The 41050-nt window shown below is 69.9% G+C and carries 39 protein-coding genes and 1 pseudogene; 15 read left to right on the plus strand and 25 right to left on the minus strand.

From position 1 onward, the window contains the following. The coding region (locus tag ACNFOC_RS13915) for an IS701 family transposase (RefSeq protein WP_416959424.1) at positions 1-953 on the minus strand (953 nt) is incomplete at its 3' end. Between the two features lie 480 nt (positions 954-1433). Here ACNFOC_RS13915 and ACNFOC_RS13920 point away from each other — a divergent pair. From ACNFOC_RS13920 to ACNFOC_RS13930, 3 genes are all read left to right on the plus strand, one after another. Beyond that, a complete protein-coding gene (locus ACNFOC_RS13920) occupies positions 1434-2207 on the plus strand; it encodes an SDR family oxidoreductase (RefSeq protein ID WP_416959425.1) in 774 nt (257 codons plus the stop codon). A gap of 97 nt (positions 2208-2304) precedes the next feature. After that, on the plus strand, positions 2305-3216 hold the full coding sequence (locus ACNFOC_RS13925) for a MerR family transcriptional regulator (protein WP_416959426.1): 912 nt from the start codon (positions 2305-2307) through the stop codon (positions 3214-3216). 507 nt (positions 3217-3723) lie between these two features. Further along, complete coding sequence (locus ACNFOC_RS13930; RefSeq protein WP_416959427.1) at positions 3724-4638, plus strand: NPP1 family protein; 915 nt, start codon at positions 3724-3726, stop codon at positions 4636-4638. A 137-nt stretch (positions 4639-4775) separates the two neighbouring features. Here ACNFOC_RS13930 and ACNFOC_RS13935 read toward each other — a convergent pair whose 3' ends face one another. The 12 genes from ACNFOC_RS13935 to xylB form a co-directional block, all read right to left on the minus strand. Next, entirely contained in the window at positions 4776-5675 is a 900-nt protein-coding gene (locus ACNFOC_RS13935; RefSeq protein ID WP_416959428.1) for a hypothetical protein, read from the minus strand. 45 nt (positions 5676-5720) lie between these two features. Further along, a complete protein-coding gene (locus ACNFOC_RS13940) occupies positions 5721-6095 on the minus strand; it encodes a DUF805 domain-containing protein (RefSeq protein ID WP_366094247.1) in 375 nt (124 codons plus the stop codon). Positions 6096-6212: 117 nt separating this feature from the next. Continuing rightward, positions 6213-6785: a sigma-70 family RNA polymerase sigma factor gene (locus tag ACNFOC_RS13945; RefSeq protein ID WP_366094248.1), complete on the minus strand. Its 573-nt coding sequence runs from the start codon at positions 6783-6785 to the stop codon at positions 6213-6215. 80 nt (positions 6786-6865) lie between these two features. Continuing rightward, a complete protein-coding gene (locus tag ACNFOC_RS13950) occupies positions 6866-8428 on the minus strand; it encodes a serine/threonine-protein kinase (RefSeq protein ID WP_416959429.1) in 1563 nt (520 codons plus the stop codon). A gap of 337 nt (positions 8429-8765) precedes the next feature. Continuing rightward, on the minus strand, positions 8766-9068 hold the full coding sequence (locus ACNFOC_RS13955) for a hypothetical protein (protein WP_416959430.1): 303 nt from the start codon (positions 9066-9068) through the stop codon (positions 8766-8768). A gap of 596 nt (positions 9069-9664) precedes the next feature. Then, positions 9665-11188: an acetaldehyde dehydrogenase ExaC gene (exaC, locus tag ACNFOC_RS13960; RefSeq protein ID WP_416959431.1), complete on the minus strand. Its 1524-nt coding sequence runs from the start codon at positions 11186-11188 to the stop codon at positions 9665-9667. Positions 11189-11343: 155 nt separating this feature from the next. Then, positions 11344-12621 carry a GAF domain-containing protein gene (locus ACNFOC_RS13965; RefSeq protein WP_416959432.1) on the minus strand — a complete coding sequence of 426 codons (1278 nt, stop codon included), beginning with the start codon at positions 12619-12621 and terminating at the stop codon, positions 11344-11346. A 208-nt stretch (positions 12622-12829) separates the two neighbouring features. Beyond that, positions 12830-13429, minus strand: coding sequence for an N-acetylmuramoyl-L-alanine amidase (locus tag ACNFOC_RS13970; RefSeq protein ID WP_416959433.1), 600 nt, complete (start codon positions 13427-13429; stop codon positions 12830-12832). 59 nt (positions 13430-13488) lie between these two features. After that, entirely contained in the window at positions 13489-14502 is a 1014-nt protein-coding gene (locus ACNFOC_RS13975; protein WP_405994863.1) for an acetamidase/formamidase family protein, read from the minus strand. After that, on the minus strand, positions 14499-15983 hold the full coding sequence (locus tag ACNFOC_RS13980; protein ID WP_416959434.1) for an APC family permease: 1485 nt from the start codon (positions 15981-15983) through the stop codon (positions 14499-14501). Before ACNFOC_RS13980 ends, ACNFOC_RS13975 begins: the two co-directional genes overlap by 4 nt. A 189-nt stretch (positions 15984-16172) precedes the next feature. Continuing rightward, positions 16173-17405 (minus strand): ROK family protein, encoded by a 1233-nt coding sequence (locus ACNFOC_RS13985; protein WP_416959435.1) that lies wholly within the window; start codon positions 17403-17405, stop codon positions 16173-16175. Positions 17406-17433: 28 nt separating this feature from the next. After that, a complete protein-coding gene (gene xylB / locus ACNFOC_RS13990; RefSeq protein ID WP_416959436.1) occupies positions 17434-18879 on the minus strand; it encodes a xylulokinase in 1446 nt (481 codons plus the stop codon). Positions 18880-19064: 185 nt separating this feature from the next. On the opposite strand from xylB, the gene xylA reads away from it, so the two are divergent. Continuing rightward, positions 19065-20231 (plus strand): xylose isomerase, encoded by a 1167-nt coding sequence (xylA, locus tag ACNFOC_RS13995; protein ID WP_406129791.1) that lies wholly within the window; start codon positions 19065-19067, stop codon positions 20229-20231. Between the two features lie 347 nt (positions 20232-20578). Beyond that, positions 20579-20830 carry a hypothetical protein gene (locus ACNFOC_RS14000; RefSeq protein ID WP_416959437.1) on the plus strand — a complete coding sequence of 84 codons (252 nt, stop codon included), beginning with the start codon at positions 20579-20581 and terminating at the stop codon, positions 20828-20830. 53 nt (positions 20831-20883) lie between these two features. Here the strand turns inward: ACNFOC_RS14000 and ACNFOC_RS14005 are convergent, their stop codons facing one another. Both ACNFOC_RS14005 and rox read right to left on the minus strand, forming a co-directional pair. After that, positions 20884-22230 (minus strand): esterase-like activity of phytase family protein, encoded by a 1347-nt coding sequence (locus ACNFOC_RS14005; RefSeq protein ID WP_416959438.1) that lies wholly within the window; start codon positions 22228-22230, stop codon positions 20884-20886. Positions 22231-22545: 315 nt separating this feature from the next. Further along, a complete protein-coding gene (gene rox, locus ACNFOC_RS14010) occupies positions 22546-23970 on the minus strand; it encodes a rifampin monooxygenase (RefSeq protein WP_416959454.1) in 1425 nt (474 codons plus the stop codon). Between the two features lie 375 nt (positions 23971-24345). Between rox and ACNFOC_RS14015 the strand changes: the two genes are divergently transcribed. Continuing rightward, entirely contained in the window at positions 24346-25401 is a 1056-nt protein-coding gene (locus ACNFOC_RS14015; RefSeq protein ID WP_416959439.1) for a fatty acid desaturase family protein, read from the plus strand. Positions 25402-25543: 142 nt separating this feature from the next. Further along, complete coding sequence (locus tag ACNFOC_RS14020) at positions 25544-25726, plus strand: NfeD family protein (RefSeq protein WP_416959440.1); 183 nt, start codon at positions 25544-25546, stop codon at positions 25724-25726. Positions 25727-25920: 194 nt separating this feature from the next. Here the strand turns inward: ACNFOC_RS14020 and ACNFOC_RS14025 are convergent, their stop codons facing one another. The 4 genes from ACNFOC_RS14025 to ACNFOC_RS14040 form a co-directional block, all read right to left on the minus strand. After that, positions 25921-26082, minus strand: coding sequence for a hypothetical protein (locus ACNFOC_RS14025; protein WP_416959441.1), 162 nt, complete (start codon positions 26080-26082; stop codon positions 25921-25923). A 33-nt stretch (positions 26083-26115) separates the two neighbouring features. Further along, positions 26116-27075, minus strand: coding sequence for a hypothetical protein (locus tag ACNFOC_RS14030; RefSeq protein WP_416959442.1), 960 nt, complete (start codon positions 27073-27075; stop codon positions 26116-26118). 135 nt (positions 27076-27210) lie between these two features. Continuing rightward, complete coding sequence (locus ACNFOC_RS14035; protein ID WP_416959443.1) at positions 27211-27516, minus strand: hypothetical protein; 306 nt, start codon at positions 27514-27516, stop codon at positions 27211-27213. 211 nt (positions 27517-27727) lie between these two features. Then, positions 27728-28327 carry a class I SAM-dependent methyltransferase gene (locus tag ACNFOC_RS14040; protein ID WP_416959444.1) on the minus strand — a complete coding sequence of 200 codons (600 nt, stop codon included), beginning with the start codon at positions 28325-28327 and terminating at the stop codon, positions 27728-27730. A 152-nt stretch (positions 28328-28479) separates the two neighbouring features. Between ACNFOC_RS14040 and ACNFOC_RS14045 the strand changes: the two genes are divergently transcribed. From ACNFOC_RS14045 to ACNFOC_RS14065, 5 genes are all read left to right on the plus strand, one after another. Beyond that, the gene (locus ACNFOC_RS14045) at positions 28480-29253 is read left to right on the plus strand and encodes an MHYT domain-containing protein (protein ID WP_416959445.1); all 774 of its coding nucleotides are present in this window, start codon (positions 28480-28482) and stop codon (positions 29251-29253) included. Between the two features lie 49 nt (positions 29254-29302). Further along, a complete protein-coding gene (locus ACNFOC_RS14050) occupies positions 29303-31828 on the plus strand; it encodes a sensor histidine kinase (RefSeq protein ID WP_416959446.1) in 2526 nt (841 codons plus the stop codon). Next, on the plus strand, positions 31825-32262 hold the full coding sequence (locus tag ACNFOC_RS14055; RefSeq protein WP_416959447.1) for a roadblock/LC7 domain-containing protein: 438 nt from the start codon (positions 31825-31827) through the stop codon (positions 32260-32262). Before ACNFOC_RS14050 ends, ACNFOC_RS14055 begins: the two co-directional genes overlap by 4 nt. A gap of 22 nt (positions 32263-32284) precedes the next feature. Next, positions 32285-32698, plus strand: coding sequence for a DUF742 domain-containing protein (locus ACNFOC_RS14060; RefSeq protein WP_416959448.1), 414 nt, complete (start codon positions 32285-32287; stop codon positions 32696-32698). Positions 32699-32880: 182 nt separating this feature from the next. Then, the gene (locus ACNFOC_RS14065) at positions 32881-33486 is read left to right on the plus strand and encodes a GTP-binding protein (RefSeq protein WP_200676982.1); all 606 of its coding nucleotides are present in this window, start codon (positions 32881-32883) and stop codon (positions 33484-33486) included. Between the two features lie 9 nt (positions 33487-33495). Here ACNFOC_RS14065 and ACNFOC_RS14070 read toward each other — a convergent pair whose 3' ends face one another. Next, positions 33496-33924, minus strand: a complete 429-nt coding sequence (locus ACNFOC_RS14070) for a PPOX class F420-dependent oxidoreductase (protein WP_416959449.1) — start codon at positions 33922-33924, stop codon at positions 33496-33498. Positions 33925-34016: 92 nt separating this feature from the next. On the opposite strand from ACNFOC_RS14070, the gene ACNFOC_RS14075 reads away from it, so the two are divergent. Then, positions 34017-34430 (plus strand): roadblock/LC7 domain-containing protein, encoded by a 414-nt coding sequence (locus tag ACNFOC_RS14075; RefSeq protein WP_019062680.1) that lies wholly within the window; start codon positions 34017-34019, stop codon positions 34428-34430. A gap of 126 nt (positions 34431-34556) precedes the next feature. Further along, positions 34557-35585: a DUF6397 family protein gene (locus ACNFOC_RS14080; protein ID WP_416959450.1), complete on the plus strand. Its 1029-nt coding sequence runs from the start codon at positions 34557-34559 to the stop codon at positions 35583-35585. A 21-nt stretch (positions 35586-35606) separates the two neighbouring features. Here the strand turns inward: ACNFOC_RS14080 and ACNFOC_RS14085 are convergent, their stop codons facing one another. Both ACNFOC_RS14085 and ACNFOC_RS14090 read right to left on the minus strand, forming a co-directional pair. Then, the gene (locus tag ACNFOC_RS14085) at positions 35607-36470 is read right to left on the minus strand and encodes an acyl-CoA thioesterase (protein WP_019062678.1); all 864 of its coding nucleotides are present in this window, start codon (positions 36468-36470) and stop codon (positions 35607-35609) included. A 19-nt stretch (positions 36471-36489) separates the two neighbouring features. Continuing rightward, positions 36490-39003, minus strand: coding sequence for a DEAD/DEAH box helicase (locus tag ACNFOC_RS14090; protein WP_416959451.1), 2514 nt, complete (start codon positions 39001-39003; stop codon positions 36490-36492). A 145-nt stretch (positions 39004-39148) separates the two neighbouring features. Between ACNFOC_RS14090 and ACNFOC_RS14095 the strand changes: the two genes are divergently transcribed. After that, positions 39149-39940 carry a metal-dependent hydrolase gene (locus ACNFOC_RS14095; protein WP_033278306.1) on the plus strand — a complete coding sequence of 264 codons (792 nt, stop codon included), beginning with the start codon at positions 39149-39151 and terminating at the stop codon, positions 39938-39940. Between the two features lie 38 nt (positions 39941-39978). On the opposite strand, the gene ACNFOC_RS14100 is transcribed toward ACNFOC_RS14095, so the two are convergent. The 3 genes and pseudogenes from ACNFOC_RS14100 to ACNFOC_RS14110 all read right to left on the minus strand — a co-directional run. Further along, a complete protein-coding gene (locus tag ACNFOC_RS14100) occupies positions 39979-40254 on the minus strand; it encodes a type B 50S ribosomal protein L31 (RefSeq protein WP_416959452.1) in 276 nt (91 codons plus the stop codon). A 51-nt stretch (positions 40255-40305) separates the two neighbouring features. Further along, on the minus strand, positions 40306-40782 hold the full coding sequence (locus ACNFOC_RS14105) for a DUF5709 domain-containing protein (RefSeq protein WP_416959453.1): 477 nt from the start codon (positions 40780-40782) through the stop codon (positions 40306-40308). Positions 40783-40919: 137 nt separating this feature from the next. Continuing rightward, a pseudogene (locus tag ACNFOC_RS14110) lies at positions 40920-41050 on the minus strand (metallophosphoesterase); the annotation flags it as partial.

Consider the following 41050-nt stretch of genomic DNA (forward strand, 5'->3'; position numbering starts at 1 on the left):
GGGTGGGGCGGGTTGGTGGTCAGATACCAGGTGGCCTTCTCCGGCAGGGTGCCCGGGTCGCTGGTGGCCACGACCAGGCGGCAGGTGCTGTTCGGGCCGTAGCCGCCCAGCGTCGCATCGGCGGCCCACCAGGTCTCGGTGTGCCCGTCGCGGAAGCGGCGCTCGATGGGCCTCCAGTCGCCCGGATTCTCGGGATCGGTGCCGGTCAGGGCGCGGGCGGCGTCGATCGGGGTGTGCGGCTCGTCGGCGGGTGCCCAGCTGCCGCGGTGCGGCCGCAGTGCCACCACGTAGGGAAGGTCGGCCTCGCGCAGTGCCAAGTACCAGTCGTCACTGACCGAGTAGGCGCAGTCGGCCACCACGGCTCGGCACGGGAAGCCCGCCTGCTTGCCTTGGGCCGCGAGAGCGGCCGAGATCTGCGGCTTGGTACGGAAGTTGGGGTCGGCCCGGCCGCGGGCGAAGTGGTGGGCCGGGGTGTAGGGCTGCGCGTGCAGCGGGTAGTAGATCCGCCCGTCGGTCCACACAGTGGTGACCGTGACGATCCCGTTGTCGGTCTTGCCCAGTCGGCCCAGCCACTGCCGGCCCACGTGCGCGGTGGCGGTGCCGTCCTTGCGGTCGCCGGAATCGTCGATGACCAGCACCCCCTGATCGTGTGGGGCGGTGGCCGGATCGGCGCGCATCAGCTGCAGACGCCGGTCGTTGACCTTCACATCGTCCCAACTGGACTCCGACAGGAAGAACTGCAGTCGCTGCACGGCCGCATCCTTCGAGCCGGTCACCGGCTCGGCTCCGGCCAGACAGGTCAGCGTCTTGTTGCGGTCGCGCGGCGCCAACAGGGCAGTGAGGTACTCGCGCAGGCCGCGCCGCTGGGCGAGCGAGACCAGCAGGTCATCAAAGCGGGCCGCGTACTCCTCCAGCGGGCCCGGAGCGGGCGGGCAGGCACGTCGCTCGGTCATCGCTCCTCCCTGAGAACGGTCTCCTTCCGCTCTACGAGCAAGTCCGAGGAGCCGTCAAGTCCCGCTACCACCGGGTTTAACGGACTACCGGTAGCGTCCCGGATCCCCACCCCGGGCGTCATGTCGACACCGGGTATTCCCGCTCCGCCGGGAGCAGCCGTTTGGTCTCGGTGCTCCGGCCGGTCCGGAGCGGCGCCGAGATGCTTCGCCGACTGGGCGGCGCTCAGTGCCGCGTGGGTCTGCGCACGTTCCGGCGCGGATGCGGCCGCCTGCGTCGGCGCGGCGGCGAGGCTCGCCGCCGTCGTGGTCTGACGATCGTCTTCCCACCGAGCGACCTCATGTCGGTTCTTCCAGGTCGGTATCGATGGTGAGATGGAGCAAGTGCCGCGCGTGTCACGCGAGATCAGGCCAAGCAGACGATCGCTTGAAACGTGCGGGCCGACTTGAACCTCCCCTTGGGAGAGGGGTCAGGGTCGGGGCATGAACAGCGATGATCTCGACGGACGAGTCGCCGTGGTGGCGGGCGGCAGCAAGGGACTTGGGCTGGCGACAGCACACCGGCTCCGGGAAGCCGGGGCCCGGGTGCTCACCGTCGCCCGTACGGCCCAGGACAGACCCGACTCCCTCTTCGTGCGGGCCGATCTGAGCATCCCCGCGGGCGTCGCGGTCGCGGCCGCCGCGGTGACCGAGCTTGTCGGCGTACCAGACATTCTGGTGCATGTCGTGGGCGGCTCCCGCTCCCCGGCCGGTGGGCACGCGGCGCTCGACGACCAACTCTGGTCGCGGGAACTGGCGTTCAACCTCTTCCCGGCGGTCCGGCTCGACCGGCAGCTGGTCCCTGGGATGGTGGCCCGCGGGTCGGGTGCGGTCGTGCACGTGACGTCGATCCAGCGCCGTATGCCCCTGCACGACTCGACGCTCGCGTACGCCGCGGCGAAGAGCGCACTGGCCGCCTACAGCAAGGGACTTGCCAACGAGGTCGCTCCGGCAGGGGTCCGCGTCAACTCCGTCGCGCCCGGCTTCATCCGCACCGACGGCGCCGAGCACCTCCTCGCCCGCCGGATGCGCGAGGGCGGCGTCTCCCGCGAGACCGCCCTGGAAGACCTGATGCGGGTGCTCGGCGGCATCCCGCTCGGGCGGCCCGCCGAGCCGGAGGAAGTGGCCGAGGTGATCGGCTTCCTGGTCTCAGACCGGGCCGGTGCGGTCACCGCCGCCGAGTACGTCGTCGACGGCGGGACAGTCCGCACGCTGTGAGCCGCCGTCCTCATCGCGCGCTCCTCGACGACGATGTCGGCGTACACGACGACGCGACCGCCGCAGGCGGCATAGCCTGAACGATGAGGAGGACCGCGTGGGAGCACGGCTGACGATCGGGGAGTTCTCCCGGATCACGCATCTGAGCATCCGCACCCTGCGCCGGTACCACGAGCAGGGGATTCTCGTCCCCGCCGAGGTCGACCCCGCCACGAACCACCGCTACTACACGCCCGCGCAGGTCCGACCCGCGCTGACCATCAAGCGGTTCCGTGAACTCGACCTTCCGCTGGCGGACCTCAGGCGCTTCCTGGAGGCAGGGGCCACCGGCAGGAACGAGGAGGGGCACAGTACGGCGCAGCAGATCGTCGTCGCCCACCTGCGTCGGCTCGAAGACCGGCTCGGCCGTACCCAGCGGGCGGTCGAGGCGCTCCGGGAGATCCTCGACCCGCGGGCCGAGCGAGCCGTGAGCCTCGAAGTCCTCCCGGCGCAAAGCGTGTTCGCCGTGACCCTCGACGTCCCGCCCGGGGCGGGGCTGAGTTGGTACGACTCCGCGATGCGCGACCTGGACGCGGCCGCCGTCGGCCGCCCGGTGCTCCCGCCGGGCGGCCGCTACCAGCACACGCTCTTCACCGAGGGCCACGGCCGAGCCACGGTCTACCTCCCCGCCGAAGGACCACTGCCCCCGGAAGCACCGGAAACCGTAAGGGAGTTGAGGCTGCCCCGGCGGACCGTCGCCGTCGCCACTCACCGCGGACCGCACGACGACCTCGACCTCACCTACGCAGCCATCGGTTCCTTCACCGCCCAACACGGCCTGCGTGCCCGGGATCTCGTGGAGGAGACGTATCTCGTCGGTCCACGCGACACCGACGAACCCGACCGCTGGCGCACTCTGGTCGCCTGGCTGATCACTCCCTCCGACCAGGGCGACGCGAGTCGTGACCGCGAACCTTTTGGCCCCTCCGAGCGGTTTCAGGAAAGAACGAGTGGCCGAACGAGCGAGTGAGCCCGCCATGTCACCAGCTCATCCAGGGGACGGGTTTCGGGCCACCCGCCTCCTCTCCGCCCCCGATGCCGAGACGGCGCTTGATGGCTGCGCACGTTCGGCGTGGCCCTCGTCCGCCGTTACGCGGACGAGCACGAACTGCAACTGGCCGCCGAGCCACCCCCGAAGGAGCGCTGCCGGTCCGCGACCCGTCGGCTGTACCAGGAGTGGGTCGTCGCAAACCTCCGTCCGACAGCCCCCGATTGAGACGGCGTCCTGCTCAGCCGTGCGCTGCTGGGCTTCCTGGAGCCCGCGCTCGTCCCGTACCTCGTCCGGTCGCAAGGGCTGCCGCTCAAGCGGGTGGGGGACGGCTGGCTCGACCTGGTGACCCGGCGTAGTTTCTTCAAGAATTCCTCGGTCGACTCTCGCTCCTGCTGCCATGGAGGGGTGACCCGAACCGGGTCTGGGCGTCGTGTATTAACTGCCAGGCTCGCAAACAGCGGGCTCACAGTGAAAGAAGGGCAGTCCGTGCGTACACGACGCTTTCCGCGGCTTCTTGCGATAGCCGCCTTAAGCCCGGTCCTCGCGCTCGCCGCCTGTGCGAGTAATTCGTCCGGAACGGACAGTCACGCTTCTCCCTCGAAGGGGGCTTCTCAGAAGTCCCAGCAGGGGAAGAAGGGTATCAAGAATCGTGACGAGTTCACGGACTCGCTGCAGAACATATTCTTCCAGGGACTCCCGCAGAACGCGGGCGGACTCGAGAGTTCCTTCGCGCCCGCCTACGACTTCGACCAGGACAGCTGCTACCCGGCCGCGGCCATCACGCAGCTGGGCGAGATCAATCCGGGACTGCCGCTCACCGGAGACATCACCGAGGGCTGCCGGGAGCCGGCAGACCTGGAGCGTACTCAGCTCTACGCCAGGTCGATCTGCAACAACGGATGGTGTGCCGTCATGTACGGCACCTATTTCAGGAAAGATGAGTCACAGCGACCCATCGGAAATCCAGGTACTGAGGTCAACAACCGACCCAGTACGGGCACTGGCCACACGAACGACTGGGAGCATGCCATTTCGTGGATCAATCAGAGCACGAATCAAGTGGAATTCGTGTCGGTGACCGCGCACGGCGAGTACCATACTTTCCCTCGCAGTGAGGTGCAGTTCGAAAACACTCACCCGAAGATCGTGTATCACAAGGACGGATTTCTGACCCACGTCCTGCGCGTGGCCGACGGCAGCGACCAGCAGGTCCAGAACGCCTCGGGCGCATGGTTCCATCCGCCGCTCGTCGACTGGAACGGCTTCCCGAGCACGGAAGTGCGGGACAAGCTGGTGAACGCCGATTTCGGAGAGGCGAAATTGGACCTGCGGGACGGCTCGTTCCAGGAGCACCTCGCCAAGGCCAAGCCCCAGGAAGTGCCGCTCAATCCGAACGGCTGACGTGCCGAGTGGCTGATGTCCCTCGACATGGCTGAGAACACGGGAACGACCCCGGCGCGGCAGGAGAAGGACACTGCCGCGCCGGGGTCGTTCGGTGGATGCCGGGGAAGCCGGCCACGCAGCCGGCGGCCTCGGCCTCAGTTGAAGAAGCGCACCGACTGGACGTTCTGGAAGCCGGTGTCGCCCAGGAGGTCCGGGACGTCGCCCTCGACGAACTTGGAGTTGCCGGTGCAGTCCGGGCCGTCCCAGACCTTGACGAAGCCTCCGCCGGTCTGGAGCGAGCCGTCGAACCGCACGTTCTGGCAGCCCGGTCCCGAGACGCCCTGCGACGCGTCGAGGAAGTTCGTCTTCGCGAAGACGGTCACGTTGTCCGCGGGATCGGACGTGGGGGACGCCTGCTGCGAGGGCTGGGCCGCCGTTCCCCCCGCGGAAGAGCCGCCGCCCTGTGCCTTGCCGCCGTCCGGGGTGACGCCGAACCACACACCGCCGACACCCTGCCCCTTGGTGTCACCGGGAGCGGTGTCCTTGCTGAAGAGATAGACGGGCCAGCCGCCGACTGTGACCTGGAAACCACCGTCCCGCTCGATGAAGCCGATCTTCGACTTGTCGATCCCGTCGATGAAGACCCTGCCGTCACGCGCCACCAGATACGGCGGCCAAGTGGTCGCGCAGTCACCGGCGCAGTTGGAACGCGAGGGATTGCTGGAATCCTTGTCGAACCGGTAGAGGGTGAATTGTTTTCCGTTGATGACCACCGGATCGAGGTCACCCGCGGAACTCGCGCTCAATTGCACCCACTTACGGAGCACCGGTTTCGGAGCGACGGCAGCGACAGCGGGCGCGGCAGCGACGGCAAGGTCTCCGGTACTCATATTGGCACCGTTTTCCTGCGCGGTGCCCTGCTGCAATTCGAGCGCGCTGGTGGCTTCCGCCGCGGCCTGTGCGGCTTCGTCGTCACCGTTGCAGGCCGACAGGAAAAACATCCCCGCCAGTACGGCGGAGGCGAGTGGGAGGACGCGTGAACGCGAACTCGACATGAGAACTCCTGAGAGAGTTTGACGCACGGAATTGATGAGAACGTGTCACGCCACCGGCTGCGGGTGGACCTGAAGCAGCCTGCCTTTCGGGCTCAGCCCGAAGCGGTTACTGCCCGCGTTGCCGTCACGTACCAGGAAGACCAGCAGGACGATGAAGCCGACCACCGGTATCAGTCCGATGAAAAGCCACCAGCCCCGACGGTCGGTGTCGTGCAGTCGGCGCACGGTCACCGCCAGACTCGGCAGGAAGGTGAGAATGCCGTAGGCGAGTGCGATGTATTCGGTTCCCGCGAGGTAGCCGGCCCCGCTGAGGGCGAGCACCGCGATTTGGTCGAACAGGTTGAAGAGCCAGAACTCGGCACGCCGAGCCCGCCCTTTGAAGACGCCGTAGCGCTTCAGGACATCGAAGTAGTACCTCATCGATTTCCTCTGAGTCGGAGGCGGGGTGAAGGCGGAGCGGCCTCTTTGTGCTCGGCTGCTCCGCCTTCTACACGACAAGGCCGTCCCGCAGAGTTCAACCAGGTTCCGTGTGACCGATCAGAGGCGTGCGGAATACTGTTTGCGCAGCCCCCGCATAGCGTAGAAATGGCGCGACTTCACCGTTCCCGACGGTATGCCGAGTATGAGCGACGCCTCGTTCAGCGTCCGACCGCAGAGGTACACGAGCGTCACCACTTCCCGGTGCTCCCTGGACAGAGAGCGCAGCAGGGAGACCACCTCGAGGGAGGTCAGGACCCCGTCGGTGTGGTCCGGCAGCGTGGTGTCGTAGGTGTGACTGGTCACCGTCTCGTGCCGCGCGTAGGCACTGCGCATGCGGTCGACGATGAGGTTCCTGGCCACCTTCAGCAGCCACCCGCGTACCGACCCCTCGTGGTGGTGCAGCCGGTCGGCGTGACGCCACGCCCTGATGAACGTCTCCTGGACGATGTCCTCGGCGAGGTGTTGATCCGTCAGGGACCGCCGCGTGTACGCCAGTAACGCAGGGCGATGTTGTTCCACCAACTCGTGCACCCTGTCCGAGGTGGACGGGGGCGCACTTTCATCGATGCCCGCAAGCAACGTCATGATGTGGGAGTCCTGCTCTGTTCGCACCGACGGCCTGGCCAGCATGGGCGGGGGGACAGACTGGCCAAGGAACCGTCGGCTTCTCGGTCTTGGAGCGGCGAGAGTAGGCAAGGGGCAGTGCCGAATCAGTGACGGGAAAGTGAGCGAGCAGAGCTCCGGCTCGTCGTGCTGTTCGCTGTCGCGCGGCAAGTCACCGAGAAGGGAACCTTGTTGGAGGTGGTCCCGTCCGCGCCTCTGATCTGCACTCCGATCTCACTGGCGAAGGTACCGACTTGCGTGTAAGAGGTCAGTCGTATGGCCTCCCGCTTGGTCGGCTCGCCGCCGCGGGCGAAGTCGAGGGCGCGCCACTCCCGGTCGACCGCCGAACCGTCTGCCGTCACCCACCGGTAGGTGACCTGGGCCGGTGTCCGGTCCACCGTGAACGTGGCGGTGAAGGTGGGGGCTTGTCCGGCCGGAGGGGCACACTGGCCGACGTAGGTGGTGTTCTCACCCGTGACGGTCACGGTCACGTGCGGTGCTTCCGTTGCCGGGGCCCCTGCTGCCCGGGTGCTCGATGTCGCCGCCTGGTTCGACGTCGACGGCTCATGGTCGTGGCCGACCGATGCGTATGTCAGTCCGGCGCCGATCAGCAAGGCGCACCCGGAGGCCACGGCGGCGACGACTCCGCGCTTGGTGCGGCGCGGGGGGCCGGAGGCCGCGGGGTTCGGCCCGGAAACGGACGCGAAGACCGGCGATGCCACGTAGGAGGTCTGGGTCGGCAGGGCCGTAGGAACCCCGGACGAGGCCGCCGATGGCGGAGGGGCCGGAGGGGTGCCGATCGTGGGCACCTTGACGGTGGAGGGATGAGCCTGCGGGGGAGCGGCACTCCCCGTGGCGATCAACCGAAGGCGCTCCTGCGCGAGTTCGGCGGTGAGGCGCTCGGTGGGCTCCTTGCGCAGGAGTTCGGCGATCACCGTGGACAGCGGCCCCGCGCGGCGAGGCGGCGGAAACCGCTCGTCCACGACTGCGCGAAGGGTGCTGAGCGCGGTGTCCCGCCGGAAAGGAGGTACGCCCTCCACGGCCACGTACAGCAGGGCCCCGAGCGACCAGAGGTCGGAGGCCGGGCCCGGCGTACGGCCGAGCACGCGCTCGGGCGGCAGATACTCGGGAGAACCCACCACCTGCCCGGCCACGGTCAGGGAGGCGTCGCCTTCGAGCGTGGCGATGCCGAAGTCGGTGAGGACCACCCTGCCGCCGTCCTGGGAGAGGAGCACGTTCGCGGGCTTCACATCCCGGTGCAGGACTCCCGCCTCGTGCGCCGCGCGCAGGGCGGACAGGACCTCGCCGCCGATCTGTGCGACCCGCCGCGGGGCCAACGGCCCTTCGGAGCGCAGCAGTTCCTCCAGCGAGCGGCCGCGGACGAGTTCCATGACGATCCACGGGCGGCCGTCGGCGTTGGCGACGTCGTGGACCGTCACCACGTTGGGGCTGACGATCCGGGCGGCGGCCCACGCCTCGCGCTCAAGTCGCCTGTAGAGCTGGGCGGTTTCCGCGGCTGCCGCCCCGGCCGGTGCCCGTACCTCCTTGACGGCGACCTCGCGTTGCAGCGTCTCGTCCCAGGCTCGCCACACCGTCCCCATGCCACCCTCGCCAAGGAGGGACAACAGCCGGTATCGACCCGCGACCTTCCGTTCCTGGCCAGGCGGCACCTGGGCAGCCTCCTCGTTGTGCATCCCGGCGGTACTCGCTTTCCTCGCGTCTTCCAAACGTCTGGTCACCACGCCGGCCCGATGTCCCTGGAGCCGTCGTTCGGCACCTACACGCCGTGGACGGCGCGTCGGGTTCACCGCTTCTGCTTCTGGTTCAGCGGTCGTTGAACACCTGGCAGCCGCTGTCTCGTGGTCCGGGCACGATGTTTCCCACCGGCCCGACACCCTCTCGTACGGCGCTGTCCAGGGCGTACAGCCCGGCGCGTCTGCCGGCAAAGCTCTGACCTGGTCTTATGGGCCGGTCGGAGCCCTTTCTCGTGCCTGGGGCTTCCCGCTTCTACCTGCGAGTTCCCGGGAGTTCCCGTGGGGCTGTGCACGCGTTGTGGGCCTCCGCTACGAACTGTTCCTCCGCCGGTGTCATCGACGCGCTGTAGGGGTCGTTCTGCGCCTCCAACCGGTCCGTGCCCTTGGCGAGCAGGGAAGTCCGGTGCGGCGTGCGGAGCGTGGGCGGGCGGTCGGGCCGGTCCGTGAACTCCTCGATGCCGCGCTCGAGCGCCTTCCCCCGGTCCCGAGTCAACTGCTCCCCCGAGGTCCTGGACTGTTCCAGCCCGTGCACCCCGACGATCTCCGCTGCCCGCATCCGCTCCCGGCTCCGCCCAGCCCGTTCCGTGCCGGCATCCGTCGGCCATTACCGGTAACCATCGGCAAGCGGTCCGCGTTCCCCGGTCGTCGGCCGGATCATGATTGTGCTGTATTCCGGACAGGACTTGTCGCTCGATCGGCCGGACTCCCGAGAGACTCCCGCCGCGAGCGTGGTCGAGTCAGCAGGGTGCTCGGTGGAGTTGAGTACCCTGCGCTGCGCCTGTGCCGCGGCCGCAAGGTGCGGGTGGTCGCTCCAGGTGTTGGCTCAGGGACGGATCCACGTCATCCCGGACGGCGCCACCATAGGGATGTGCTGGGAGCCAGTCCTCGCGGTGCTCAGCGACCTCGTGTTCTCCCCGAGAGCCCACTGCCGTGTGATGACGCCCGACACTCGACGTCGTCCGCTCTTCCTCGCATGCTGCGCACCACCGAGGACTCCGCAACGTAGCGCCCCAGCCGGTCCGTGGCTGGTCCGGGAGGGGCGAAGATTTGTGGTGAACGGGTCCGGAAGGTTGCTGACCGGTTTTGGATGGTGGCCCGGTCCCGTGGGTGCCTGAAAGGGGAAAGCTCCTTCCAGGCACCCGACTTGAGGCTCTAGAAGAACCCAAGTTTCTTCGGGCTGTAAGAAACAAGAAGGTTCTTCGTCTGCTGATAGTGGTCCAGCATCATCTTGTGGTTCTCGCGGCCGATGCCGGACTGCTTGTAACCACCGAACGCCGCGTGCGCGGGGTACGCGTGGTAGCAGTTCGTCCACACCCGGCCCGCCTGGATCGCCCGGCCCGCGCGGTACGCCGTGTTGATGTCCCGGGTCCACACGCCGGCGCCGAGGCCGTACAGCGTGTCGTTGGCGACCTTGATCGCGTCGTCGAAGTCGTCGAACGACGTCACCGAGACCACCGGCCCGAAGATCTCCTCCTGGAAGATCCGCATCCGGTTGTCGCCCTCGAAGATCGTCGGCTGGACGTAGTAACCGCCCTTCAACTCACCGTCGTAGTCGAGGCGTTCACCGCCCGTGAGGATCTTCGCGCCTTCCTGCCGGCCGATGTCCAGGTAGGAGAGGATCTTCTCCAACTGGTCGTTGGACGCCTGCGCGCCGATCATCGTGTCCGTGTCGAGCGGATGGCCCGGCTTGATCAACTCGGTGCGGGCGACGGCCGCTTGGAGGAAGTCCGAGTAGTGGCTGCGCTGGATGAGCGCCCGGGACGGGCAGGTGCACACCTCGCCCTGGTTGAGCGCGAACATCGTGAAGCCTTCGAGCGCCTTGTCGAGGAAGTCGTCGTTCGCCGACGACACGTCGTCGAAGAAGATGTTCGGGGACTTGCCGCCGAGTTCGAGCGTGACCGGCTTGATGTTCTCGGAGGCGTACTGCATGATCAGCCGCCCCGTCGTGGTCTCGCCGGTGAAGGCGACCTTCGCCACGCGCGGGCTGGACGCGAGCGGCTTGCCCGCCTCGACGCCGAAGCCGTTGACGATGTTCACCACGCCCGGCGGCAGCAGGTCCGCGATCAGGCTCATCCAGTAGTGGATGGACGCCGGTGTCTGCTCGGCCGGCTTGATGATGACCGCGTTGCCCGCCGCGAGCGCCGGCGCCAGCTTCCAAGTCGCCATCAGGATCGGGAAGTTCCACGGGATGATCTGCGCGACGACTCCGAGCGGCTCGTGGAAGTGGTACGCCACCGTGTCGTCGTCGACCTCGCCCAGCGAACCCTCCTGCGCCCGGATCGCCCCCGCGAAGTAGCGGAAGTGGTCGATGGCGAGCGGGATGTCCGCGGCGAGCGTCTCGCGGACCGGCTTGCCGTTCTCCCAGCTCTCCGCGACCGCGAGCGGCTCCAGCATCGCCTCCATCCGGTCGGCGATCTTGAGCAGGATGTCGGAACGCTCGGTCACCGACGTCCGGCCCCAGCCCGGCGCCGCCGCGTGCGCCGCGTCCAGCGCCAGCTCCACGTCCTCCGCGGTACCGCGCGCGATCTCGGTGAACGGCTGCCCGTTCACCGGTGACGGGTTCTCGAAGTACTGCCCGCGGGCCGGCGGCACGTACTCGCCGCCGATGAAGTGGTCGTAGCGCGCCTGGTAGGAGACGATCGCGCCCTCGGTGCCGGGTGCCGCGTAACGGGTCATCCTGGTCTGCCTCCCGGAACAGCGCTGCCCGCCGTTGGGCAGCTCTCGGCGCGAGGCTAGGGAGCGGGACGTTGCATGTACGTTGCGCGGGGGCGGAGGCGTGTCGGGATCGGGGTGCGGGCAGTCCAAGTGACCTGTACCGAGGGCGAGTTACGTCAGTGATGTGTCTGGCGTGACCACGTGCCCGGTGCCGCCAGCTCGGACTCCAGCGCGACGAGTCGCGAACGCACGGGTGCCGTCGGCCGTATCGCCGCGAGCGCCCGCCATACGTCGAGGTCGTCCTCGCCCCACGGCGCGTGCGCCCAGTCCGCCAGCAGGTCGGGGTCGCGGCGGGCGATCAGCGCCGTACGGAGGCCGTCCGCGAGGCGGGCCCTGAGCCGGACCACCGCCGGTGCCTGCGAACCGGGCAACAACGGACCCGTGTACGCCGTCGCCGCTCCCGTGACCGCGCCCCCTTCCAGCCGCCGCTCGACGATCGCCACATCGGACTCGACCGGCGACGTGAGCCGGTAAGGACGCGAGGCGAGCAGTCCGGGCCCCAACAGCCTGCGCAGCCGTGCCAGTTCGGCCCGCAACGTCACCGGCGGAACCGACTCGTCCTCGTACAACGCGCACAGCAGCTCGTCGCCGGTCAGCCCCTCGGGATGCCGGGCCAGCAGCACCAGGATCTCGCTGTGCCGGCGGCTCAGCCTCATCTTGCGCCCGTGGACGCACAGTTGGGCCTCGTCCCGGCCCAGTGCCGTCAGTTCGGGTCCGTCGACCGAGGTCTGCTCCGGGGCGAGCAACGCCAGTTGGGACTCGGCGGCCCGCGCCACCGCCTGCACGAACCCCAGGCTGTGGGGATGCGCCAGCCCGTTCCCACCGGTGATGTCCACGGCACCGAGCACCCGTCCCGTGCGCGGATCGTGCACCGGAGCCGCCGCGCACGTCCACGGCTGAACCCGCCGGATGAAGTGCTCGGCCGCGAACACCTGCACCGGCCGGTCCACGGCGACCGCCGTACCCGGCGCGTTCGTCCCGACCGCGCTCTCCGCCCAGCGCGCACCCGGCACGAAGTTCATCCGGCCCGCCTTCCGCCGGGTCGCCGGATCACCCTCGACCCACAACAGCCTGCCCTGCGCGTCGCACACCGCCAGCAGATGCTCGCCGTCCGCGGCGAACGTACCCACCAACTCCCGTATCAGCGGCATCACCCGGGCCAGCGGATGCTCCGCGCGATAGACACCCAGATCACCGTCCGTCAGCTCCACGCTCGCCGTGCCCTCGGGGCCGACACCGGCCCGCGCGGAACGCCGCCAGGAGTCGGCCACCACCGACCGCACCGGCTGCGGCACCGTACCCGCCACCGCGAACGTCTCGTGCGCCCGCCGCAGCACCCGCACCCGCTCGGCAGGGTCGGCCCCCGGCTCCAGGGCCACCCATGGATCGGTCAACTCGGCCTCCCCTGAAGTCGATACAAGCGGCGATACTGCGGAGATGCGGCGACGACACGGCGCTGACACGACAGCGACACGGCGCCGCAACGGATGCGGACATCGTCACTCCGCAGACGGATCCGGACAACCGTTTCGACCAGGGCCGACCCGAACGAACCGCATCGCACTCGGAACAGGCTCGCAACCGGCCCGGATCTGCCTCGGCTCAGGCGAAATTGACCATCCTTATGTAACGCGTCCAGTCCCAGTTCGGCCCCGGATCGGTGTGGTCGGTGCCCGGCACCTCGTAGTGCCCGATGATGTGCGCCCGGTCCTTGGGGAGCCCGTACTTCGTGCAGACCGCCGCCGTCAGCCTGGCCGACTGCTCGTACAACGCGTCGGTGAACCACGCGGGTTGATCCACCCAGCCCTCGTGCTCGATACCGATGCTGCGCGTGTTGTAGTCCCAGTTCCCCGCGTGCCAGGCGACATCGGCCTCCCGCACACACTGCGCCACATGCCCGTCGGCCGATCGCACGAGGTAGTGCGCGGACACCTTCTTCTGCGGATTCTGGAAGATCGACAGGGTCGAGGAGTACGTCTCCTGCGTGACATGGATGATCACGTAGGCGAGGGGATAGGTGCTCGGGCGGTTGGACGCCGTGTAGTTGGAGGTGCTCGCCGGCTGCCACTCGGCCGACGGATAGTCGACGGCCTGGGTCTGCGCCCCGGCCTGCGTATCGGGAAGTAACGCGTACGGTACGGCGGCCAGCGCGGCACCCTTGAGGATGCGCCGCCTGCTGGGAAGCGGTCTTGAACGGTCCACTGCGGGTTGCCTTTCAGGGGCGTTCGGGGCGTTCGGGTGTATCGGGGTGAGCGGCGCGCTCAGTGCTGGAGTGCCGCCGCGGTCTCACGCAGCCGCGCGTGCAGTCCGCGGTGAGTCTCGCGCGCGGGCAGCCATTCCTTCCGGATCTTCGCCACGCAGGTGTAGTTGGTGTCGCACACGTTGGCCAACGGCGATTCGACGGCCTGGGTCGCGAATTGGTAGGCGTCCAGTTCGCTGAACCCGTAGTCGCGCACCAGCCAGCGCACCAGGTCGAGTTGGGAGATCCGGAACGCGTCCTCCAAGGGGCGTGCCGAACCCGTCGAGATGATGTGCGTGTCCGATTCGATGCGCGGCCAGGGCGTGGCGACCCCCTTGAGCAGCTCCACGATCACCACGGTGTTCATCGCGCACTCGACGGCGACGCCGCAGGTCTCGCCCTCGCCCTGCCGGGCGTGCCCGTCGCCGAGGCTGAGCAGGGCCCCCTCCACGTTCACTCCGAGGTAACAGGTGACCCCGGCCCGCATCTCGGGCGTGTCCATGTTCCCGCCGTGCGCGTCGGGCACCAGCGCCGAACGCACCTCCAGATTGGCGGGGGCCACGCCCACCGTGCCGTGCATCGGATCGAGGGGCAGCTCGATCTCGATGTCGCTGTCCCGCGCGCGGAACAACGCCGTACGGCGGGTCCGGTCCAACTGCCAGATCCAGACGGTCTCCGGAAGCGGCGGCTGCAACGTCGCCGTGGTGTGGGTCGAGGTGAGCGCGCCGAAGAGGGGCACCGTCGTCGAGGCGGCCCAGTCCCGGGCGGGTTCGATCGACACGAAGTGCACGGCGACCGTGTCGCCCGGCTCCGCGCCCTCCACGTGGAAGGGGCCGGTCTGCGGGTTGAGGAACGGGAACTCGCACACCTCGGACACCAGGTCCTTCTCGGACCGTACCCGTCCGGCGAAGCAGTCCTCCGTGTACAGGTCGAGGACGGTGCCGGGCGCGATGCGCGCCACGGGCGGGGCGCCGCCGAACGTCCAGGCGTACTCGCCCGGTTCGGGCCGCACCGTCAGGATCCGGGGGTCGTTCATGGCTGTACTGCTCCGTTCTGCGGATGACCGGTTGAGGCGGGTTCGTCGAGATGGACACGGGCGGTCTCGGCTATTCGCTCGGGGTGGCGCCGTAGCAGAACGAGCAGCACTACGACCCCTGCCGCCATCCAGACGCCGACGACCGGTCCGGCGTAGGACACGGGCGTGGTCAGTTCGGTCACGAAGTCGAAGACCGGGAGGCCGGCCGCGGTGAGGAGGGCGGGGACGAACGCGACGATCCCGAGGAGGGGGACCAGGAGGTGTCGTATCGGTTTGAGCAACTCGCGTCTGCGGCGCAGGAAGTAGCCCGCGCAGGCCAGGTTCACGACGATGTAGACGCCGATGACGACCGTGACGATCACCGTGGCCAGGAGGAGGAACGCGGTCACCGGGTCGTAGCCGAAACCGAGGCCCAGCACGGCTCCCACCGCGACGACGGTCTGCACGGCGATGCCGACGACGGGGGAGCGGTGGCGTGGGTGCAGTGTGGCCAGGACGCGGGGGAGTACCCGGATGCGGGCCAGGGCGTAGGCGGTGCGTGTCGAGACGGTGGCGCACGCGTTGGCGTTGGCGATCGTCGAGTTGACCACGGCCAGGAACACCAGCACCCAGAACAGTCCGAACGACGCGCGTGCCACCCCCTCCCAGGACGCGTCACCGGAGGCGCCGAATCCGCTGAAGCGGTCCGGCCCGAAGTACACCGTCATGGCGTAGGTCGTCAGCACGTAGAACAGGCCGATCCCGAGGGCCGCGCCGAGCACCGCGCGGTGCATCGTCCGGCGCGGGTCCCGTGTCTCCTCGGCGAGCGGTGCCGCCGCCTCGAACCCGGCGAACGCGAGCACCGTGTAGACCGAGCCGGCGAATACCCCGCCGAGACCCGAGTGGTCCTCGCCGGTGTGTGAAGTGCCGAACACCGACAGCGTGTTGGCGCCACCGGCCTTGCCGATCAGCCAGACGGCGAACACCAGGAAGACCAGGATCTCGAAGACCCCGAGGACCGTCCCGAAGCGGGCGGAGGCGCGCGCTCCGAACCAGCCCGCCGCCGCGATGATCGCGGCGCCCGCGAGCGCCCACGGCCACCACAGGTCCTCCGGATACGAGGACCACTCCTGGTGCAGGGTGCCCGCCGTGGTGAACCCGAGTTGGAGGAGCAGCAGCGGTGGGACCAGCGTCTCCACGAAGACGTATCCCCAGCCGACCAGGAAGCCGACGGCCGGATGCAGTCCCCGCGCCGCGTAGGTGGCCACCGAACCGGCGGCAGGCAGCTCTCGCGCCAGCTCGGCCACGCAGGACGCGGTGAACAGACAGGCCACCAGCGCGATCAGCACCGACAGCGGCAGACTTCCGCCCGCGAAGGCCGCGCCCGACGGGATCGACGCGGCGACCGCGGCGGCCGGCGCCATCGCCGTGACGCTCTGGAAGAGGACCTCGCGCAGCCCGACGGCATCCCGCCGCAGCCCTTGAACTGTCTCCGCCGACACGTGAATCCCCCCTCGTCCACCCGCATTCGCACCCACACCCGCACACCGTCGCCATGACACGACGGCTGTGCCTCGCGTGAATCACGGTACGGCGCTTGCGGGTTGGGCAGTAGGGCGTGCCGTGCTTCCGTGGACGACGGCGGAACTGTGGACAACCCGATCACTCGGACGGGTGAAGCCGGCCGTGTTTCAGGCCTGTTCGGCCAGGTTGTCCCCAGCCCGTTCGGCCACCGCCGCCGGGTCGTCGAGGACGGCCCGGACCACCGAGTGCGCGGCTCCCAGCAGCGGACCCTCGGGTCCCAGCCGCGAGACCGACACCGGACAGGCGGGCCCCGCCGTGCGCCGCGCCAACTCGGCCTCCAGCGACGGCAGTAGCCAGGGCGCGAGACCGGACAGCGCACCGCCCAGCACCACCAGCTGCGGATCGAGCAGGTTGACCGCGCCCGTCAGCGCGATACCGAGCGCCGTACCGGCGTCGTGCAGGGCACGTCGTACCGCCTCGTCGCCGTCGGCGGCGCGCGTCGCGAGCAGACCGACCCGGTCCGCGCCGGGCTCCAGACCGGCGGCGCGCAGCACCGCCTCCTCGCCCGCGTACTGTTCGAGGCAGCCACGCCCGCCGCACGCGCACTCCGGCCCGTCCGGACGCACCGGGACATGCCCCAACTCGCCCGCGAATCCCCGGGTTCCGCGCAGCAGCCCGCCGTCGACCACGACCGCGGCGCCGATGCCGATCTCGGCCGACACATGCAGGAAGTCGCGCGGAGTGGTCTCGCCCAGCCAGAGTTCGGCGAGCCCGCCGAAGTTGGCCTCGTTGTCCACAGTCGGCGGGAGTTCGGCGGGCAGCAGGGCGCCGAGATCCGTGTCGTGCCAGTCGAGGTTCGGGGCGCGGACGACCGTACGGCCGTCGCGTGCCACCAGACCGGGCACGGCGACCGCGAGCCCGGCCGGCCACAGGCCCTCCGCGTCCGCCTCGGCGACGACCTGCCGTACCAGCGCGGTGAGTTCCGCGAGGACCGGCTCGGGGGAGCGGCCGCGGTTCACGCCGTGCCGCACGGCCCGGGCCCGTATCTCGCCGCGCAGATCGACCGCGCAGACCGCGAGATGGTCGACCCCGACCTCCGCGCCGATCCCGGCCGGACCGTGCCCGCTGACGGCGAGCGCCGATCCGGGGCGCCCCACCCGGCCGGGCCGCTCGGGGCCCAGCTCTTCGAGGAGCCCCGACCGGATCAGCTCGTCCACCAGCGTCGACACCGCCGCACGGGTCAGCCCGATACGTGAGGCCACCGCCGCACGCGAGAGCGGACCCTCGGCGCTCACCGCGTGCATCACGCGCGCGAGGTTGCGCCGGCGCATGCCCTGCTGGGTGTCGGGCAGGGCACGCCCGGACCCGGTGGTGTGCGCCTCGTGCAGCGGTGCGGTCATGCCTCCGTCAGTCCTCGGTCGGTGTGCGTCAACGGGCGTCCGGCCCCCGTTCGAGCAGCGGAGCCGCGTCGGAGAGTACCCCGGAGATCCTCGCCAGCGTCGCCTCGTCCCGCTCCACGGCGTCCAGCACCGGCCCGGCCGCCGTGTTCCAGCGCCGGGCCACCGCGGCCGGGTCCTCGCCGGTCAGCAGGCCCGCGGCCTGCGCGGCGGCACCGAGCGCGACCAGCTCCTTCGCCTCGGGCACCTGGACCGGGCGCCCCGACAGCCGCCGTACGGTCTCCTGCCAGGCCGTGCCCCGGGCGCCCCCTCCGATCAGCAGGAGCGGCGTGGTGCGGTCCGCGTCCTCGTCGAGGACCAGGTCGAGCGCGCCCAGCAGGGCGTGTACGGCGCCGTCGTAGGCGGCCTGGAGGAGCTGGCCGCCGGTGGTGTCGTGGCGCAGTCCGTGCAGCAGGCCCGAGGCGTTGGGCAGGTTCGGGGTGCGTTCTCCGTCCAGGTAGGGCAGCAGGGTGACCGAGGTGCCGGGTTCCACGGCTTCCCGGTCCAGGCCCAGCAGGGCGGCGACCCGGTCCACGGCGAGGGTGCAGTTCAGGGTGCAGGCCAGGGGCAGCCAGTCGCCGTGTGCGTCGGCGAAGCCCGCGACCGTGCCGGACGGGTCGGCGGGGCGGTGCTTCGAGACCGCGTACACGGTGCCCGACGTGCCGAGGCTGAGCACGGGGACGCCGGGGCGCAGCCCGAGGCCCAGCGCGGCGGCCGCGTTGTCGCCGGTGCCGGGGGCGACGAGCGTGCCCTTGGAGAACGGCAGGTCGTGGCAGTCGCGCACCGTCCCCGCCACCTCACCGGGCCGCACCACCCGGGGCAACAGCGCCGGGTCGAGGCCGACGTGCCGGAGGATCTCCTCGTCGTACGACTCGGTCCCCGAGGCCCACCAGCCGGTGCCGGAGGCGTCGCCCCGGTCGGTCGTGCCCTGCCCGGTGAGCCGCTCGGTGAGGTAGTCGTGGGGGAGACGTACGGCCGCCGTGGCGCGCACCGCCTCCGGCTCGTGTTCGGCGAGCCAGGCCCACTTCGTGACCGTGAAGGAGGCTCCAGGCACGCTGCCGGTGCGCTCCGCCCAGGCCTTCGGACCGCCCAGTTCCTCGATCAGACGGCGGGCCTGCGGCGCGGAGCGCACGTCGTTCCAGAGCAGCGCCGGGCGTACCGGCTCGCCCTGGGCGTCCAGGGTGACCAGGCCGTGCTGCTGGCCGCCGATCGACACGGCCGCCGCCTCGTGGGCCGCGTCCCCGCACTGGCGTAGTGCCTCGCAGAGGGCGTCCCACCACTGGCGGGGGTCGCTCTCCCGGCCCGCCCCCGAGGTGACGGTGTGCGGCGCCTGGCCACTCGCGACGATCCGTCCGGTGGACACATCGACGACCAGTGCCTTCGTGGACTGGGTGGACGTGTCCACGCCGACGACGAGCGGACCTTCGGCTGCTGACATCGGGCTCTCCCTTTTTTCCGCGGCTCTGCGGGCTCTGAGCTGGTGTTTTCAAGGCTTTCCGGGGCGCGGTGAGCCGTACCCCACTCCTTCAGGGACACCTTGTCCCTTCCCAGAGCTGCGTGTGCATACTAATTTGTAAACCGCCATGACGAAATAGTCGCAGCGAAGCAACAAGGAGCCGCGTCATGAACTACCAGCCCACCCCCGAGGACAGGTTCACCTTCGGCCTGTGGACCGTCGGCTGGCAGGGAAGGGACCCGTTCGGCGACGCCACCCGCCGTGCCCTCGACCCCGTCGAGACGGTGCAGCGCCTGTCCGAGCTCGGCGCCCACGGTGTGACCTTCCACGACGACGACCTGATCCCCTTCGGGTCCTCGGACACCGAGCGCGAGGCGCACATCAAGCGCTTCCGCGAGGCCCTCGACGCGACCGGCATGAAGGTGCCGATGGCGACCACCAACCTCTTCACGCACCCCGTCTTCAAGGACGGCGCGTTCACCGCCAACGACCGCGACGTGCGCCGCTACGCCCTGCGCAAGACGATCCGCAACATCGACCTCGCGGTCGAGCTGGGCGCCGAGACCTACGTCGCCTGGGGCGGCCGCGAGGGCGCCGAGTCCGGCGCCGCCAAGGACGTGCGCGTCGCCCTCGACCGCATGAAGGAGGCCTTCGACCTCCTCGGCGAGTACGTCACCGACCAGGGCTACAGCATCAAGTTCGCCATCGAGCCCAAGCCGAACGAGCCCCGCGGCGACATCCTGCTCCCCACCGTCGGCCACGCCCTGGCGTTCATCGAGCGCCTGGAGCGCCCGGAGCTCTACGGCGTCAACCCCGAGGTCGGCCACGAGCAGATGGCCGGGCTCAACTTCCCGCACGGCATCGCCCAGGCCCTGTGGGCGGGCAAGCTCTTCCACATCGACCTCAACGGCCAGTCCGGCATCAAGTACGACCAGGACCTGCGCTTCGGCAACGGCGACCTGCGTGCCGCCTTCTGGCTGGTCGACCTCCTGGAGAGCGCCGGTTACGCCGGCCCGAAGCACTTCGACTTCAAGCCGCCGCGCACCGAGGACCTCGACGGAGTGTGGGCGTCGGCCGCCGGCTGCATGCGCAACTACCTGATCCTCAAGGAGCGTTCGGCCGCGTTCCGCGCCGACCCGGTGGTCCAGGAGGCGCTGCGCGCCTCGCGTCTGGACGAACTGGCGCAGCAGACCGCGGCTGACGGCCTCAAGGCACTGCTCGCGGACCGCTCGGCGTTCGAGGACTTCGACATCGAGGCGGCCGCCCAGCGCGGGATGGCCTTCGAGCAGCTCGACCAGCTCGCCATGGACCATCTCCTGGGAGCACGCGGCTGACCGCACGCACGCGTGTGTCACTCGCGAACGCGTTGGTGTTCGTGAGTTCCCGTTCGTGACCGACCCCCGCGCGGAATGCTCCGGAATCATGCGATCCATGGCGTGAGTCCGTATCAACCACCGCGCGGGGGTCGCGCCATGACCTCTGCGCGGCGACTCTTGACGGTATGGCCATGCCGCCCGTACCGCCTCGACCGCCCGGGCCTCCGGGCGCCGCTCCGCCTCCGGGAGGCGGCTTCGGACCGCCTCCTCCCGGGGACTTCGGACACCCGTCGGGAGGGGACTACGGGGACTACGGACCGCCCCCTCCCCGCAGGCGTCCCCGACCGTTGTTCATCCTGCTCGCCGTGATCGTGGCCGTCGGAGCCGTCGCCGTCATCGTGCTGATGGCCACCGGGGGACACGACTCACCGGACAAGAAGACGCCTGCGGAGAGCAGTTCGAGCACGAGCCGCAGCCCGTCCCTCACCCTCCCGACGAAACTCCCCACCAGCCTGCCGACCAAGCTCCCGACCGCGCTGCCGTCGAACCTCCCCTCGGAACTGCCGAGCGAGGTTCCCAGCGACATCGAGTCCCTGCTCCCGTCCCTGTTCGGCTAGTTGCCCTTCGGCTGGTTGTCCTTCCGCTAGTTGTCCGAGGAACCGACGCGCACTCAGATGCCGTGCGGCAGCTTCAGGTACACCACGGTCGTCTCGATACCGCTGTCGACCAACCGTCCCTGCGCGTCGAACGCGCCCGCGCCGTCCGTCATCCCGAAGTCGTTGTCATTCACGAGGGCCAGCGTGTCGTGATCCACGCGCGCGATGCCCTCGATCTTCTGCGGCACCCCGGAGACGGTGCCCAGATCGACGACCAGCTTCTTGGCCAGAACCGGGACACCCGCGGCGGCCGGGTCGTCGAGCTGCTCCAGCGACGGGGACGTCGAGTCGTCGTCGTAGCGACCGCCGAGGATGTTCGACTTGCGCCCCAGCTGGACCAGTTGGAGGCGAGCCGCCTTGTCGGTGCGCTCCTCGACCAGGAGCCGGTCATCGCCCACGGCGACCACCGAGGAGATCTTGAGTTCGGAGGTGTCGTCCTCGCTGGGGTCGACCATGTTCACCGGGTCGAAGCGGTACGCGTACTCCGCCGTGACCGCCTTCCGCTTCGGCGAGAAACGCAGCAGACGGGTGTTGAGCGACGCGTCCCCGGCATCCCCGTCAGGCAGCGACAGGGGGCTCTGCAGGGCCATCACCAGGTCACCGCCGGGCAGTTGGGCGAGTCCCTCGAAGCCGCGGTTGATCTTCCGGTGCAGCAGGACGGCAGGCAGCGCCTCCACCACCGGGTAGTCGGCCCCGGTCAGATGCAGCCCCTTGGGTACGTACCGCGTGAGCACCTTCCCGCGCGCGGAGACATGCACCAGGGAAGGCCCGTACTCGTCGACCAGCCAGAAGGACCCGTCCCCGGCCCGCACGATGCCCTCCGTGTCCAGTCCGTTCGGGTTGTACGACAGCGCCGTCAGGGCGTCGTAGGAGTACGGCGCCTCGTCGCGTCCCTGCTGGTTCGACAGCCCGGTGACGGCCTTCCCGGAGGACGTGGTGATCGGGAGGGCGTCCAGGACCTCGACCGTGTCCCCGGAGACACGGATCTTCACGATCGCCGGGTCGAAACCGGGCACGGGGAACGTACGGCGCTTCGTCCCGCTCACCTTGATCTGGCCGTTGGGCCCACGGTCGGTGATCGTCCAGTACTCGCCCTTGCGGCCGGCCGGGTAGATGTCGCTGCCGATGCCGCCGAGGTCCACTCCCCGGTCGTTGTCCACCGTCCCGGGCAACAGCGCGTTGCTGAACGCGCCGAGAGGGATGTCGCCCAGCGTCGCCGTCCGCGTGACATGGGCGGCCTCGGCCTTCGCGGGGGCTGCGAACGCCGTACCGGCGGCCACGAGGGCGACCACCACGGCGAGCGGACCACCCATCGCGACGGGACGACGGACACGGCGCCGGACGAGGTCGTGCGGGGACATCGGGCCTCCTGAGGACAAGTTGGCTGACAGCGGCCAGAGTTGGGCGTCAGGAGGAACGGTGCTCGACGGTGAGATGAATCAGGGGTGTCGTCCGCCGGTCGGGCGGACGTGGCATCTGGGGTGGGTCGGCCGTGATGCGATCGCGCCCCGTGATGCTGTCAGGCAAACCGCACGAGACCTTCCCAGAAGTACCCGTTCGGCTCGTGCCCGGCGGCAGATACCGAGGCATCGGCAGCCAGGCCACCGGCATCCAGGCCACCGGCATCCAGCGTCAGCGAGTGCTCGCCGTCGAAGTCACGCAGGCTGCGGTCAGCGCTAGTGGGCCGCGCCGAACCACTCGGGCAGTCGGCTGAACAGGTCCTCCTGGTCGTCGCCGACCCACGCCACGTGCCCGTCCGGCCGTAGAAGCACCGCGGGTGCGTCCAGTTCCTCGCTGACGTCGACTACGTAGTCGACGCGATCCGCCCAACCCGCCACCGAGAGTCGGCCGGTCTGGTCGAGCAGCAGACCTCGGCCGGCGTGCATCAGCTCGTAGAGGCGCCCCGTTTTCAGCTTCACGTCCCGGAGTCGGCGGCCGAGAAGTTCATGTCCCTCGCCGAAGTCGTAGCGGATCCCGATCGCGGTGATCATTTCGGTCACGTACCGGTTCACCTCCTCGAAGTCCATCAGCGTCGAGAACAGTTCCCGTAGTGCGGTCGCACCCGGATCGGTCCCCAGAAGCGTGATCTGCGCGCGCGTGTTGGCGACAACTCGGGCGCCCACGGGGTGCCGTTCGGTGTGGTAGCTGTCCAACAACCCTTCCGGAGCCCAGCCGTTGACCTCGGCGGCCAGCTTCCAGCCGAGGTTGAACGCGTCCTGCACACCGAGGTTGAGCCCCTGCCCACCGGTCGGCGGATGGATGTGCGCCGCGTCGCCGGCCAGCAGAACCCGGTCGACCCGGTAGTGCTCGGCCTGCCGGGTGGCGTCGCCGAACCGGGACAGCCAGCGAGGCGAGTGCACGCCGAAGTCCGTGCCCGCGACGGCCCGTAGCTGCTGCTTGAACTCGTCCAGGGTCGGCGCGGTCGCACGGTCCTCGGCAACGCCGTCGGCGGGCACGACGACGCGGTACACGCCGTTCTCGCCGGGGCTGACGCCGAACCGCAGTTGGGTCTTGCGGACCTCCTCGACAACGGCGGCAATGGTCGCCGGATCCTCCGCCACCTCCATTTCACCCAGCAGCGTCTCGACCGTCGCGGGCTCGCCGGGGAAACCGACGCCCAGGAGCTTGCGCACCGTGCTCCGGCCGCCGTCGCATCCGACGACATGGCGCGAGCGCAGCAGCGTGCCGTCCGACAACTCGACGGTCACCCCGTCCTCGGCCTGACTCAGCCCGACCACTTCGCGGCCGCGCCGGATCTCGGTGCCGAGCTCGACGGCGCGCTCGGCGAGCAGCCGCTCGGTGACCGGCTGCGGGGTGGCGACGCCGTATGCGTGAGCCGTGTCCGACCGGTCCGGCCACGGCTTGACGATGCCTCCGAAGAGACCGCCCGCCTGGAACTTCTCGCTGACCGCGAGGAACCGGTCGAGGAGGCCGCGCTGGTCCATGATCTCGACACTGCGCGCGTGCAGACCCTGCCCGCGGGACTCCCCGGTCGGCCCGGTCAACTTCTCCAGCACGACAACGTGCACGCCGTGCAGCCGCAACTCGCAGGCCAGCATCAAACCGGTCGGTCCGCCGCCGACCACGATCACGTCAATCATCAGAACGCCCATCCAACGAGATTGGTTTCCGGCCCGCAGATCCGTGGACCTGTGCTCGCGACTCTTTCGTTTCCGCAGGTCCCGGCCTCGGTCGGCCATTTTGCGGGACGACCCGGGCCTTGCCGCAAGCCCCCAGCTGCGCTATACGTTGGATGTGGCAAGGAGTGGACGACCTCCTTGCCATTTCTGTTTCCCGGGTACTTCTCCGCGAGCCCGACTTCTGGGGACCGGGCCGGCCGGGGTGTCGTCAACCCCCCTGTGTAGACCCGGCTTACCCCCGTACGGACACGGTGGGTGGCGCCATGGTCGCGACCGGTCGCCGATTCGTACGTTTGCTCAGGTCAGCCCGTCACCTGAGAGAGCCGGAGACCGGACATGTCCCAGACCACCGCAGTCATCGGCGCCCATGATCCGGGGGATGCCGTCGCGGCACCCCCAGGAAGCGAGTTCGCGCCCCTCCTGCGCACGGTCAAGGGCAGAGGCCTACTGGAGCGTCGGTATGCCTGGTACGCGCGCTGCATCGCCGCCAACGCCCTCGCGCTGGGCGGCATCGTCACCGGCATCGTTCTGATCGGCGACTCCTGGCTGACGCTGCTTCTGGCTCCGCTGCTCGCCGTGTTCGGCGCCCGCACGGCCTTCATAGGCCATGACGCTGGCCACTCCCAGATCGCCGGCGGCAAGGCCGTCAACCGCGTCATCGGCCTGATCCACGGCAACCTGCTGCTGGGGATGAGCTACTCCTGGTGGAACGACAAACACAACCGCCACCACGCCAACCCCAACCACATCGACAAGGACCCGGACGTCGTCGCCGACATCCTCGTGTTCACCGGCAAGCAGGCCAAGGACCGCTCAGGCTTCCGGCGCTGGCTCACCCGCAACCAGGCGTGGCTGTTCTTCCCGCTCACCCTGCTCGAAGGCATCGCCCTCAAGGTCCACGGTTTCCAGGATCTGCGGCGCCAGCCCCGTCGTGAGCGGGCCGTCGAAGGTGCTCTTCTGGTGAGCCATGTCGTCGCCTACGCGACGCTGCTGCTCATATCGATGTCCCCGGGGAAGGCCCTCGCGTTCGCCGCGCTGCACCAGGCCCTGTTCGGCCTGCACCTGGGCCTGGCCTTCGCGCCCAACCACAAGGGCATGGAGATGCCGGACCCGAACGGCGAACGGTGGGGCCATCTCCGGCGCCAGGTCCTCACCTCGCGGAACATCCGCGGCGCCGTCCTCACCGACTGGTTCCTCGGCGGCCTCAACTACCAGATCGAACACCACCTCTTCCCGAGCATGCCGCGGCCCAATCTGCGGCTCGCGCAGCCCCTGGTGCGCGCCCACTGTCAGGATGTGGGTATCCCCTACGTGGAGACCGAGCTCGTCGACTCCTACCGGCGGGCCCTGCGCCACCTCCACGAGGTGGGGGAGCCGCTGCGAATGGAGTGAACGGAGTGACGGAGCAGCCGACGGCCCGGGTACCAGTAGGGGGAGCGCCTCAGGGATGTCTCAGGGTCGCGATCCGGAACTGTGGGGAGCGCGGACCCGTTTTCAGATCAGAGAGCGGCTGCGGCCGCGGAGGAGGCGACATATGTCGAAGAGCGCGAAGATCGCCGTAGGAGGTGTGGCGGTCGGACTGATCCTGTGGATCTGGCTGCCCTGGTGGGTCGCATTCCTGATCGTCGTGGGAGTGCCGACGGCCGCATATCTCACACTGGACCCCTCGCAGCGGCGCCGGCTGCGCCGCGTGGCAGGCAAGGAGATCGGCCGCTGACGCAGGGATCGTCGACTGTGTTACGGGCCGGTGCACGGGAGCGGCGCAGAACACAGCACCGTCCGCGGGACTGCCGATAACAGTCCTGTGGGCGGTGCTCGGCCGAGCACCGCCCATGGGCCGAGAAGGCTGAGCACCGAGTGGTCCCGGGACGGCTATCGGCGGACGCATGCCTGGCCGTGCAGAGCGCACGGCTACGCGTGCGTGTGGCCCCGCTCGCCGCAGCACGATGCTGCCAGCCGTGCCAGCCGTGCCAGCCGTGCCAGCCGTGCCAGCCGTGCCAGCCGTGCCAGCCGTGCCAGCCGGACACCGTCACGGGAGTTCTCCTCGTCGACCCGGACGAGCGAGCGTGACACGGACCCCGGATGCCCGAATCCACGCCCAAGGGCTCAACTCGGCCGTACGGCCAGCTTGTCGAGTGCTTCCAGGAGGCCGGGCAGTTCGGGACCCCGGCCCACCGGCAGCACCTCGCCGGGCTCGTCGTCGAGCAGGACGAACGCTATGTCGTCGGTCCGGGCCACCAACGACCAACCGGGGCCGTCGGCGCGCAGCGTGCGCGCGTCGCCCGGTGCGAAAGACGATCTGACGCGGCCGAGAGGCGGCGGGGTGTCGACGTACGCCCGGACTTCCGTCAGCACCCGACGGACACCGCTGTGACCCGGCTTGGGGCCATCCGCGGTGCCGTCTGCCGGGGTGCCGTCCGACGTGTTGTCGTCCGACGGCGTTCCGTCCGCCTCGGACGCGGCGCCAGGGTCGGCGTCGTCAGGGTTGGCGTCTGCGGCGGCCTTGTCCGCCTTCGACGCGTCGCCCACCCCCTGCTGAGCCTCCTGCGTCTCCTCCGTCGAGAAGGTCGAGTCGTCGATCTGCTCGCGCCACAGGGCCCATTGCAGCGCGATCTCGTCGGCACCCAGCCGTCGCTGTGCCGGACCCCAGGTGGTGGTGTCCGGCGGAGCCAGCGGTGGCCGGTCCACGAGGTCGGGGTCCGGATCGTGCGGCGCGGGCACGTTGGGCGCCGCGACGGCGACCGCGAGCGGCCAGCCCGGCAGGGCCGCGACCACCGTGCGTTCGCTCGGCGACAGGTCGTACTCCATGCCGCAGTCCCAGGACGCGATGGCGACCGCGACCAGTGACACGTCGTCGATGACGACCGTCCACCGCGACCCGTCGCCGTCCTGGCCGAGAACCAGGCCGTACCCGTCGGCGAGGGGCGCCATACCGAGCGCCGCACAGGCCTCCGGGTAGTCGTCGCCCAGCACACTCGGGAACTTCGCCGGCGTCAGCAGCACCGCCGTGAGCACATAGAGCGCATCGTCCTCGGCGGCGACGGCCTCTTCATCCGTGTCGGCCATCCCAGCCTCCCCATCATTCGTCCAACCGCGCGCACCCTAGTGTGCGCGGAAGCCGCTTGTCACGACTCCCAAGTACACCCGGAGCTGCAGTTTTCCGGCTGGACGGGGCGAAATGACCGCCGGTAACCCGAACTGTCAGGCCGCGGGGAGCCCCAGAAGCGCACGAGCCACCGTCCGTGGCGACTCGTCACGCTCCCTCGCGAGCGCGACGACGGCCCGGCACGCCAGCTCGCTCACCCCGAAGGACAGTGCCTCCGGCGTCACCCAGCCGGCAGCCTCGTCGATCCGGTCCTGGTCGTCCTCCGCGCGGGCCGAGACATAGACGGCGGCGGCCTCGAAGAGATTGTGTGGGCGTCGTTGCGGGGCGCTGTCGGCGCTGTCGGATTCCGCGCGCGTGGTCTTGAGGAATCTGGCGAAGGACTTGCGGGGCCTGTCGAACATGCTGACCACCTTCCCCCTACATGGTTCCCTGTCGCTGACCGTTCATCTACTGCTACCCAACCTAGAGTTGGAGTTGCGGCGGCAGAAGGGGGACGGTGCGGTGAAGCGTATCGGGCGCCCCGCACGGAAACGGGTCGGCCGTCGAGTGAGTCCAACGCGGCCCGCGGCCACGTCAGTTCGGCCCGGCTTGTGGTCTGAGCGAAGGTAAGGATCAGCTCTCGCGCACGGCCAGCGCCAGGAAGCGGGTGTCCTCGTCGGCGTACGAGGTCATGCGCCACCCCGAACCGGCCAGCAGCGGACGGAGATTGAGCTCCGCGCGCAGGTCGTCCGCCGTGATCTGCCGCCCCTGACGCGCCGCGAGCGCTGCCCGGCCGATCGGGTGGAACAGAGCCAGCATGCCGCCGGGGCGCACCACACGCGCCAACTCCCGCAGATTCTCGTCGGGTTGGGGAAGATGCGCGATCAGGCCCGCCGCGAACACGGCGTCGAGCGACTCCGACCGCAGCGGCAGCGCGGCGACGTCGGCGAGCAGCAGACGCCCGTCACGGCCCCGTCCGGCCCGTACGGCGGCCTCCAGCATGGCCGGGGTGAGATCGGCCCCGGCCACCACTCCGGACCGCCCCACGGCCGCACGGAGCGGCGGCAGCGCGCGTCCCGTCCCGCAGCCCGCGTCGAGCACCCGGTCTCCCGCGCGCAGCCCGAGTTCGGCGACCGCGGCGGCGTAGGCGGGGCCGTCGTGGGGAAAGCGGCTGTCCCAGTCGGCGGCGCGCGCACCGAAGAACTCCTGGACACGTGTGTGGTCGTCGCTCATGTTCCGCATGATCCCTCACCGACACGGATGACGCTTCGACGCACACGTTCGAGCGTCACGCGGTCGTTCAGGTACGTCTCTGTGTCAGATTGCAACACCTTTCGAAATGCGCCCCCTTTGTGCCTCCGTGCCCCCACTAGCGTCCCCTGGTCATGGGACACCTGGACCACGCCACCTTCGGCTGGCTGACCCCCGTGCTGTCATACGTGATGGCCTGCATGGGCGCCGCACTCGGGCTGCGCTGCACCGTCCGCGCGCTCGGCGCCACCGGCCGGTCGCGGCGCAACTGGCTCATCACCGCGGCCTCCGCGCTCGGCACCGGCATCTGGACCATGCACTTCGTGGCCATGCTCGGCTTCGGCGTCAGCGGCACCGACATCCGCTACGACGTACCACTGACCATGCTCAGCCTCCTCGTCGCCATGGTCGTCGTCTGCGCGGGCGTCTTCGCGGTCGGCTACGGCCGCGACCGGGGCCGCGCGCTCTTCCTCGGCGGCCTCACCACCGGACTGGGCGTCGCGAGCATGCACTACCTGGGCATGGCGGCGATGCGGTTGCACGGAGGCGTGCACTACGACCCGATGCTCGTCGGGCTCTCCGTGCTCATCGCCGTCGTCGCGGCGACCGCGGCCCTGTGGGCGGCGCTCAACATCAAGTCGCCCGTCGCGGTCACCGCCGCCTCCCTCGTCATGGGAGCGGCGGTCAGCAGCATGCACTACACCGGCATGTTCGCGGTGAGCGTGCACGTCACCCCCTCCGGGACGGTCCTGCCCGGCGCCACGGCGATGCAGTTCATCTTCCCCCTCGCCGTAGGCCTCGGGTCCTACCTGTTCCTGACCTCGGCGTTCGTCGCGCTGTCGCCGACCACGGGAGAACGCGAGGCCACCGCCTCGGCCCAGCGGCCGGTCGAGAGCGTGGCTCGCTGACCCGGCCCGCGCAGCACGCCCCTGAGAACTACTTCCGAGCGAGGAGGCCATGCGTACCCCCCGTAGGACCCCGAGAGCCGGCGCCGAGGCGCCGCCCGTGCGCGGTCGTCGCGCGCACGCCGGACCACCCGCCGACGAACTCTTCGACGAGCCCCTGGACGCCCCGTCGGAGGACATACCCCCGCGCGCGGGACGATGGCGGATGCGACCCCGCACGGTCCGGGCCAAGATCGTCTGCCTCCTGATGGTGCCGGTCGTCTCGCTGCTCGCCCTGTGGGCGTACGCCACCGTCAGCACCGCCCAGGACGTCTCCCGGCTACGGCAGTTGCAGCGCGTGGACTCCGCTGTGCGCAGCCCGGTCGCGGCGGCCATCGCGGCACTGCAGGCCGAACGGTCGGCCGCCGTGCGCTACGCGACCGCCCCCGACGCCGAGCAGAGCGGCGACCTGAAGAAGCTGGCGGCCGGCACGGACCGGGCGGTCGCCCGGCTGCGGCTCGGCGACCACAACACCGTTGCCGACGGCGAGGAACTTCCGGCCGGAGTCGCCCGACGCCTGGAGACCTTCGTCACCGGAGCCGAGCAACTGCGCTCACTGCGGGCCGACGTGCTCGGCCACCGCTCGGGATGGGACGAGACCTACGGGCAGTACACGAAGACCATCGCGACGGCCTTCGCCGTGGGCGGGGCACTCACCGGAATCCAGGACGCCGAGCTCGGTTCCGACGCGCGCGTGCTCCTCGAGTTCTCCCGGGCCGGTGAATCGCTGTCCCAGGAGGACGTGATGCTCGCGGCCGCCCGACTCGACGGCAGGCTCGACGGGGAGCGGCTGAGGGTGTTCACCGGCGCCGTCGACACCCGGCGCACCCTCACCGACTCCGCCGTCGCGGATCTCCGCGGTTCCGAACGCGCCGCCTGGCAGCACCTCGCCGACACCAGCGCCTACGTCGCGGTCGCCACCGTCGAGGACAAGGTCCTCGCCACCGGCTCGGCGACCCGGGCGATCGCGGCGGCTCCGGAGACCACCTGGAACAACGCGCACGCACGTGTGCAGGACGGCATGCGGACCATCGAGTCGGACGCGGGCAGCGGGGTCGCCGATCGCGCCGATCCGTTCACCCGCGGGCTGCTCACCTCCGCCGGTGCCGCGGTCCTGCTCGGCCTCGCCGCCGTCATCGCGTCGCTCGTCATCTCGGTGCGCATCGGACGCGGCCTCGTCATCGAACTCGTGAGCCTGCGCAACGACGCCCTCGGGATCGCCCGCCACAAACTCCCCGAGGCCATGCGGAGACTGCGTGCGGGGGAGGAGATCGACATCAGGGCGGAGGCCCCGCCCGGGTCGCCCGCGGAGGACGAGGTCGGACAGGTCGTCGAGGCACTGAGCACCGTGCACCGCGCGGCTCTGCGGGCCGCCGTCGAACGTGCCGAACTCGCCAGCGGCATCTCCGGGGTCTTCGTCAACCTCGCCCGCCGCAGCCAGGTCCTGGTGCACCGTCAACTCAGCCTGCTGGACAGCATGGAGCGCCGCTCCGAGGACCCGAACGAACTGAGCGACCTGTTCCGCCTCGACCACCTCACCACGCGCATGCGACGGCACGCCGAGAGCCTGATCATCCTCTCCGGAGCGGCACCCGGCCGGGCCTGGCGCCAGCCGGTCTCCCTGACCAACGTCGTCCGTGCCGCCGTCTCCGAGGTCGAAGACTACGCACGCGTGGAGGTACGCCAACTCCCCGAGGCGTCCGTCGTCGGCGCGGCCGTGGCCGACCTCACGCACCTGCTCGCCGAGATCGTGGAGAACGCGGCCCAGTTCTCGCCGCCGCACACGCGCGTGCGGGTCACCGGCGAACCGGTCGGCAACGGCTACGTCGTAGAGGTCGAGGACCGGGGCCTCGGCATGGGCACGGAGTCCCTGGGCGACGCCAACCGCCGCATCGAGCAGTCCGAGGCCCTCGACCTCTTCGACAGCGACCGGCTCGGCCTCTTCGTGGTCAGCAGGCTCGCCGCCCGCCACGGCATCAAGGTGCACCTGCGGACCTCGCCCTACGGCGGAACGACGGCGGTCGTCCTGCTGCCGACGGCACTGCTGCACGGCGGCGCGGCGGAACGTGCCCCGCGCGCGGCGGTCGAGGACGGCGAGCGGGCCGTGGAACGCGAGTACGCGCGCGTGCCCACCGCGCCCCGGCACCAGGAGTCCGTCCCGGCCTCGGCCGACCGGCCCGCCCTGGCGGTCTCCGCACGGGCCGCGGCGGAGCCGGCGAACGACACCCCGCCCCCCGGAGTCACCACCTTGCGACTGCACCGTCCCCCCGTGGACACCGAAGGGACCGACGAGAGCGACGACCTCCCACGCCGCGTACGACAGGCGAACCTCGCTCCCCAACTCCGCGAACAGCCCACCGCGCAACGGGAACAGGCGCCGTCCGCCCCGCGCGACGAGCACCGCACCCCGGAGGCCGTACGGGACCGGATGTCGGCCTACCGCGAAGGCTGGACGCGCGGCGGCGGCAGGCAACCGGGCCGTGGTGCCACCCCAGGCCCCACAACGGGCAGCGACAGCAGCGAAGGAGACCCCGCGTGATCCAGGACCCGAGCATGAGGGCCGCCCAGCGGTCCGGCGAACTCGACTGGCTGCTGGACGACCTGGTGCTGCGCGTGAGCGAAGTACGGCATGTCGTGGTGCTGTCCAACGACGGCCTCGCCGTCGGCGCGTCGACCGACCTCAAGCGCGAGGACGCGGAACACCTCGCCGCGGTCGCCTCCGGATTCCACAGCCTGGCCAAGGGCGCGGGGCGGCACTTCGGAGCCGGCGGAGTGCGGCAGACCATGGTGGAGATGGACGACGGATTCCTGTTCGTGGCCGCGGCCGGAGACGGCTCCTGCCTCGCCGTACTCACCTCTGTCACGGCCGACATAGGCCTGGTGGCGTACGAGATGGCACGGCTGGTCAAGCGCGTCGGCGAGCACCTCTACACGCCGCCGCGCGTCGGTGCGCGGCCGCCCGCAGCCGGATGAGGCGAGAGGGCGGTCCGCTCCGATGACCCAGGACACGACCGGCGCCCAGCGCGAGCCGGGCAGCCAGTGGTACGACCAGGAAGCCGGGCCTCTGGTCCGCCCCTACGCGATGACGGGCGGACGTACCAAACCAGGCCCTACGGGGGTGCGTTTCGACCTGATCGCGCTCGTCACGCTGGACAAGGGCGCGCCCGGTTTCGACGACGACACCGGGCTCGGACCGGAACACCGGGCGCTCATCGACCTGTGCCGCACGGAAACGCAGTCCGTCGCCGAACTCGCCGCCGGAGCGAACCTCCTTCTGGGAGTGGTCCGGGTGCTCCTGGGCGACCTCCTGGAGCTTGGCTGCGTCACCGTCAGTCGTCCGGTGCCGCCCGCGCAGCTTCCCGACGAACGGATTCTGCGCGAGGTGATCGAAGGACTACGGGCACTGTGACGAAACTTCAGAACCACTCGAACGCGTACGACACCGGCTTGTGCACTCTTTCGCTCACCGAACGGGTGCGAGGCGGTCACATCGGGCAAATAGCGGTCCAACCGCCCAGGGCGAGGCCGCACTTGTCACGATGCACACGTACGGACGTCGAGCGTTGCCGGCACTCCCGAGAGAAGTGATCGATGGTCTCCGAGCACTCCGACGCCGAGGACGGCGAGACGACCGCCCTGGCGTTGAAGATCCTGGTCGCCGGCGGATTCGGCGTGGGCAAGACCACCATGGTGGGCGCGGTCAGCGAGATCAGGCCGCTGCGCACCGAGGAACTGCTCAGCGAGGCCGGTCAGTTGGTGGACGACACCGGCGGCGTGGACCAGAAGGTCACGACGACCGTCGCCATGGACTTCGGCCGCATCACCATCAGGTCCGGCCTCTCCCTCTACCTGTTCGGCACACCGGGGCAGGACCGCTTCTGGTTCCTGTGGGACGAACTGTCGCAGGGGGCCCTCGGGGCAGTCGTCCTCGCGGACACCCGGCGACTCGAGGACTGCTTCCCCGCGGTCGACTACTTCGAGCACCGGCACATCCCCTTCGTGGTGGCCGTCAACTGCTTCACGGGCGCCCGCAGTTACGGCGCCCGCGACGTCTCCCGCGCGCTGGACCTCGACCAGGGCACGCCCGTCGTCCTCTGCGACGCCCGGGACCGCGACTCGGGGAAGGAGGTGCTGATCCGGCTTGTCGAGTACGCCGGGCGGATGCACACCGCCCGGATGCTCGACTCGGTGGGCTGACGGCGCATCTCACTCCGAAACGCGCTTCTGCGCCAGGACCCTCTCGACCGTGACGCGGACGAGGAGTTCGCCCGGGACCCCGTTGCGGGCACCGAACTCCTCGGCGCGCTCCTCGCCCATGTACCGGGCCCCGATCCGGGCCGCCCAGTACCGGAGTTCGACCGGATCCTCCGACAGGTGGGCGCGCCCCTGCAGCACCACGAAGTCGAACGGCGGGCGATCGTCGTCCACGCACAGGGCGACTCGCCCGTCACGGGCCAGATTGCGCCCTTTTACCGTTTCCTTCGCGGTGTTGAACACCACATCGTCTCCGTCCAGCAGGAACCAGATCGGCGCCACATGAGGGCTCCCATCGGCGCGGACGGTCGACAGCTTGCCGGTGCGCGTGCCGAGCGAGACGAACGCCCGCCATTCCTCGTCGGTCATCTTCTGTGCCATGCCTCTATCCTCCTTGCCCGGGCGACAGAGGTGGGGAAGGCTGACGGGAGATCCTCCGGCCAGGGGGAGAGGCGACACGGGGAGGCCGGAACATGGCACAGAACCAGGGACTGAGCTGGCTGCTGGACGATCTGACCGAGCGCGTCGAGCACGTACGCCACGCCCTGGTCCTGTCCAATGACGGACTGGTGACGGGCGCGAGCACGGGACTGCGCCGCGAGGACGCCGAACACCTCGCCGCCGTCTCGTCCGGACTGCACAGCCTGGCCAAGGGGTCGGGACGCCACTTCGGCGCGGGCGGGGTGCGGCAGACGATGATCGAGTTCGACGACGCCGTCCTGTTCGTCACCGCCGCGGGCAGCGGCAGCTGTCTGTGCGTCCTCAGCGGCGCGGACGCGGACATCGGCCAGATCGCCTACGAGATGACACTCCTCGTCAACCGGGTCGGCGAGCACCTCGGCGTGGACGCCCGGCAGCCCGAGCGGACCCCCGTCACAGACCTCTGACCTGCGACTTCATCGACCTCTGCGAAGTTATCCACAGGCCTGCCACGAGATCCGTCGAACCGGTTACGGTTTGTTCATCGCAAGCGCACACAGCGTGAGCATTGGACTCCGTGGGGGAGATCGACCATGGCAGGAAACACCATCACCAAACCGTCCGACCTCTCGTGCACGCCCAGCCGCGCGGCACGAGAACTGGGGCTCAAGCGAGGCGAGTTCGACCTCGCCGTCCATCTCGGACGTATCCGCACCGCGCCCGACGAAGGCGGCGGCGGCCGCCGCGTCACCCGCGCCGAGATCGACCGACTGCGCTCGGCGGACGGATTCCCCGACACCCTCCTGGAAAGCGTCAGGACCGTGGGCACCACGGACGGCGCGGCCCTCATGGAGGTCACCTCCGCCAGGTTCACCCGCCTCGCCCGGCTGGGACTTGTGGTGCCGGTGAAGTTCTACCTCAACCGCTATCGGGCCGTGGTCTGGCTCTATCTCGCAGAAGAACTACGGCAGTTCGCGGCCGACAAGAACCACACCGCGCTGCTGAACGGCCGCACGCCCGAGGGCATGAGGGACCAACTGCAAGAGGGCCTGGATCTACGGCCCCGCAACTGGCGCGGACGGCATCTCGGGTTCCTGCTCCGCCAGGCCGGCGACCCGTGGGAGCACGCCGGCGCCCTGGCCGCGCTGCTCGACCCCGTCCAGGTCGCGGAAATCGTCCAGGACCCGTACGAGCGCGCCTACTTGAACCGCTTCCGGCCGGACCCGCCCGCCCACGGGGCTCCCGGTTCGCCGGCCGCCCACCTCGCCGAGCGGATCATGACGGCGGAGGACCCGGACGAGATCAGCTGGCTGAGGGCGGATCTGACCCTGGTGCTGGACGAGGCGCGCAGCCACCGCCCCGCACCACGGCCGACAGCCGAACTGACTGCACCACGGCCGACCGCCGAGCTGACTGCGCCACGGCCGGCGGCTGAACCGGCCGCACCACGCACGACCGCCGAGCCGGCCGCATCACGGCCGACCGTCCATCCGGTTGGACCACCGCGGATCCCCGAACCCGTCGGACCGCCGCCGTCCCTGAGCGAGCACCCGCCCGGGCCGACGCCGGAACCCGCGCGGTCACGCGGCATGTTGGGCTGGCTGCGCCGCAGAAGCGCCTGAGCCGCAGAGCGCGTCCGCCGGCTACAGCGCTCTGAACAGCCCTTCCTGGACGACCGAGACGAGCAGGCGTCCCTCCAGGTCGTAGATGCGCCCGCGGGCCAGACCGCGGCCGCCCGTCGCGATCGGGGACTCCTGGTCGTACAGGAACCACTCGTCCGCGCGGAACGGCCGGTGGAACCACATGGCGTGGTCCAGCGACGCCATGTCGAAGTTCCGCGGTCCCCACAGCGGTTCGACGGGGATGCGGACGGCGTCCAGGAGCGTCATGTCGCTGGCGTACGTCAGCGCGCAGGTGTGCACCAGCGGATCGTCGCCGAGCGGCCCGACCGCACGCATCCACACCGCGCTGCGCGGCTCGGCGTCCTTGATCTCCTCGGCACTCCAGCGCAGCCCGTCCGCGTACCGGATGTCGAAGGGCTGACGGCGTGCCATCCGCTCCAACTGCTCGGGCAGCACGCCCAGATGGGCCCGGACCTCCTCCGAGACATTCGGCAGGGACTCCGGGTCCGGGACCTCGCGGGCCGGCAGCTGGTGCTCGAAGGGACCTTGCTCAGGCTTGTGGAAGGAGGCGGTGAGATTGAAGATCGTGCGGCCCTGCTGCACGCCGGTGACGCGACGGGTGGTGAACGACCGCCCGTCCCGCACCCGCTCGACCTGGTACACGATCGGCACGCCCGGCCGACCCGGGCGCAGGAAGTACGCGTGCAGCGAGTGCACCGGCCGGTCGCCCTCCGTGGTGCGCCCCGCGGCGACCAGCGCCTGGCCCGCGACCTGGCCGCCGAAGACCCGTTGCAGGGACTCGTGCGGGCTGCGGCCACGGAAGATGTTGACCTCGATCTGCTCCAGGTCGAGCAGGTCGACGAGCCGCTCTGCCGGGTTCGTCATGGGTGGGATTCTCCTGTGCTCACAGCTGGCCGACGTCGGTGACGCGGACGACCGCACGGCTCTCCTCGTCGGAGGCCGCGAGATCGATCTCCGCGCTGATGCCCCAGTCATGATCGCCGTTCGGGTCGGCGAAAATCTGCCGAACGCGCCACAGGTTGTGCTGCGGCTCCTCCTCGATGAGCAGGAGCTTGGGCCCGCGGGCGTCGGGGCCGGTGCCGAGGTCCTCGTACTCATCCCAGTACTTGTCCATCGCCTCGCCCCAGGCGTCCGCGTCCCAGCCGGACTCGGCGTCCAACTCGCCCAGTTCGTCGACATGGTCGAGGGCGGCGAGTTCGACGCGGCGGAACATCGCGTTGCGCACGAGGACCCGGAAGGCGCGCGCGTTCGCGGTGACCGGCTTGACCTGGTCGGCCTTCTCCTGCGCCTCCTCGGCGGTCATCTCCTCCGGGTTGGCCAGCTGCTCCCACTCGTCCAGCAGGCTGGAGTCGACCTGGCGCACCATCTCGCCGAGCCAGGCGATCAGATCCTCCAGGTCCTCGGACTTGAGGTCGTCCGGGACGGTGTGGTCGAGGGCCTTGAAGGCGCCGGCGAGGTAACGCAGCACGATGCCCTCGGTGCGGGCCAGCTCGTAGTACGAGGTCAACTCCGTGAAGGACATGGCCCGTTCGTACATGTCACGGATCACGGACTTCGGCGACAGCGGGTGGTCGCCGACCCACGGGTGGCTCTTGCGGTACGTGTCGTACGCGTGGAAGAGCAACTCCTCCAGCGGCTTGGGGTAACTGACGTCCTGGAGGCGCTCCATGCGGTCCTCGTACTCGACGCCGTCCGCCTTCATCGCGGCCACGGCCTCGCCGCGCGCCTTGTTCTGCTGGGCGGCGAGGATCTGCCGCGGGTCGTCCAGCGTGGACTCGACGACGGACACCATGTCCAGCGCGTACGACGGCGATTCGGGGTCCAGCAGCTCGAACGCGGCGAGTGCGAAGGTCGACAGTGGCTGGTTGAGGGCGAAGTCCTGTTGCAGGTCGACCGTGAGGCGCACGATGCGGCCCTCGGCGTCCGGGGTGTCGAGCTTCTCGACGATGCCGCCGTCCAGGAGCGAGCGGTAGATGGCGATCGCGCGCCGGATGTGCCGCAACTGCGCCTTGCGCGGCTCGTGGTTGTCCTCCAGGAGATGCCGCATCGCGTCGAAGGCGTTGCCGGGGCGGGCGATCACCGACAGCAGCATCGTGTGCGTGACCCGGAAGCGGGACGTGAGCGGCTCCGGCTCGGAGGTGATGAGCTTCTCGAAGGTGCCGTCCGACCAGCCGACGAAGCCCTCGGGCGCCTTCTTGCGGACGACCTTCCGGCGCTTCTTCGGGTCGTCGCCCGCCTTGGCGAGCGCCTTCTCGTTCTCGACGACATGCTCGGGGGCCTGGGCGACCACGAGCCCCGCCGTGTCGAAGCCGGCGCGTCCGGCGCGGCCCGCGATCTGGTGGAACTCACGGGCGCGCAGTGTGCGCACCCGGATGCCGTCGTACTTGGCCAGCGCAGTGAACAGCACTGTGCGGATGGGCACGTTGACGCCCACCCCGAGCGTGTCCGTACCGCAGATGACCTTCAGCAGACCCGCCTGCGCGAGCTTCTCCACCAGGCGCCGGTACTTGGGCAGCATGCCGGCGTGGTGCACTCCGATGCCGTGGCGTACGTAACGGGAGAGATTGCGGCCGAACTTGGTGGTGAAGCGGAAGTTGCCGATCAGCGCGGCGATCTGGTCCTTCTCCTCGCGCGAGCACATGTTGATGCTCATCAGCGCCTGCGCCCGCTCCACGGCCTGCGCCTGGGTGAAGTGCACGATGTAGACCGGCGCCTGCCTGGTCTCCAGCAGTTCGGTCAGCGTCTCGGTGAGCGGGGTCAGCCTGTACTCGTAGGACAGCGGCACCGGCCGGGTCGCCGAGCGGACCACCGAAGTGGGGCGCCCGGTGCGGCGGGTGAGGTCCTTCTCGAACATCGCGACGTCGCCGAGCGTGGCCGACATCAGGATGAACTGCGCCTGCGGCAGCTCCAGGATCGGGATCTGCCAGGCCCAGCCGCGGTCCGCCTCCGCGTAGAAGTGGAACTCGTCCATGACGACCTGGCCGACGTCCGCGTGCTTGCCGTCCCGCAGCGCGATCGACGCGAGGACCTCGGCGGTGCAGCAGATGATCGGGGCGTCGGAGTTGACGGACGCGTCTCCGGTCAGCATGCCGACGTTCTCGGTGCCGAACATCTTGCACAGCTCGAAGAACTTCTCCGAGACCAGCGCCTTGATCGGCGCGGTGTAGAAGGTGACCTCGTCCCGGGCCAGTGCGGCGAAGTGCGCACCGGCGGCGATCATGCTCTTGCCGGACCCGGTGGGCGTCGACACGATCACGTTCGCACCGGAGACCACCTCGATCAGCGCCTCCTCCTGATGGGGGTAGAGCGTGAGACCGCGCTCCGTGGCCCACGACTCGAAGGCTTCGTAGAGGGCGTCTGGATCTGCGGTCGGCGGCAACTGGTCGATGAGGGTCACGACCCCATCTTGCCTGGCGCTGTGGCCGATGGGGGAATCGGCTGCGAGGACGAAGATCGCTACCGCTACGCTGTGTCGCCGACAGAGTGTCAGGGCGCCCGAGCAACTGACCGGCGGCGTAAGAGGAATGGGGCGGGGAACGGCCATGATGGGACCAGCACACTCACTGTCGGGAGCGGCGGCCTGGCTCGGCGTCGGAGCGGCGACCGCCGCGGCTGGGCACCCGATGCCCTGGCCGGTGATCCTCGTCGGCGCCCTGATCTGTGCCGGCGCCGCGCTCGCCCCGGATCTCGACCACAAGGCGGCCACCATCTCCCGGGCCTTCGGACCTGTCTCCCGGACCGTGTGCGAGGTCGTCGACAAGCTCTCGTACGCCGTCTACAAGGGGACCAGGAAGCAGGGCGACCCGCGTCGCTCCGGCGGGCACCGCACCCTCACCCACACCTGGCTGTGGGCGGTCCTGATCGGGGCGGGGAGTGCGGGTGTGGCGATCCTGGGCGGTCGCTGGGGAGTGCTGGCGATCCTCTTCGTGCACATGGTGCTGGCCATCGAGGGTCTGCTGTGGCGGGCGGCCCGCGGCTCCAGCAGCGACATCCTGGTGTGGCTGCTGGCGGCGACCAGCGCGTGGATCCTGGCCGGAGTGCTGGACAAGCCGGGCAATGGTTCGGACTGGCTGTTCACGGACCAGCACCAGTACCTGTGGCTCGGCCTGCCGGTGGTGCTGGGTGCGCTGGTGCACGACATCGGGGACGCGCTGACCGTCTCCGGCTGCCCGATCCTGTGGCCGATCCCGTTGGGCCGCAAGCGCTGGTACCCGATCGGGCCGCCGAAGGTGATGCGGTTCCGCGCGGGCAGCTGGATCGAGCTCAAGGTGCTGATGCCGGTGTTCATACTCCTCGGGGGAGTGGGCTGCGCGGCGGCGCTCAACGTGATCTGAGGGCCGGCCTCAGTTCCGGCGCCGACGTGGGCGGTGGCTCACGCCCCGCCGCCGGAACCCTGGCCCGCCTCGACGCCGCCGTAGCGCCGCTCGAACTGGGCGATGCGGCCCTCCGTGTCCACCGTCCGCGCCTTGCCGGTGTAGAAGGGGTGGCTCTCGGAGGAGATCTCCACGTCCACGACCGGGTAGGTCTCGCCGTCGTCCCACTCGATGGTCCGGTCGCTGGTCGCGGTGGACCGGGTCAGGAAGGCGTATCCGGCGGCGCGGTCCCGGAAGACCACGGGGTGGTAGTCGGGCTGCTTGTCCTGCTGCATGGCTGCTCCTCCTGCGGCGGTGGTGCGGTGGACGGGGAAGGGGCGGCGAGGTCAGCCGTACAGGGAGTCCTCGTCCTCGTCGACGATGTGCATCGCGGCCTCCTCGGCGGAGGCGGCGGCACCGTCGATGCCCACGTCCGTGGCGATCAGGCCGCTCTCCTCGTCCTCGTGCGCTCCTTCGTCGGGTGCCACGAGCCGGCCCGAGCGGGTGTCACCGACCTCGATGTCCAGGAGCTCGCCATCGGTGTCCTCGGAGTCGCCGATGCCGTCACCGTCGGACACGGCGAGGTCCGGGACCTCCTCGGCCAGGCGCTGGTCGAGCGTCTCGCCGTGCTGACGCTCCGCGGCCGTCACGTCGTCGCGCTCCACCGCCCAGGGGCGGTCCGGCGGGGACCAGCCGCGGTCGAGGGGGTCCTCGACGCCGTCGGCCACCAGCGTGTCCTCCGCGTCCAGCAGACCCGCGTCGTCCTGCACCTCGGATCCGTCGGGCTGGTAGACGTCGTCTCCCCATCCGTCGGCGCTGTTCACGGGTACCTCCAGGTGGTGGGGACCGGCCCGTTCTCACCGCGGTCGGCGGCGGGTCGCCGCTGTGCGGGGCACAGGCGGCGCCCGGCACGAACCACATGGTCCCCGGGCACTTCCCGAACCGGTGCCGCTCCCCAGCCTTCCATCGATCCGGTTGACGACACCGGGCGTGACCCACACCGGCGTCGCCTCCAGAAAGCCGAAGAGCTGGACGTGGAAGTGCCCGGTGAGCACGACCCGTACGTCACTCCCCCGGATCGCGTCCGCCAAC

The sequence above is a fragment of the Streptomyces colwelliae genome, from assembly GCF_048158785.1.
Lineage (GTDB): Bacteria > Actinomycetota > Actinomycetes > Streptomycetales > Streptomycetaceae > Streptomyces.

Excerpts from the sequence above, each read along its gene's own strand:
- ACNFOC_RS13920 (WP_416959425.1), top strand. The coding sequence starts at position 1,434 with ATGAACAGCGATGATCTCGACGGACGAGTCGCCGTGGTGGCGGGCGGC.
- ACNFOC_RS13935 (WP_416959428.1), bottom strand. The coding sequence starts at position 5,675 with ATGTCGAGTTCGCGTTCACGCGTCCTCCCACTCGCCTCCGCCGTACTG.
- ACNFOC_RS13940 (WP_366094247.1), bottom strand. The coding sequence starts at position 6,095 with ATGAGGTACTACTTCGATGTCCTGAAGCGCTACGGCGTCTTCAAAGGG.
- ACNFOC_RS13945 (WP_366094248.1), bottom strand. The coding sequence starts at position 6,785 with ATGCTGGCCAGGCCGTCGGTGCGAACAGAGCAGGACTCCCACATCATG.
- ACNFOC_RS13955 (WP_416959430.1), bottom strand. The coding sequence starts at position 9,068 with ATGCGGGCAGCGGAGATCGTCGGGGTGCACGGGCTGGAACAGTCCAGG.
- exaC (WP_416959431.1), bottom strand. The coding sequence starts at position 11,188 with ATGACCCGTTACGCGGCACCCGGCACCGAGGGCGCGATCGTCTCCTAC.
- ACNFOC_RS13975 (WP_405994863.1), bottom strand. The coding sequence starts at position 14,502 with ATGAACGACCCCCGGATCCTGACGGTGCGGCCCGAACCGGGCGAGTAC.
- ACNFOC_RS13985 (WP_416959435.1), bottom strand. The coding sequence starts at position 17,405 with ATGACCGCACCGCTGCACGAGGCGCACACCACCGGGTCCGGGCGTGCC.
- xylB (WP_416959436.1), bottom strand. The coding sequence starts at position 18,879 with ATGTCAGCAGCCGAAGGTCCGCTCGTCGTCGGCGTGGACACGTCCACC.
- xylA (WP_406129791.1), top strand. The coding sequence starts at position 19,065 with ATGAACTACCAGCCCACCCCCGAGGACAGGTTCACCTTCGGCCTGTGG.
- ACNFOC_RS14005 (WP_416959438.1), bottom strand. The coding sequence starts at position 22,230 with ATGTCCCCGCACGACCTCGTCCGGCGCCGTGTCCGTCGTCCCGTCGCG.
- rox (WP_416959454.1), bottom strand. The coding sequence starts at position 23,970 with ATGATTGACGTGATCGTGGTCGGCGGCGGACCGACCGGTTTGATGCTG.
- ACNFOC_RS14015 (WP_416959439.1), top strand. The coding sequence starts at position 24,346 with ATGTCCCAGACCACCGCAGTCATCGGCGCCCATGATCCGGGGGATGCC.
- ACNFOC_RS14020 (WP_416959440.1), top strand. The coding sequence starts at position 25,544 with ATGTCGAAGAGCGCGAAGATCGCCGTAGGAGGTGTGGCGGTCGGACTG.
- ACNFOC_RS14030 (WP_416959442.1), bottom strand. The coding sequence starts at position 27,075 with ATGGCCGACACGGATGAAGAGGCCGTCGCCGCCGAGGACGATGCGCTC.
- ACNFOC_RS14035 (WP_416959443.1), bottom strand. The coding sequence starts at position 27,516 with ATGTTCGACAGGCCCCGCAAGTCCTTCGCCAGATTCCTCAAGACCACG.
- ACNFOC_RS14040 (WP_416959444.1), bottom strand. The coding sequence starts at position 28,327 with ATGAGCGACGACCACACACGTGTCCAGGAGTTCTTCGGTGCGCGCGCC.
- ACNFOC_RS14045 (WP_416959445.1), top strand. The coding sequence starts at position 28,480 with ATGGGACACCTGGACCACGCCACCTTCGGCTGGCTGACCCCCGTGCTG.
- ACNFOC_RS14050 (WP_416959446.1), top strand. The coding sequence starts at position 29,303 with ATGCGTACCCCCCGTAGGACCCCGAGAGCCGGCGCCGAGGCGCCGCCC.
- ACNFOC_RS14060 (WP_416959448.1), top strand. The coding sequence starts at position 32,285 with ATGACCCAGGACACGACCGGCGCCCAGCGCGAGCCGGGCAGCCAGTGG.
- ACNFOC_RS14065 (WP_200676982.1), top strand. The coding sequence starts at position 32,881 with ATGGTCTCCGAGCACTCCGACGCCGAGGACGGCGAGACGACCGCCCTG.
- ACNFOC_RS14070 (WP_416959449.1), bottom strand. The coding sequence starts at position 33,924 with ATGGCACAGAAGATGACCGACGAGGAATGGCGGGCGTTCGTCTCGCTC.
- ACNFOC_RS14075 (WP_019062680.1), top strand. The coding sequence starts at position 34,017 with ATGGCACAGAACCAGGGACTGAGCTGGCTGCTGGACGATCTGACCGAG.
- ACNFOC_RS14080 (WP_416959450.1), top strand. The coding sequence starts at position 34,557 with ATGGCAGGAAACACCATCACCAAACCGTCCGACCTCTCGTGCACGCCC.
- ACNFOC_RS14085 (WP_019062678.1), bottom strand. The coding sequence starts at position 36,470 with ATGACGAACCCGGCAGAGCGGCTCGTCGACCTGCTCGACCTGGAGCAG.
- ACNFOC_RS14095 (WP_033278306.1), top strand. The coding sequence starts at position 39,149 with ATGATGGGACCAGCACACTCACTGTCGGGAGCGGCGGCCTGGCTCGGC.
- ACNFOC_RS14100 (WP_416959452.1), bottom strand. The coding sequence starts at position 40,254 with ATGCAGCAGGACAAGCAGCCCGACTACCACCCCGTGGTCTTCCGGGAC.